At 65.3% G+C, this 53,153-nt stretch carries 58 protein-coding genes, 1 tRNA gene and 1 pseudogene (1 of these 60 cut by a window edge); 28 read left to right on the top strand and 32 right to left on the bottom strand.

Annotated elements, in window-relative coordinates:
• Nucleotides 1–848: the 5' portion of an MFS transporter gene (locus tag ACFR9U_RS20000; protein WP_247379005.1), read on the bottom strand. Its footprint begins 349 nt before the window's first position; the window shows 848 of its 1,197 coding nt (coding positions 1–848); it begins with the start codon at nt 846–848; its stop codon lies off the left edge, out of view.
• A gap of 104 nt (nt 849–952) precedes the next feature.
• Here ACFR9U_RS20000 and ACFR9U_RS19995 point away from each other — a divergent pair, with 104 nt between their 5' ends.
• The 3 genes from ACFR9U_RS19995 to ACFR9U_RS19985 all read left to right on the top strand — a co-directional run bounded on the left by ACFR9U_RS19995 (nt 953) and on the right by ACFR9U_RS19985 (nt 2,435).
• On the top strand, nt 953–1,231 hold the full coding sequence (locus tag ACFR9U_RS19995; RefSeq protein WP_247379003.1) for a 4a-hydroxytetrahydrobiopterin dehydratase: 279 nt from the start codon (nt 953–955) through the stop codon (nt 1,229–1,231).
• Nucleotides 1,231–1,656: an LWR-salt protein gene (lwrS, locus tag ACFR9U_RS19990; protein ID WP_247379001.1), complete on the top strand. Its 426-nt coding sequence runs from the start codon at nt 1,231–1,233 to the stop codon at nt 1,654–1,656. Before ACFR9U_RS19995 ends, lwrS begins: the two co-directional genes overlap by 1 nt.
• Before the next feature lie 83 nt (nt 1,657–1,739).
• Nucleotides 1,740–2,435, top strand: coding sequence for an HAD family hydrolase (locus tag ACFR9U_RS19985; RefSeq protein ID WP_247378998.1), 696 nt, complete (start codon nt 1,740–1,742; stop codon nt 2,433–2,435).
• Between the two features lie 18 nt (nt 2,436–2,453).
• Here ACFR9U_RS19985 and ACFR9U_RS19980 read toward each other — a convergent pair whose 3' ends face one another.
• Nucleotides 2,454–4,418 (bottom strand): molybdopterin biosynthesis protein, encoded by a 1,965-nt coding sequence (locus ACFR9U_RS19980; protein ID WP_247378996.1) that lies wholly within the window; start codon nt 4,416–4,418, stop codon nt 2,454–2,456.
• Entirely contained in the window at nt 4,415–5,686 is a 1,272-nt protein-coding gene (locus tag ACFR9U_RS19975) for a molybdopterin molybdotransferase MoeA (protein WP_247378993.1), read from the bottom strand. Before ACFR9U_RS19975 ends, ACFR9U_RS19980 begins: the two co-directional genes overlap by 4 nt.
• Before the next feature lie 134 nt (nt 5,687–5,820).
• Between ACFR9U_RS19975 and ACFR9U_RS19970 the strand changes: the two genes are divergently transcribed.
• From ACFR9U_RS19970 to artA, 9 genes and pseudogenes are all read left to right on the top strand, one after another.
• Nucleotides 5,821–6,183, top strand: coding sequence for an Hsp20/alpha crystallin family protein (locus tag ACFR9U_RS19970; RefSeq protein ID WP_247378991.1), 363 nt, complete (start codon nt 5,821–5,823; stop codon nt 6,181–6,183).
• A 16-nt stretch (nt 6,184–6,199) separates the two neighbouring features.
• Entirely contained in the window at nt 6,200–7,951 is a 1,752-nt protein-coding gene (locus ACFR9U_RS19965; protein ID WP_247379048.1) for an ABC1 kinase family protein, read from the top strand.
• A gap of 227 nt (nt 7,952–8,178) precedes the next feature.
• Nucleotides 8,179–8,556 (top strand): translation initiation factor IF-5A, encoded by a 378-nt coding sequence (locus ACFR9U_RS19960; protein ID WP_247378988.1) that lies wholly within the window; start codon nt 8,179–8,181, stop codon nt 8,554–8,556.
• 4 nt (nt 8,557–8,560) lie between these two features.
• The gene (gene speB, locus ACFR9U_RS19955; RefSeq protein ID WP_247378986.1) at nt 8,561–9,415 is read left to right on the top strand and encodes an agmatinase; all 855 of its coding nucleotides are present in this window, start codon (nt 8,561–8,563) and stop codon (nt 9,413–9,415) included.
• A 69-nt stretch (nt 9,416–9,484) separates the two neighbouring features.
• Nucleotides 9,485–10,372, top strand: a complete 888-nt coding sequence (locus ACFR9U_RS19950; RefSeq protein WP_247378984.1) for a hypothetical protein — start codon at nt 9,485–9,487, stop codon at nt 10,370–10,372.
• Between the two features lie 41 nt (nt 10,373–10,413).
• Entirely contained in the window at nt 10,414–11,181 is a 768-nt protein-coding gene (locus ACFR9U_RS19945; protein ID WP_247378982.1) for a Nif3-like dinuclear metal center hexameric protein, read from the top strand.
• A 157-nt stretch (nt 11,182–11,338) separates the two neighbouring features.
• A pseudogene (locus tag ACFR9U_RS19940) lies at nt 11,339–11,590 on the top strand (hypothetical protein); the annotation flags it as partial.
• A 249-nt stretch (nt 11,591–11,839) separates the two neighbouring features.
• Nucleotides 11,840–14,554: a DUF7282 domain-containing protein gene (locus ACFR9U_RS19935; RefSeq protein WP_247378980.1), complete on the top strand. Its 2,715-nt coding sequence runs from the start codon at nt 11,840–11,842 to the stop codon at nt 14,552–14,554.
• A 202-nt stretch (nt 14,555–14,756) separates the two neighbouring features.
• Entirely contained in the window at nt 14,757–15,914 is a 1,158-nt protein-coding gene (gene artA, locus ACFR9U_RS19930) for an archaeosortase A (RefSeq protein WP_247378978.1), read from the top strand.
• Nucleotides 15,915–15,922: 8 nt separating this feature from the next.
• On the opposite strand, the gene dph5 is transcribed toward artA, so the two are convergent.
• Nucleotides 15,923–16,693, bottom strand: coding sequence for a diphthine synthase (dph5, locus tag ACFR9U_RS19925; protein WP_247378976.1), 771 nt, complete (start codon nt 16,691–16,693; stop codon nt 15,923–15,925).
• A gap of 87 nt (nt 16,694–16,780) precedes the next feature.
• Here dph5 and ACFR9U_RS19920 point away from each other — a divergent pair, with 87 nt between their 5' ends.
• The 3 genes from ACFR9U_RS19920 (at nt 16,781) to ACFR9U_RS19910 (ending at nt 19,858) form a co-directional block, all read left to right on the top strand.
• Complete coding sequence (locus tag ACFR9U_RS19920) at nt 16,781–17,764, top strand: class I SAM-dependent methyltransferase (protein ID WP_247378974.1); 984 nt, start codon at nt 16,781–16,783, stop codon at nt 17,762–17,764.
• Between the two features lie 132 nt (nt 17,765–17,896).
• Nucleotides 17,897–17,970, top strand: a tRNA-Thr gene (locus ACFR9U_RS19915).
• 394 nt (nt 17,971–18,364) lie between these two features.
• The gene (locus ACFR9U_RS19910) at nt 18,365–19,858 is read left to right on the top strand and encodes an ATP-binding response regulator (protein ID WP_247378971.1); all 1,494 of its coding nucleotides are present in this window, start codon (nt 18,365–18,367) and stop codon (nt 19,856–19,858) included.
• A 27-nt stretch (nt 19,859–19,885) separates the two neighbouring features.
• Here the strand turns inward: ACFR9U_RS19910 and ACFR9U_RS19905 are convergent, their stop codons facing one another.
• The 3 genes from ACFR9U_RS19905 to ACFR9U_RS19895 all read right to left on the bottom strand — a co-directional run bounded on the left by ACFR9U_RS19905 (nt 19,886) and on the right by ACFR9U_RS19895 (nt 22,678).
• Nucleotides 19,886–20,341: an Hsp20/alpha crystallin family protein gene (locus ACFR9U_RS19905; RefSeq protein ID WP_247378968.1), complete on the bottom strand. Its 456-nt coding sequence runs from the start codon at nt 20,339–20,341 to the stop codon at nt 19,886–19,888.
• Between the two features lie 44 nt (nt 20,342–20,385).
• Nucleotides 20,386–21,579 carry a PAS domain-containing protein gene (locus ACFR9U_RS19900; protein ID WP_247378966.1) on the bottom strand — a complete coding sequence of 398 codons (1,194 nt, stop codon included), beginning with the start codon at nt 21,577–21,579 and terminating at the stop codon, nt 20,386–20,388.
• Between the two features lie 229 nt (nt 21,580–21,808).
• Nucleotides 21,809–22,678 carry a cytochrome c oxidase subunit 3 gene (locus tag ACFR9U_RS19895; RefSeq protein ID WP_247378964.1) on the bottom strand — a complete coding sequence of 290 codons (870 nt, stop codon included), beginning with the start codon at nt 22,676–22,678 and terminating at the stop codon, nt 21,809–21,811.
• Nucleotides 22,679–22,786: 108 nt separating this feature from the next.
• Here ACFR9U_RS19895 and ACFR9U_RS19890 point away from each other — a divergent pair, with 108 nt between their 5' ends.
• Both ACFR9U_RS19890 and ACFR9U_RS19885 read left to right on the top strand, forming a co-directional pair.
• Entirely contained in the window at nt 22,787–24,226 is a 1,440-nt protein-coding gene (locus ACFR9U_RS19890) for a hypothetical protein (protein ID WP_247378962.1), read from the top strand.
• Nucleotides 24,223–24,534, top strand: coding sequence for a DUF7410 domain-containing protein (locus ACFR9U_RS19885; protein WP_247378960.1), 312 nt, complete (start codon nt 24,223–24,225; stop codon nt 24,532–24,534). Before ACFR9U_RS19890 ends, ACFR9U_RS19885 begins: the two co-directional genes overlap by 4 nt.
• 13 nt (nt 24,535–24,547) lie before the next feature.
• Here ACFR9U_RS19885 and ACFR9U_RS19880 read toward each other — a convergent pair whose 3' ends face one another.
• A complete protein-coding gene (locus ACFR9U_RS19880; protein WP_247378957.1) occupies nt 24,548–25,612 on the bottom strand; it encodes a polyprenyl synthetase family protein in 1,065 nt (354 codons plus the stop codon).
• Between the two features lie 105 nt (nt 25,613–25,717).
• Between ACFR9U_RS19880 and ACFR9U_RS19875 the strand changes: the two genes are divergently transcribed.
• The 3 genes from ACFR9U_RS19875 to ACFR9U_RS19865 all read left to right on the top strand — a co-directional run bounded on the left by ACFR9U_RS19875 (nt 25,718) and on the right by ACFR9U_RS19865 (nt 28,382).
• Nucleotides 25,718–27,028: a M28 family peptidase gene (locus ACFR9U_RS19875; protein WP_247378955.1), complete on the top strand. Its 1,311-nt coding sequence runs from the start codon at nt 25,718–25,720 to the stop codon at nt 27,026–27,028.
• A gap of 51 nt (nt 27,029–27,079) precedes the next feature.
• Entirely contained in the window at nt 27,080–27,844 is a 765-nt protein-coding gene (locus ACFR9U_RS19870; RefSeq protein WP_247378953.1) for an NAD(+)/NADH kinase, read from the top strand.
• A gap of 94 nt (nt 27,845–27,938) precedes the next feature.
• A complete protein-coding gene (locus tag ACFR9U_RS19865; RefSeq protein WP_247378951.1) occupies nt 27,939–28,382 on the top strand; it encodes a DUF7313 family protein in 444 nt (147 codons plus the stop codon).
• A 502-nt stretch (nt 28,383–28,884) separates the two neighbouring features.
• Here the strand turns inward: ACFR9U_RS19865 and ACFR9U_RS19860 are convergent.
• The 8 genes from ACFR9U_RS19860 to ACFR9U_RS19825 form a co-directional block, all read right to left on the bottom strand.
• Nucleotides 28,885–29,151 carry a DUF7314 family protein gene (locus tag ACFR9U_RS19860; protein ID WP_247378947.1) on the bottom strand — a complete coding sequence of 89 codons (267 nt, stop codon included), beginning with the start codon at nt 29,149–29,151 and terminating at the stop codon, nt 28,885–28,887.
• Complete coding sequence (locus tag ACFR9U_RS19855; RefSeq protein WP_247379046.1) at nt 29,144–29,398, bottom strand: DUF7315 family membrane protein; 255 nt, start codon at nt 29,396–29,398, stop codon at nt 29,144–29,146. Before ACFR9U_RS19855 ends, ACFR9U_RS19860 begins: the two co-directional genes overlap by 8 nt.
• A gap of 139 nt (nt 29,399–29,537) precedes the next feature.
• Nucleotides 29,538–30,293 carry a cytochrome b family protein gene (locus ACFR9U_RS19850; protein WP_247378945.1) on the bottom strand — a complete coding sequence of 252 codons (756 nt, stop codon included), beginning with the start codon at nt 30,291–30,293 and terminating at the stop codon, nt 29,538–29,540.
• Nucleotides 30,294–30,297: 4 nt separating this feature from the next.
• Nucleotides 30,298–31,101: a cytochrome b gene (locus ACFR9U_RS19845; RefSeq protein WP_247378943.1), complete on the bottom strand. Its 804-nt coding sequence runs from the start codon at nt 31,099–31,101 to the stop codon at nt 30,298–30,300.
• Nucleotide 31,102: 1 nt separating this feature from the next.
• Entirely contained in the window at nt 31,103–31,999 is an 897-nt protein-coding gene (locus tag ACFR9U_RS19840; protein ID WP_247378941.1) for a ubiquinol-cytochrome c reductase iron-sulfur subunit, read from the bottom strand.
• A gap of 3 nt (nt 32,000–32,002) precedes the next feature.
• Nucleotides 32,003–32,389 (bottom strand): DUF7318 family protein, encoded by a 387-nt coding sequence (locus ACFR9U_RS19835; RefSeq protein ID WP_247378938.1) that lies wholly within the window; start codon nt 32,387–32,389, stop codon nt 32,003–32,005.
• A 1-nt stretch (nt 32,390) separates the two neighbouring features.
• Nucleotides 32,391–33,101, bottom strand: coding sequence for a halocyanin domain-containing protein (locus ACFR9U_RS19830; RefSeq protein ID WP_247378936.1), 711 nt, complete (start codon nt 33,099–33,101; stop codon nt 32,391–32,393).
• Nucleotides 33,102–33,264: 163 nt separating this feature from the next.
• Nucleotides 33,265–34,122, bottom strand: a complete 858-nt coding sequence (locus tag ACFR9U_RS19825; RefSeq protein WP_247378934.1) for a DUF7319 domain-containing protein — start codon at nt 34,120–34,122, stop codon at nt 33,265–33,267.
• Nucleotides 34,123–34,286: 164 nt separating this feature from the next.
• Between ACFR9U_RS19825 and ACFR9U_RS19820 the strand changes: the two genes are divergently transcribed.
• The gene (locus ACFR9U_RS19820; protein ID WP_247378932.1) at nt 34,287–34,778 is read left to right on the top strand and encodes a DUF7321 family protein; all 492 of its coding nucleotides are present in this window, start codon (nt 34,287–34,289) and stop codon (nt 34,776–34,778) included.
• A 531-nt stretch (nt 34,779–35,309) separates the two neighbouring features.
• Here ACFR9U_RS19820 and nth read toward each other — a convergent pair.
• Nucleotides 35,310–35,993 carry an endonuclease III gene (nth, locus tag ACFR9U_RS19815; protein WP_247378930.1) on the bottom strand — a complete coding sequence of 228 codons (684 nt, stop codon included), beginning with the start codon at nt 35,991–35,993 and terminating at the stop codon, nt 35,310–35,312.
• Between the two features lie 97 nt (nt 35,994–36,090).
• Between nth and ACFR9U_RS19810 the strand changes: the two genes are divergently transcribed.
• On the top strand, nt 36,091–36,954 hold the full coding sequence (locus ACFR9U_RS19810; RefSeq protein WP_247378928.1) for an RIO1 family regulatory kinase/ATPase domain-containing protein: 864 nt from the start codon (nt 36,091–36,093) through the stop codon (nt 36,952–36,954).
• 17 nt (nt 36,955–36,971) lie between these two features.
• Here the strand turns inward: ACFR9U_RS19810 and ACFR9U_RS19805 are convergent, their stop codons facing one another.
• Nucleotides 36,972–37,574 (bottom strand): cupredoxin domain-containing protein, encoded by a 603-nt coding sequence (locus tag ACFR9U_RS19805; RefSeq protein WP_247378926.1) that lies wholly within the window; start codon nt 37,572–37,574, stop codon nt 36,972–36,974.
• 132 nt (nt 37,575–37,706) lie between these two features.
• Between ACFR9U_RS19805 and ACFR9U_RS19800 the strand changes: the two genes are divergently transcribed.
• A complete protein-coding gene (locus tag ACFR9U_RS19800) occupies nt 37,707–39,245 on the top strand; it encodes an aldehyde dehydrogenase family protein (protein ID WP_247378924.1) in 1,539 nt (512 codons plus the stop codon).
• Between the two features lie 229 nt (nt 39,246–39,474).
• Here ACFR9U_RS19800 and ACFR9U_RS19795 read toward each other — a convergent pair whose 3' ends face one another.
• From ACFR9U_RS19795 to ACFR9U_RS19780, 4 genes are all read right to left on the bottom strand, one after another.
• On the bottom strand, nt 39,475–40,287 hold the full coding sequence (locus ACFR9U_RS19795; RefSeq protein WP_247378922.1) for a carbon-nitrogen family hydrolase: 813 nt from the start codon (nt 40,285–40,287) through the stop codon (nt 39,475–39,477).
• Nucleotide 40,288: 1 nt separating this feature from the next.
• Entirely contained in the window at nt 40,289–40,717 is a 429-nt protein-coding gene (locus ACFR9U_RS19790) for a CoxG family protein (RefSeq protein WP_247378920.1), read from the bottom strand.
• Between the two features lie 56 nt (nt 40,718–40,773).
• Nucleotides 40,774–40,998: a DUF7123 family protein gene (locus ACFR9U_RS19785; protein ID WP_247378918.1), complete on the bottom strand. Its 225-nt coding sequence runs from the start codon at nt 40,996–40,998 to the stop codon at nt 40,774–40,776.
• 79 nt (nt 40,999–41,077) lie between these two features.
• Nucleotides 41,078–41,263, bottom strand: coding sequence for a DUF7525 family protein (locus tag ACFR9U_RS19780; protein WP_247378916.1), 186 nt, complete (start codon nt 41,261–41,263; stop codon nt 41,078–41,080).
• A gap of 144 nt (nt 41,264–41,407) precedes the next feature.
• Between ACFR9U_RS19780 and ACFR9U_RS19775 the strand changes: the two genes are divergently transcribed.
• Both ACFR9U_RS19775 and ACFR9U_RS19770 read left to right on the top strand, forming a co-directional pair.
• Nucleotides 41,408–42,646 (top strand): LEA/WHy family protein, encoded by a 1,239-nt coding sequence (locus ACFR9U_RS19775; RefSeq protein WP_247378914.1) that lies wholly within the window; start codon nt 41,408–41,410, stop codon nt 42,644–42,646.
• A 211-nt stretch (nt 42,647–42,857) separates the two neighbouring features.
• Nucleotides 42,858–43,250, top strand: coding sequence for a DUF7528 family protein (locus ACFR9U_RS19770; RefSeq protein ID WP_345893384.1), 393 nt, complete (start codon nt 42,858–42,860; stop codon nt 43,248–43,250).
• A 52-nt stretch (nt 43,251–43,302) separates the two neighbouring features.
• Here ACFR9U_RS19770 and ACFR9U_RS19765 read toward each other — a convergent pair whose 3' ends face one another.
• The 3 genes from ACFR9U_RS19765 to ACFR9U_RS19755 all read right to left on the bottom strand — a co-directional run bounded on the left by ACFR9U_RS19765 (nt 43,303) and on the right by ACFR9U_RS19755 (nt 46,261).
• Nucleotides 43,303–44,337: a phosphate uptake regulator PhoU gene (locus ACFR9U_RS19765; RefSeq protein ID WP_247378909.1), complete on the bottom strand. Its 1,035-nt coding sequence runs from the start codon at nt 44,335–44,337 to the stop codon at nt 43,303–43,305.
• A gap of 104 nt (nt 44,338–44,441) precedes the next feature.
• Entirely contained in the window at nt 44,442–45,509 is a 1,068-nt protein-coding gene (locus tag ACFR9U_RS19760; RefSeq protein WP_247378907.1) for an ATP-NAD kinase family protein, read from the bottom strand.
• A 47-nt stretch (nt 45,510–45,556) separates the two neighbouring features.
• Nucleotides 45,557–46,261, bottom strand: a complete 705-nt coding sequence (locus ACFR9U_RS19755) for a hypothetical protein (protein ID WP_247378905.1) — start codon at nt 46,259–46,261, stop codon at nt 45,557–45,559.
• 99 nt (nt 46,262–46,360) lie between these two features.
• On the opposite strand from ACFR9U_RS19755, the gene ACFR9U_RS19750 reads away from it, so the two are divergent.
• Nucleotides 46,361–46,501, top strand: a complete 141-nt coding sequence (locus tag ACFR9U_RS19750) for a hypothetical protein (RefSeq protein ID WP_247378903.1) — start codon at nt 46,361–46,363, stop codon at nt 46,499–46,501.
• A gap of 3 nt (nt 46,502–46,504) precedes the next feature.
• Here the strand turns inward: ACFR9U_RS19750 and ACFR9U_RS19745 are convergent, their stop codons facing one another.
• From ACFR9U_RS19745 to tfe, 5 genes are all read right to left on the bottom strand, one after another.
• The gene (locus ACFR9U_RS19745) at nt 46,505–47,203 is read right to left on the bottom strand and encodes a competence/damage-inducible protein A (RefSeq protein ID WP_247378901.1); all 699 of its coding nucleotides are present in this window, start codon (nt 47,201–47,203) and stop codon (nt 46,505–46,507) included.
• A gap of 72 nt (nt 47,204–47,275) precedes the next feature.
• Nucleotides 47,276–47,989 (bottom strand): chemotaxis protein CheC, encoded by a 714-nt coding sequence (locus ACFR9U_RS19740; RefSeq protein WP_247378899.1) that lies wholly within the window; start codon nt 47,987–47,989, stop codon nt 47,276–47,278.
• Nucleotides 47,990–48,063: 74 nt separating this feature from the next.
• A complete protein-coding gene (locus ACFR9U_RS19735) occupies nt 48,064–48,831 on the bottom strand; it encodes a DUF5803 family protein (RefSeq protein ID WP_247378897.1) in 768 nt (255 codons plus the stop codon).
• Complete coding sequence (locus tag ACFR9U_RS19730) at nt 48,828–49,493, bottom strand: DUF2110 family protein (RefSeq protein ID WP_247378895.1); 666 nt, start codon at nt 49,491–49,493, stop codon at nt 48,828–48,830. The genes ACFR9U_RS19735 and ACFR9U_RS19730 overlap by 4 nt, the downstream gene beginning before the upstream one ends.
• Entirely contained in the window at nt 49,493–50,023 is a 531-nt protein-coding gene (gene tfe / locus ACFR9U_RS19725; protein WP_247378893.1) for a transcription factor E, read from the bottom strand. The genes ACFR9U_RS19730 and tfe overlap by 1 nt, the downstream gene beginning before the upstream one ends.
• 101 nt (nt 50,024–50,124) lie before the next feature.
• Here tfe and ACFR9U_RS19720 point away from each other — a divergent pair, with 101 nt between their 5' ends.
• A complete protein-coding gene (locus tag ACFR9U_RS19720; RefSeq protein WP_247378891.1) occupies nt 50,125–50,775 on the top strand; it encodes a hypothetical protein in 651 nt (216 codons plus the stop codon).
• Here ACFR9U_RS19720 and ACFR9U_RS19715 read toward each other — a convergent pair whose 3' ends face one another.
• Together ACFR9U_RS19715 and ACFR9U_RS19710 are read right to left on the bottom strand one after the other, a co-directional pair.
• Nucleotides 50,776–51,324 carry a tRNA (cytidine(56)-2'-O)-methyltransferase gene (locus tag ACFR9U_RS19715; protein WP_247378888.1) on the bottom strand — a complete coding sequence of 183 codons (549 nt, stop codon included), beginning with the start codon at nt 51,322–51,324 and terminating at the stop codon, nt 50,776–50,778.
• A gap of 47 nt (nt 51,325–51,371) precedes the next feature.
• Nucleotides 51,372–51,947: a hypothetical protein gene (locus ACFR9U_RS19710; protein ID WP_247378886.1), complete on the bottom strand. Its 576-nt coding sequence runs from the start codon at nt 51,945–51,947 to the stop codon at nt 51,372–51,374.
• A gap of 268 nt (nt 51,948–52,215) precedes the next feature.
• On the opposite strand from ACFR9U_RS19710, the gene ACFR9U_RS19705 reads away from it, so the two are divergent.
• Complete coding sequence (locus ACFR9U_RS19705; protein WP_247378883.1) at nt 52,216–53,142, top strand: NAD-dependent epimerase/dehydratase family protein; 927 nt, start codon at nt 52,216–52,218, stop codon at nt 53,140–53,142.
• The last annotated feature ends 11 nt before the right edge of the window (nt 53,143–53,153 follow it).

The following is a 53,153-nucleotide window of genomic DNA, read 5'->3' as shown; positions in this document are numbered from 1 at the left end:
AGCGAGCCGACGACGACGGGGAGCGTGCGACCGATCCGATCAGAGAGCACGCCGAACGGGTACTGCAACAGCGCGAAGGGGCCGAAAAACAGCGCGAGCATGAACCCGGTCTCCCCGGGCGAGAGGCCGACGACTTCGCGGAAGTACAGCGTGCCGACGAGCGCGAAGAACCCGGCCGTGAGCCGGTCGATCAGGCCGAACGCGTAGGGCAGGAGCAGTGCCGGCGTCTCGCGCAGCCCGCTCACCACGGCCCGCACCACGTCGCGGCTGTGTCCGGGCGTCCGGTCGGTGACGAGCGCGGCGAGCGCGCCGGCGACCAGTAAGAGCCCGCTGGCGACGAGCAGTGGCACGAACGGGCCGACTTCGTAGAGCTGCCCGCCCAGCGGCGCGCCCAGGGCCGTCCCGAGGCCGATGGCGATCCCGGCGGCGCCCATGTTCTTGCCGTGGCCGCCGTCCAGGTCCATGAGCATCGTCATCGCCAGCGAGAACGCGCCGATGGTCGCCGCGCCCTGCAGCACGCGGAGTCCCAGCACGGCGGTAAAGGACAGGGGGACGACGCGGTGGAGGAGCGCCACCAGCGCGTAGCCGGCCGCGCCACCGACGGCGCCAGCGACGATGAAGGGAACGCGGCGACCGGCGCTGTCGCTGGCGGCTCCCCAGACGCCGGCACAGACGACGAACGCCGCGAACTCGGCGGTCAGAAACCACATGCTCGCGTCGAGGGCGGTGTCGGCCCCGAGCGCGTCGACGAGGGTGTCGATGCCCGGATACAGCAACACCTGTGCGAGCAGCACGGCGAACACCACCCCGGCGAGAGCGACGCGGGTCCGTCGGTCCGTCCCTGACATCACACCCCTGCGGTTCGTACCCGACCAAGGAACCGTTTTCCCATCGCGGCGAGGCCCCGTCTGCCGACCTGGGCTTTATCGGGGATCGAGCCAACCCCTCACACATGGCAGACCTGCTCTCAGACGAGGAGATCGAGGCACAGCTCCCCGCCGACTGGGAACGCGACGGCGACGAGATCGTCCGGACGTTCGAGTTCGACTCGTACCTTCCCGGCGTGGGCTTCGCGTCCGGGATCGCCGGTATCGCAGAGGACGCGTGGCACCACCCCGAAATCACGATCACCTGGGGCGAAGTCGAGGTCCGACTGACGACCCACGACGCCGGCGGCATCACCGAGAAGGACACCGACCTCGCCGCCCGGTTCAACGACGCGTACGAGTGATGAACGACGAGACCGCTGAGCACGGCGACGACGCAGGTGCGGCCGAGTACGTCTTCGGCTGTCGGTTCAGACTGAGCCCCTCGGTGGCCGGCTTGCGAGCCGAGCCGAACGAGTTCGAGACGACGCTGTTTCGCGAGGCCGACCCGCCGGGCGAAGACGGCTGGCTGTTCTTCCGGGACAACCTCTGGCACGGCGAACTGAACGACCCGGACTACTTCCGGGAACTGACCGAAGACGCCCTGGGCGTGACAGTGCTGACGGTCGACTTCCGCGAACTCAGGACGGACCAGACATATCTCGACGCGCTGGACGACGCGATCGGCGCGAACCTGGACCTGTTCAACGCCGAGCGCGTCCCCGAAGTCCGATCGAAGTACCTCGGGTCGAGCATCAGGCTGGTCGACGACGGATCTACAGGGGCATGAGCGACAACTGTTGACACACGTGTCGCTCCGGATACAATTGCCGGAAATCACTTATTCGAGTGTCCCGTACAGTGACAATCCCGATGGTCCCTGACGAGTACGATTTCTGGCTGCTGGACCTCGACGGCACGCTGGTGGACATCGAACCCTCCTACGTCCGCCACGTGTTCGACGAGGTCGGCGACCGACTCGGTCGGACGTTCACCGACCGGGAAGCCGAGATCGTCTGGCACGGGCTCGGTGGGTCACGGAACGAACAGCTCCGCCAGTGGGACGTCGGCGTCGACCGCTTCTGGGAGGTGTTCCACGAGGTCGAGGACGCCGACGCTCGAGCCGAGCACACCTTCCTCTACGACGACGCCGACTTCGTCGCCGACCTCGACGTACCCGTCGGCCTGGTGACCCACTGCCAGGAGTACCTCACTGAACCGGTGCTCGACCGGCTGGACATCCGCGATTGGTTCGACACGGTCGTCTGCTGTACGGAAGAGACGGGCTGGAAACCGGATCCGACGCCCGTCGAGTTAGCGATGGCGGACCTCGACACCGCCCCGAACGGTCACGGCGGCGACCCCGTGAGCAGAGCGGACGGCGGCTCGACCGGCGTGCTCGCGGGTGACGGCCCCCACGACATCGGTGCGGCCTGGAACGCGGGGCTTGACGGTATCCACGTCGAACGTCACGACCCGCACAGCCGGGGCCAGTGCGTCCTGGGCGACTACCGCGTCGAGGCGTTCACCGACCTCGACGGCGTCCGGGCCGAACCCGGCAGCGACTGACCGGGCGTCGTCACGCGACTAGTCTCGCGCGTAGCCGGCGAGTTCTGACAGCACCGCCTCGACCGAGTCGAGCGCCGCGTCGAGTGCAGCGACGCCCTCTTTCCCCGTTCTGTCGTCGTTCGCCAGCACGCGCACTGGCTGGTCGCCGAGCGAGACGAATCCCAGGCCGAGTTCGTCGGCGGTCGCTCGGAGTCCGAGCCCGACGTCTGCCTGCCCGGCCGCGACTTTCCGGGCGGGACTCTCGTGGGCTTTCGCGGTAAGGCCGTAGCCGTCGATGGCGTCGGTCAGGTCCCGGCGGGAGCGGTCGCGCTCGGCGGCCAGCCCGGCCAGCGCGTCGTCGAAGTCTCGCCTGAGTCCGGAGTTCGTCCCGCGGTTGATGAACCGGAGGTCTCGATCCACCAGATCGGCGATCCCCGAGACGCGCTCGGGGTTGCCGTCGGGAACGATCAGCCCCCACTCGCGGGTCCAGCCGCCGAGTTCCGGGTAGTCGGCGTCGGCGGCGTCGGGGCCGGCCGCGACGGCGAAGTCCGGGACGCCGTTGCGGAGCCGGCGCAGCCCTTCGCGGGTGCCCAGCGACAGGAACCGGGGGTTCGTGAGGTCGTCGAGGGCGCGAGAGAGGGCGGGGTCGTCCTCGCCGACGCCGAACGCCGACGGTGGCCGCACGTCCGCGGAGAACAACTGGACGGTGACGGCCTGTCCCTCCGCCAGATACGCCGTGTCCGCGTCGACCTCGACGATGCCGTCGGCTTCGACGAGGCTCGTGGTCGCGCCGCTGCCCTTGTCGACGGGATACACGAGCGTCTCCCCGACACCGTCCGTCACGAGCCCGACGGGCATCAACCGCATTCGGCCTTCGCTGTAGCGCTCTTCGGCCGCCATCCGACCGTCGACGGTCGCGGTCTGTGGCTCTGGCAGGCCCGCTGCCGCTCTGATGGCCGGCGCGACGAACGTGCGGAAGATGGTCAGGGCGGAGACGGGATAGCCCGGGAGTCCGATATATGCCGAGCCACCGGCAGACTCTCGCTGCTCGGCGTCCGAGCCGTCCAACCGCCCCACGAGCATCGGCTTGCCGGGCTTGACGGCGACGCCGTGGAGCAGCAACTCGCCCCGCTCTTCGATGACCTGATAGATGACGTCGACCGCGGAGGCGCTTGTCGACCCCGACGAGAGGACGAGGTCGCACTCTTCGGCGGCCTGGGTGAGGATGCGCTCCATTTCGTCGTAGTCGTCGCCGGCGTGCGGATAGAGCACGGCTTCGCCGCCGGCCTCTTCGACCGCCGTCGCCGTCGTGTAGCTGTTCACGTCGAAGATCTGGCCGGCGTTCGAGTCCAGCGGCTCGCCCGGGCGGACGAGTTCGTCACCGGTCGAGATGATCCCGACGCGCGGGGTGGCTCGCACTGGCACCTCGTCGACGCCGAGCGCCGAGAGCAGGCCGATCTCTCGCGGCGTGAGCCGCGTGCCGGGGCCGAGCGCGCGCTCACCCGCGGCCACGTCCGCGCCCGCGAGCATGACGTGGTCTCCCGGTGCGAGCGAGGTGCGCACGAGGACGTCCGTGCTCGCGGCGGTGCCGCTCGTTTCGTCCGTCGAACTCTGTTCGACGCGCTCGGTGTCGGTTTTCTCGACCATCACGACCGCGTCGGCTCCCTCGGGCATCACCGCCCCCGTCGAGATCTCGGCGGCAGTCCCCTCTTCGACTGTCACGTCGGGCGCTTCGCCGGCGTGGACCTCGCCGACGAGTTCGAGGCGCGCGGGGTCGGCCTCGTCGGCACCGAAGGTGTCCCGAGCGCGGATCGCGTAACCGTCCATGCTCGCGCGGTCGAATCCCGGCACGTCGAGGCTCGCGTCGATCCGCTCGGCGAGGACTCGCCCGCGGGCTTCCCCGAGCGGGACGTGTTCGGTCCCGCCGGCGAGGTCCAGCGACGAGATCGCTTCGTGAGCTTCTTCTGGCGGCACGAGGTCGCGGAACTCCTTCCTCTCCGTCATGCGTACCACTCCCAGTTCTGGACGCGGACGCGTTCGCCTTCGGCGACGCCCTCGCGACCTTCGGGGACGACGACCCAGCCGTCGGCAAGCGCGACGCTCGAGAGGACGCCGGACCCGGAGGCCCGCGTCGGCGTCGCCGTGGGGAGGTCCCGCTCGTCGTCCGTCGAGTCCTCGGCCGTCTGATCGAGTTTGACGCGAGCGAACGTCCGGACGCCGGGTTCGCTCGATATCTTCCGGTCGAGGACGGCTTCGGTCGCGGGATGGTCCCGCAGCGGGAGGTGACCGGCCCACTTCAGCGCCGGCCGGAGGAACTGCATGGCGTTGACGATACAGGCAACCGGGTAGCCCGGGAGCATGATGACTGGCGTGTCCTCGACGACGCCGAACCCGACGGGATGGCCGGGTTTGAGCGCGACGCCGTGGACCAGCACTTCGCCCAGGTCGTCGACGACTTCCGGGATGAGGTCGCGCTTCCCCACCGAGGAGCCGCCCGTGGTGACGATGACATCCTTCGTGAGGTCGCGCTGGATCGCCGCCCGGAGGGCGTTTTCGTCGTCGGTGACCACGTCGCGATAGGCCGCCGTTCCGCCCCAGCGCTCGACGTACTCGGAGACGGTGAGGCCGTTCGTTTCGATCACTTCGCCCGGTCCGGGGTCGTGCTGGACGAGTTCCTCGCCGGTCGGGACGACGCCGACCGTCGGTCGCTGGTAGCAGGTCACTGCGTCGATCCCGACGGACTTCAACAGCCCCAGGTCCGACGGGCGGAGCTGGTGGCCCGGCTCGTACAGCGTCTGGTCCGCCTCGACGTCCTCGCCGGCCGGGGCGACGTTCTCGCCTTCGGCGACGGCGTCGAAGACTTCGACGTCTCCCGAGGCGGGTTGCACCTCGCACTGTTCGACCATCACGACGGCGTCCGCACCGGGCGGGACTTCGCTGCCGGTGTGGACTCGCGTGGCCTCGCCCGGGGCGACGTCCGGTGGGGCGCCGTCGGGTTCGTCGTCGCGGTCTCGTTCGCGGAGGACGGCCGGTGAGCGGTCGCCCGCGCCGAACGTGTCCTCGGCGCGGACCGCGAACCCGTCCATGGCGGCCCGGTCGTAGTGGGGGACTGGTCGGCTGGCCGTCACTGGCTCGGCGACGGCTCGGCCGTCGGCCATCGACAGCGGGACGCGCTCGGTCCGATCGTGCGGCGTGACGGCCGCTTGGAGCCGTTCGCGCGCGTCGGCCAGCCGCGTCACCTCCTTGAATCCCGACTCTCGTGGATCAGTCATACCTGGGCTTGGGCCGCCCGAACAAAAAGCGTCCGCCGAACGGGTCGGGACCGCACGGCGGCCGCCGCCGAATCGTTCCCGACGAGACCGCCGCAACCACGGCCTTTTTCGATGATGGGTCCCTAGCGACGGGTATGTCAGCGTTGCGCGATGCGATGCGGGACCTCCCCGAGACGGTGTTCGCCGACCTGCTGGAGAGTGAGGACGCCTACCTGCTGGTCATCGACCTGCCAGGGGCGACGGCCGAGACGGTCAGCGTCGGCATCTCGGCGGGTCGACTCGAGATCGAGGCGCGGCGCGAGAAGGACCTCCCGGCGGAGTTCCAGTACGTCGACGAGGAGCGAGCCCTCTTTCTGGACGCCGAACTTCCCCTCCCGCCCGACGCGACCGGGGCGGAAGCCGAAGGGCAGATGAAACGCGGAGTGCTCGAACTCCGCTTGCCGAAAGCCGGCGCGACGCCCGAGGCGGACGTGCCAATCACCGACGTGAGTGCGTAAGTCGGGGGGCCGCTCGGTGAACCTCCGTGCGTACCGACGGTTTTTCACCGTCGCGCGCCAATTCCTGCCACTCCTGCTCGCCTACGCGCGTGACCGTCACCGGTTCCTCCTCGTCGGCCGGTCGCGGCAGGTCTCGCCTGCCCAGCGGCGTCGCCGGGCAGCCAAACTGCTGGACTCACTGTTGACCCTCGGTCCCACGTTCATCAAACTCGGGCAGTTGCTCTCGACCAGACCGGACATCCTCCCGCCCGAGTACATCGACGAGTTCACGAAACTCCAGGACGAGGTCCCGCCCGCCGACTGGGCGGACGCCGAGTCCGTCATCGAGGAGGAGCTCGGCCCCGTCGGGGAGAACTTCGAGTACTTCGATACGACCTCCATCAGCGGTGCGAGCCTCGGCCAGGTCTACTACGCCGAAACCGAGGACGGGCCGGTCGCCGTGAAAGTCCGCCGGCCCGGCATCGAGGACCTCGTGGAGGCGGACCTGCGGGTCATCCGCTGGTCGCTGCCGATCATCATGCGGTTCGTCGGCGAGGCGCGGTCGTTCTCGCTGGAGACGCTCTCCGACGAGTTCGCCAAGACGATCCGCCAGGAGATGGACTACGAGCGGGAGGCCCGGATGCTCGCGGAGATCCGCGACAACTTCCGGAGCGACCGCCGGATCCGCATTCCACAGGTCGACGGGTCGCGGTCGACCGGTCGGATCCTCACCATGGAGTACGTCGAGGGGACGAAGATCTCGAACATCGAGGAACTCGACGAGATGGGCGTCGACCGGACGGACATCGCCGAGACGCTCCAGCGAGTGTACCTCCAGATGATCGTCGACGACGGGGTCTTCCACGCCGATCCGCACCCCGGGAACCTGGCCGTCAAGGACGACGGCACGCTCGTGTTCTACGACTTCGGCATGAGCGGCTACGTCGAGTCGTACGTGCAGGAGAAGATCATCGACTTCTACATCGCCGTGGCCAACCAGGACACCGACGCCATCCTCGACGCGCTCATCGAGATGGGGACGCTGAGTCCCGAAGCCGACCGCGAGGTGATGGGCGAGGTGATGGAACTCGCCATCGCGGACGCTCGCGGTGACGACATCGAGCAGTACCGCATCCAGCAGATCGTCCAGCAGGTCGAGGACACCATCTACGAGTTCCCGCTCCGACTCCCCTCGAACCTCGCGCTGGTCTTGCGCGTCGCGACCGTCGTCGAGGGGGTCTGCGTCACGCTGGACCCGGACTTCGATTTCATCGCGGTGGCGACGGGCTACCTGCGCGACCACGGGTACCTGGAAGCCGGCGTCAAACAGTTCATCGAGGACCGCGGGGAGGAACTCCAGCAGGCCGCCCAGTCGGCGATTCGGACGCCGCCCAAACTCGAACGGACGCTCGACCGAATCGAGCGCGACGACTTGCGGGTGAACGCCGACATCGAGGACTCCGACGGGCTGCTCCAGACCCTGGCCAAACGGCTCGTCTACGGGATGGTGCTGTCGGCCGGCATCGTCTCGACGGCCGTCCTGTACTCGTTTGGGACCGTCGACGCGGCCTGGATCGCTGGCGGGGCGACGGTGCTCGTGGCCGGATTGCTCTACTGGTCGTTCCGGGAGCAGTCCGGTATCCAGACCGAACCCCAGTTCACGCGCCAGAACCTCCGGGAACGCGAGGCGAGCGAGATGGACGGGTCGGCCGTCGGCGAGATCGACATCGGTGGGAACGGCTTCGGCGACGCAGTGACCGAGGAGTCGCCGGAGAGCACTGAGAACTGAGCCAGCGATCCGACGGCTCGGGATCGTTTCCATCCTCGCAACGTACTTGGTGGCCGTACGTTCGTCGATCGACGTGAGTGGACCCTTCGATCTGGTCTGACCGGATAGTCCGTCGGCGGGCTGCCGTGACGAAGGTCTCTGGTCGGTGGCAGAAACCGGTCAGTTGATTGCAACGGCGTCGGCGCGGTTCCAAACCGTTTATACTGGTACACTGACTACCGCGGATCATGGCGAAAGAGCAGAAGGAAGTTCGCGACCTGGACGAGGGGAGCTACGTCATGATGGACGACGCTCCGTGTAAGATCAACGCCTACAGTACGGCAAAGCCCGGCAAGCACGGCAGCGCCAAGGCCCGCGTCGAGGGCAAGGGCGTCTTCGACGAGAAAAAGCGCAGCCTCTCCCAGCCGGTCGACGCGAAGATCTGGGTCCCGATCATCGAGCGCAAGCAGGGACAGGTCGTCAACGTCGAGAGCGAGGACGTCGCGCAGGTCATGGACCTGGAGACCTACGAGACGATTACGATGAAGGTCCCCGGCGACGAGACGCTCTCCGAGGACGACGAGATCGAGTACCTCGAGTACGAAGGCCAGCGGAAGATCGTATAGCGCGATGTTTCCCGGCGCGCGGGCCCACCGGTCGGACGCCGCTGGAACGAGTTCCAGCGAGCCCCCGGTCTCTGACGCTCCCGGGGACGCCGCCTACGTCGTCGTCGGCGCACCACTCGACGCTTCGACGACGTTCCAGCCCGGCACCCGGTTTGGCCCCCGCCGAGTCCGCCATTTTGCCGAGTCGTTCGACGACTACGACCACCACACTAATCAGCGGTTCACCGACCTGGCGGTCAGTGACCACGGCGACATTCACCCGAGCGACGACGCCGAAGAGTACCTTCAGTTTCTGCGGGGGACGCTCGGTGACGTCAGGCGCGACGACGCGGTGCCGCTCACGATCGGTGGCGAACACACCGTGACGGTCGCGGGCGTGCGCGCAGTCGACCCGGACGTGTTCGTCTGCCTCGACGCCCACCTCGACCTCCGCGAGGAGTACGCCGGCAACCCGCTGAACCACGCGACGGTCACGCGACACGCACTGGCAGCGGCCGACGAGGCCGTCGTACTGGGAGCGCGCACCGGAAGTGAAACCGAGTGGGAGCGGGCTCGAGACGACGACGTGACTGTGGTTGCTCCCGACGACGTCGCCGACTGGACGCCCGACTTCGGAGACCGTTCGGTGTATCTGAGCGTGGACGTCGACGCCGCCGATCCGGCGTACGCACCCGGAACGGGGACGATGGAACCGTTCGGCCTTGAACCGCGAACGATGCACGACGTCGTTCGAGCGGTCGCGCCACACGCCGAGGGGTTCGACGTGGTCGAGGTCAACGACCGCGACGACGGGCAGGCCGCCGTTCTGGCAGCGAAACTGCTCCGGGCGTTCGTCTTCGCTCACGCGGCGGACGGCTAGGCCCGCCTGGCGGCTACGATGGCTGGCGCGGCGAATGGTTTTTAGACGGTGGGGGAGTCGGTTTCCACCATGCCCAGTCTTTCGTCCTGTTACTTCTGTGGAACTGCGCTGGACGCACCGATCGACGCCTATCCGGTCGTGCCCGAAGGACTCCCGATCGACGCCGAACACACCGTCTCTCTCTGTCCGACCTGTCAGCGGAAGCTACACGGCGCCCTCGAAATCGCCTTCGACGCCGCGACGGACGCCGATTCGATCGGCACGACCCTGGACGAGTACGACGTGCTCTCCGAGGAGGAGACCGCGACAGCCGTCGACGGCGACGCGTCGGCTCTTCCCTCGACGGAATCGACGTTCGAGGCCGCGCCCGACGATCCAGCCGCGGCGACCGACGCCGACGACGAGAGCGACGCGGCTGCCGAGACCGAACCGAGCACCGAGATCGAACCCGACGCCGAATCCGAGACGCAGGACGACGCGCCCGACGAAACTCACGAAACCGACGCCGGAGACGACGAGGGAGCTTCGGACGACGACAGCGACTCGGACGAGGAACCGAAACCGGGAGTGGCTGACGACGATACGGACGACCGCTCCGATGGTGCAGGTGACGACGAGTCGACGGCTGCGGACGACGCGTCCACGCGGGCAGACGAAGACACGTCCACGCGGGCCGAGACGAACGACGACACGCCCGTCGATGAGTCCGAGGGCGACGACGACTCGGTGGCCGACGGGGAGCCCAGTGGGGAAGCGTCCGTTCTGTCGACGCCCGCGGCGAAGAAGGTCATCCGACTCCTGCAGAACCGCGAGTTCCCGGTCGAGCGCGACGAGTTCGAGGACGTCGCCTCGAACGCGTACGCCATTCCCCGCCAGGACTGCGTCGACGTGCTCGATGCCCTGGTTTCGGAGGGGTACGTCGCCGAGCACCGCGGTAATCTCGTCCGGGACGAGTAGACAGCCCAAAGGCTACAGGGGGTGCCGGCGAACCGTCGCGCATGAACTGCGCGGACTTCTGTGCACGCCTGGACGAAGAGTTGCGGACCGACGCGTACGCCGACCTCGACGCGAGTCCGAACGGCTTGCAGGTCGGCCCCGCCGAGCGCGAGGTCGAACACGTCGCTTTCGCCGTCGATGCGGCGCGAGCGACGGCAGACGCGGCCGTCGACGCCGACGCTGATCTGCTGGTGACCCACCACGGCTACGTGTTCGGGAGCGTCGAACGGGTGACTGGCCGACTGTACGAACGGCTGCGTCCGCATTACGAACACGAGATGGGACTGTACGTTTCACATCTCCCGCTCGACGGCCATCAGGAACTCGGGAACGCGGCGGGGCTGGCGGACCTGCTCGATCTCACCGACCGCGAACCGTTCGGCGAGATGGGGCCGGAGTACATCGGACAGCGCGGAACTGCAGCCGACCCCTTCGACAGGGACGAACTGGTGTCGCTGCTCGACGCCGAACTCGACACCGGCGACCAGGACGTCCAGCTGCTCGATTTCGGCCCCGAAGTGATCGAAGACGTCGCCATCGTCACCGGGAGCGGCGTGGACTGGCTGGACGAGGCCGTCGACGCGGGCGCCGACCTCCTGCTCACGGGCGAGGGGAAACAGCAGGTGTATCACGACGCCCGCGAGGCCGGCATCAACGTCGCACTCGCCGGCCACTACGCGACGGAAACGTTCGGCGTCGCTGCGCTCGCCGATCTCGCCGAGGAATGGGGGCTGACGACCACCGTGGTGTCGCATCCGACCTGTCTCTAGCCGGTTTTGTCCGTACGCACGCGTGAGGCTGCGACCGCTTTTTCACCGCGACGACACGTGTCAGACGTCTGTGGGTCGCCCGTAGGACGGCCTCTCATTCGAGGCCGAATCGCGAGCGAGACGGCCGAAAGTCGCAGATTTGCCGGGGTGTGACGTGATGTCATCCCGCGGAATTGACCACAAAGCATTTATAACGAGCGCAAATTGTTACATCCGTACCCCTACCCATGGTGATAGTATCGAGTACAGTCGGTCGGACTCCACGTGGTTGCGGTCAAACCACGACCGGCGGCTGGAAAGGTGCTGGATCCACCCGAATGACACAACCAATCCAAACCAAACTATGACAGGAACACGCGAAAAAGTTCGCAGTCTCTTCCTGACTGCGCTGATGGTCATGTCGGTTTTCGCCGGCACCGTCGCGTTCTCAGGAGCGGCTGCTGCGGCTAATCAGTCTACTGTCCAGTATACTGCTGGCGATTATACGACTGATACAATCGGTGTAACGTATACAACTAGTGCAGACATGGGTGACGGCGTTGATGATAGCGTTCACAAGGTTTCCGTCACGATTGAAGACGCAAACCTGAGCCTGGTCGACGACACTGATGTTTCCTTCACTGGTCTCTCACCGACCATTTCCCAGGACGATATCACTGTGAGCGATGACGAGCTCACGATCGAGACGGACGGCACGAACGTCCAAGACGGTGACAACGTCAAAGTTACTGTTGACGACGTCGTCAACCCTGACGAAGCAGGCGACTACGACATCGAAGCCGTTCTCTACGATGCAGACGATAACAAGGTCGACAGCTGGACGACCCAGTACAAGGTCGGTGACTCCGTCTACGAGGGTCAGCGCCTGTACCAGGGCGAGCAGTCCTTCTTGAACGACGGTGACTATTCCGGGACCGTCGAGCTGTACAAGCTCGAAACCGACGACCAGGGTGATCTCGTCGTTCCCGCAGACGGATTCGTCGACCCGATTACCTTCGACGACGAAGGTAACGCGCTGCTCGACACGTCCAACCTCGAAGGCACGTACGCGCTTGTCGACGGTAACCGCGACGTGCTGGCGGCCACGGGAACCTCCGGTGATGGTGAACTTGCAAACACCGGTAACGTGGAGGACGACTACTTCCAGGTTTCCGTCCAGTCGTTCAGTTCCTCCTTCGAGGAAACTGAGACCACCGCTGGCGACTCCGAGGACCTCGAGTTCGACTCGAACCGCGACGAGTTCCCGGTTCGCGTCACGTCCGACAACCTCGATGAGGACGACCTGTACTCGATGTTCAACGAAGACGGTGACAGCGCCGTCAAGAACCTGGTGAAAGACGACGAGGACAACGAGATCCGCTTCACCCTCACGGGTGACCAGGACGTCTCCGTCAACTTCACCGACATCAACACTGGCGACTACACCCTCGACTTCGAGGCTCGCGACACTGGCGTCCAGACGTCCGAATCCATCACGGTGACGGAGGAAGACGACAACGACGCAACCTTCGGTACCGTCGCGCCCGTCGGTCAGGGTGACGTCGCAGTCGTCCCGATCAACCTCGAAAACACCGACGAAGGCAAAGTCTACATGGGCTACAACGACGTCGGTTTCAACGCGACCTTCGAGATCGAAGACGACAACGACGACGGCAAGGTCACCGTCCTGCTGAACACCTACTCGCTTGGTCGCAACGACGCGAGCACCGCAGAGGCGATCGATACGCTCGACGACTCTGACACGATCAGCTCGGTCGAGCTTAACGACCCGCGGCCCGGTCTCTCGGACCCGCCGCTCGCAGCGGCCAGCTACGACATCAACGTGACCAACGTCGACGATTCGACGGACTACGAGTACGCCGTCACGACGCTCCAGGTCACGGAATCGAAGATCAACAGCCTCAACAGCTGGATCGCTCCGGAGGAGGACTTCGACGAGATCGACAACGACGAGCCTCAGGACGTCTGGGCACTCCAGGCTGACGAGCACCTGACTGAGTCCGACTCGGTCGCTGAAGACGACACGCTCGTCTGGCAGATCAAGTCCACCGGCCTCGCCGGTGCCATCGAGTCTGCCGACACCGCGTCCGGCAGCGACAACGACGACTACGAAGAGGCCTTCGTCAACCTGATGGACGAAGACTGGACCGACAATAACTACCCCAACTCCGACATCTTCGCTGACGACTTCGAGTTCCGGATGTACCAGTCGGACACGGAAGCCAACTTCAACCCGTACGAAGTCTCCTTCGCTCGGATGGAAGATCAAGGCGGCCTGAAGGTCGTGCCGGACCAGCGTAACGGCTCGGTCTTCGTCGTCATGGACGAGTCTAAGATTCCGGTCCACCGCGACGACTGGGACCGCGACTCCACTACCACCGACCCGAACGGAAATCAGAACACCTACGACGGTGGTAACAACTACTACTCGAAGACCAAGGACGACCAGACTTACACTGGCAACTTCACGGTCTACGACGACGGTAACCTCGTCGAGGACCGCACCACGCTCACGAGCGACGTCGACATCGTCGAGCGCTCGGTCGAGTACGAGACCGGTGCAGGCGACGTCATCCGCGTGAACGCCGCATCCGGTCAGGAAGTCTCGGGTACGACGTCCATCGCGCCGGGTACGGAGCTCGACCTCCGTCTCCGCGGCAGCGGTGACAACTCGTTCCTCGAGAACCCCAAGCCGATCGTCGAGACCGACGGTAGCTTCACGGCTACGGTCGACCTCTCGGACCGCGCATCCAACCAGTCCTTCACGGCTGAGGTCCGCGACGTGGACGACGACTACGATCAGGAAGGTATCATCGGAGAGGGCGTCACCGCTGGCGTCGACTTCGAGAACCAGACGCTCGAGAACGGTGCAGTCACCGTCGACAGCGTCACGATGTCCGAGGGTGGCTACGTCGTCATCCACCAGGGCGATGCCTCTGGTGACGTCATCGGCAACACCGAGTACCTGAGCGCTGGCGAACACAACGACGTGTCCGTCTCGCTCGACTCGGACCTCGCGTCCAACCAGACGCTGGTCGCGATGGCCCACATGGACACGAACGACAACCAGGAATTCGAGTTCCCGGACGCTGACGGACCGTACGACGTTAACGGCTCCGTTGACTCCGCGATGGTCACTGTCCCGTCCGACGACGGTCAGGACACGACCGACGACGGTCAGGACCAGACCACGACCGACGACGGTCAGGACCAGACCACGACCGACGACGGTCAGGACCAGACCGCAACCCAGGAACCGGCTGACTCCGGTACGGAGACCACCACGGACGGCTCCGGTCCTGGCTTCACGGCTGGCCTCGCACTCGTTGCGCTCCTCGGCGCTGCACTCCTCGCAGCCCGCGGTCGCAACTAACGACCGGACCTAATTCCGGTTTCCAACCGCATTCCATTTCTTTTCGGACGCTATTCGGGTAGCGACAGCTATCTGCCGGGCGGCACGACGTGGAGTGCTGAGGACCACGTTGACTGCCAGGGCGGCGACATCTGACTGTGCGTCCGGCGTGCAGCCAACGACAAGACATATAGCCGCATTTGGCATAGCTGTCGGCAACAGAATGCTCGATGCGCTGCTCGGGATGCTGGCCTGGTTCACGCAGTGGTCCGATCCCCTCGCCTGGCTGGTCGTGGGAACGTTCTCTGCGGGGGCAGTACTCGACTGGTCGAACCGCGACGAGAGGTCTCAGTACTCGACCGTCGCTGTGGGCGTGCTCGGTGCCGTCTTCTGGGCGGTACTGGTGTATTACTATGCGATCGTCCAAGGGAGCATTACGCGAGGTGCCGTGACGGTGGGAGCCGTTCTACTCGCCCTCGGCGTGGCCGGTGGGTTCCGCTCGTTGACGCACGGAACTCGTGAGCCCAAGCGCCTGGTCACGACCGCAGCGTGGGTTCTCTTCGGATTCTTCTGGTTCACGCTCATCTATCACTTCGCGTTCGTCCAGAAGAGCATCGTGGAGGGGATCGGAACGCTCGTCGCCGTCCCGGCGTCGCTCTACGTCGCGTATTTATTGGCCGACGGCCGGGACTCGCTGTTCGCGCTCTCGCGAGCGATCGCCGTGATGGGGCTTGTCTACGTACCGTTCGAGACGCTGGTGCTGTTCAAACGGCCGCTCGTCGAGATCGTCACCCGGCAGACGGAGGTTCTGATGAACGTGATCGGGTATCACCCCGACGTCATCTATGGGAACCTCGTCAGTGAAGCCGGTGGCACCGCGGCATCCGACTACGCGCCGTATCGCAACACCTTCGAGTTCTATCCCGACCCGGATCACCGGATCACCTACACGATACTGATCGCCTGTACCGGCATCGGGAGTATGGCGATCTTCGCGGGGCTGATCGCGGCCGTCCACGCACCGCTCTCCCGGAAGCTCCGGGCGCTGGCGGTGTCGATTCCGATCATCTACGCGCTGAACCTGGTTCGGAACGTGTTCATCGGCGTCTCCTTCGGCAAGCAGTATCTCCACGTGTTCCCCGACACCGTCATGACCCTGTTCGGAACGTCGGACCCGTATATGGTCTCGTACTACGTCGCCGACCGGATCATGGCCCAGGTCCTGTCGGTCGCGGCGCTCGTCGCCATCACGTGGCTCGTAGTTCGCGAACTTCCGGAGGTGCTCGTCATCGTCGAGGACGTGCTCTATCTGCTGACGGGCACCGAGTACGACCTCCGCGAGGCGCTCGGAGTCCAGCCAGTGCGAGCAGACGGGGAGTAAGCAGTCCGCTAGTCGTCGAGCAGTTCGGTCGGTGCGCCGGCCAGCTCGGCGAGTGCGTCCTGTTCGATGAGGTGGAGGTCTCCCGGGACGATGAGCAGATGCAACGGCGGGCCGAACCTCTGCTCGGCCAGCTCGGAGAGGCTGTCGGCGACGACCGTCGGATCGTCGCTCCCGGCCTGGCAGACGGCAACTGCCAGGGTCTCGTCGTACTCGGAAGCCAGCAGCGACGCGGCGGTGTCCGCGGTCATGTACTCTTCCTCTTCGGCCTTGATGTCGAGATAGACCAGCGTGTGAAGGCCCTGCTCTCGGTTCGTATCGATCGTGTCCACGACGCTCTGCGGGACGCCCTCGCCGCCGTGGGAGCGCTCGAACGGAAGTGTGGTGGCTTTCCCGAACCGGTAGTTCTGGAGGCCGGTCAACGAACTCGCGGCGGTCTGGGCGGTCGTGCCGTGGACGACGCGGGTTTCGATGCCTCGATCGTGGGCGCGGAGGCGAAGGTCGACGTGTGTCGTCGAGATCATGGTATCGCCCGCGGTGAGAAACACGGTCTCGCTGTCCTCGGCGGCGTCCAGAATCGGGTCGGGGTCCTGTTCGACGCCGGCGCGATCCCGGACCTCGATGGTGACGTCGTGATGGGCTTCGAGGTCGGCGACCGTCGTGCCGACGAGTTTGCTGGTGTAGAACTCGGCGAAGACGCGATCGGCGCGACGCAGCGCGTCCTGGCCTGCAACTGTGATCGAGCGCTCGTCGTAGAGACCGAGACCGACGAAAGTGAGCATACCGCTACTGTGGGCTGGGAGGGATTAAGCGGCCCGACCTGGACTGGAAACGTCAGGCTTACCGCCGGCGGTGTCCGACGTGTGGCCATGTCGGTTCCGTGCGTCTGTGTCGGCCGCGAAGCGGGCGAAGAAACGCGTGAGGCGCTCGCAGACGCGGACCTCATCGACGACGCTCACGAAATCACCGTCGAGGACGGACAGCTCTACATACCGGTCACAGACGCCAGTGCGGTGCCAGCGCGATACGAGGTGGTCTCGTACGACGTTCCGGCCAGAGAGACGCAGACGATGCCGGCCGACGTCGTCGACTTCGAACCGTCGTACGCTCGGGTGGGCGACATCGCCGTCATCGACGAGGACGATCCCGAGAGAGCGCGGGCGCTCGCCGACGCCATCGTCGAGTCCGCGCTGCCGGTCGATACGGTACTCAATCGGGCCTCGAAGGTGAAAGGCGACCTCCGGGTGCGCGACTGGGACGTGTTGGCCGGCGACCGGACGGAGACGGTCCATCGAGAGTACGGCTGTGAGTTCGCGCTGGATCTCGCCGAGGTGTACTTCTCGCCCCGGTTGGCGACTGAACGCCATCGCGTGGTCGAGCAGGTCGACTCGGGCGAGCAAGCGTTCGACATGTTCGCCGGGGTCGGCCCGTTCGTGATCCCGTTCGCCACGCGGGGGGCAGAGGCGGTCGGCGTCGACCTCAACGAGACGGCGATCGAATATCTCCGCGAGAACGCGCGTCGGAACAAGGTCGCGGACCGCGTGACGGCAATCCAGGGGGACGTCCGAGACGTGGCGGCCGAGTACGTGAACTGGGCGGATCGGCTGGTAATGAACCTCCCGCACAGCGCCGACGAGTTCCTCGACACGGCCGTCGACCTGGCGAGCGACGAGTGCGTCCTCCACTATTACGACATCCAGCACGAGGACGACCCGTACGGCCCCGGCGAGGAGGCGATCCGGGCTGCGGCCGAACCCCAGTACGAGGTCGACGTCGAGACGCGACACACTGTCCGGTCGTACGCACCCCACGAACTGAACGTGGTGCTTGACGTACGGCTGGTGCGAACGTGAGGGGTCCCGTCAGCGGGATTCGCAACCCTTATTGCGTTTATCCTCCCACGATTTGATGCGGAGAACGCCAACGCGCCGGTGTCTCGCTGAACGCAGAGAAGCGAGGCTTGGCAGACGAACACCGCGACGTCTGCCGGTGTAGCTCAGACTGGCAGAGCGAATCCTTCGTAAGGATTAGGCCGAGGGTTCAAATCCCTCCACCGGCTCTTTTGCCGCGAACAACCCGTGTGTAGTCGGCGCTACCGAGGGATTTGAACGAGACGAGACGCCCAGCGAAGCGAGCAGTCTCGGCGTAGTTCACAATCCCTCTACCGGCTTTTTCAGGGATACAACGCGCTCGATAGCGGTGTCAACGGGTTCGAACTGGGAGGCAATCTGGCGGAGTCGCGTCGTTGCTGTTGAACGAGAGATCAGCCACTCGCATCGCTTTCCCAGCGCCGGGAACTCCCCTGGACGTGGTTCATGACGGGTAATGAATGCGTGACCTGTCGGCGCAGCAACCACCGTACTTGCGCCATGTTCGCCGCGTTTGCGGACGATGAGTACGGATCTGTCGAATAAGCCTCAACGCTTAACAATACACTCGTTCAATGGGTTGTCATGAGCGATGTCGATGTCGACCCGATTCGGGTGCTACACGTCGACGACGACCCGGAAATCGTCGATCTGGCTGCCACTTTTCTCAAACGGGAGGACGACCGCCTCGACGTGGAGCTCGCCGAAACGGCTGGTGAAGCGCTCGACGTGGTGAGGGAGGGGACGATTCACTGCATCATCAGCGACTATCAGTTACCGGATATGGCCTGTGACGAGTTTGCCGCTGCTGCCAGGGAGGAAGCGCCCGGCATCCCGTTCGTGCTCTTTACGGGCCGCGACCGCGCGCAGCTCGACGACGACCTCCTCGACACTGCTGTCACTGCGTATCTCCAGAAGGGGTCGGGAACCGAACAGTACGGCGAGCTGGCCGACGAGATACTCACCGCAGTTGCGGAGTACGAGCAGATCCGAACCGACGGCGGTCGGCCGGAGGCGTCCAGCTATCGGACGGACGGTGGGTCCAAAACTGATTCGCGAGCGGTCGCACAGTTGTTCGAGCGCGTTGACGACGACGACCGCGAACGAGTCCTCGTGGAAGCACTCGACGCCATCGACGACGCGTTTTTCATTCTCGACGAAGACGGCGAGATCGTCTACTGGAACACGTACATTCCTGCCGTGACGGGGTACGACGAGGGGGAAATCGCCGGGATGGAGCCGGCCGAGTTCTTCGCGTCGGAACACCGCGAGCGGATCGACGACGCGATCGCTGAGACGGTCGCGACTGGCAGTGCCGAGGTGGAGGCGGCGGTCCGGAAGAAAAGCGGCGATGAACTCCCCGCGGAGTTCCGGGGCGCTCGACTGACTGACGACGAGGGGACCGTGGTCGGGATCGCCGGCGTCGCACGCGACGTCTCCGACCGTGTGACGTACGAACGGGAGTTAGAACGCCAGAACGAGCGACTGGAGGAGCTCATCGGAGCGGTGTCGCACGACCTTCGGAACCCACTGAACGTCATCACCGGTCGGCTCCAACTCGCGCGGGAACTGGGGGACGAGGAACATTTCGACGCGCTCGAACGGGCGACCCATCGAATGGAGGCACTCATCGAGGATCTGGTCGAACTGGCCCGGAAGGGGCACACCGTCGCTGATGGCGACTCCGTCCCACTGGACGCGCTCGCAGAGACGGCGTGGTCGGGGCTCGACACTGCGGACGCGACGCTCTCGATCGAGACCGATCGGACCGTCGTTGCAGACGAGCCGCGACTGCGACAGGTGCTCGAAAACCTCTTCCGGAACAGCGTGGAACACGCCGGCGACGAACCAGCGGTAACGCTCGGTGAGATGGAAGACGGGTTCTACGTCGCCGACGACGGTCCCGGTATCCCGGAAGACGACCGGGAGCGCTTGCTCGAATACGGCGAGTCGACGACCCAGCACGGAACCGGCCTGGGGCTCGCGATCGTTCGCCGCATCGCCGAGGCCCACGGCTGGTCGTTCTCGATCACCGATAGCGAGAGCGGCGGCACGCGGGTCGAGATTACCGGCCTCTAGGCTGTTGGCCGGGCTCCTGACGGCGATTCACTCGACGTCGATCGGAGTCCCGCCGTCGTCGCTGTCGGCCCGCGACAGCGTGATCTCCAGGACGCCGTTGTTGTACGTCGCCGTCGCGGACTGTTCATCGACTCGGGCTGGCAACCGAACCTGCTCCGCGTACTCCCGGCGCTCGCCCGTCGCCGAGATCGTCAGCGTCCGTCCGTCACACGTGACTTCGATTCCGTCTTTGCTCACGCCGGGAAGATCGGCGACGACCTGAACCGCTTCGTTCGCTTCTTGCACGTCGACGTGAGCTTCGGACGGTCGACGCTGACGGCCGTGCTCGGCGTGGTCGAACTGGTGGTCCACGTCGATGTTGACGTGGCCGTACGGTCCCATCATTCGATCCGTGTTCTCGACCATCTCTTCGACGAGTCGCTCGAACGCGGTGAACACGTCGTCGAACGGTCGCTCGTCCCTGTCTCGTGGGCGTCGAGTCATACTGCGAGCTACGCGCTCGAAGGCAAAAAGCGCAGCAGCTCCGTTCACTCGCCTTCGCCGCTGGTCACGTCTCTGACGACGCCGACGGATCCGCGGAGGTTGCCGTCGTCGTCGGTGAGGACGGCGACGTTGTCCTCGTAGCGTCGAATCTCGCCGCTGACGTTCTCCATGACGAACTCGAACCGGCCCCAGTTCTCGTCGTCGTTTTCGAGGAGGTCACTGATGATCTCGGTCCCCTTCTCGATGTCTTGCTCGCGCATGAACGTGGAGACGTGAGCGTCTTCGACGACGTCGCGGTCGTAGCCGGTGTGTTCGATGAACGCCTCGTTGACCCAGGTGATCTCTCCCTCGGGCGTGAGGACGTACATCGGATCGCCGGCGTTCTCGACGACCGTTCGGTAGCCTTCCAGGTCACGTTCGCGCTCTTTCCGCTCGGTGACGTCGCGGGTCGTGATGACGAATCCCTGCACGAACGGGTCGTCGAGGAGGTTGCGAGCGCGGGACTCGACGGTGCGCCACTGCCCGTCGGCGTCCTTGGCGCGAAACTCGACCGTCGGGACGTACTCCGGGTCACGGACGGCGTCGTAGAACTCCTCGCGGATCGTCTGCCAGTCGTCCGGGTGGACGCTGTCGAACGGCAACTTCTCGTCGATCTCCGCGGGAGTGTACCCGAGTACCTCCTCGACGACGTCGTTCTGGTAGGTAATCGAGGCACCTGGACTGACGACGGTAATCATCTCGGCGTTCTCGTCGACGATCCGGCGCGTTCGCTCGTTGCGTCGTCGTGTGCGTCGCGCCTGGCGATGGTCGGACGCGAGTTCGGCCACTCGCTCGACGAGCCTGCCAGTGGGATTGTCACCGCTGGCCGTGACGTAGTCGTCGACTCCGCCACTGATCGCCTGGCTCGCGAGGTGTTCGCTCCCGTCGCGTGCAAAGAGGACGATCGGTAACTCGTCGTGGATCTCGCGGACGCCTTCGATGAACTCGATCGGATCGCCGTCGTCAGTACAGATCACGCAGTCGAACGGGTCTTCGTGATCGACCAGCGGGCTTCGCATGCGGGGATGGAGTCGCTGCTGGGCGTCCGCGATCCGATCTAATGCGGCGGCGGCCGCCGTCTCCGCGACGAACTCGACCGGTTCGTCGAACCGCTCGAATCCGGCCCGCACCCAGTCGGCAACCTTCTCGTCTGGACCGAGGTAACAAACTCGGATCGGCCCCCGTCCGACCAGTTCCATTGGTCAATTACTGCGCACGTCCCCTGATAAGTGTTGGCAACGATTCGACAGTCTTCCCTCGTTGAAACTACTGGGTGGGAGACACCGAACTGAGTACGACTGCGGGTCGGACGGACGTGTGTCACACGGTCCGTATTGCCAGTCCTGAGCGGGTCGGGCTCTGCACCGTCGTGACTGCTCACAACTCGAAGGCGTGCGTCAGAAGAAAAACCGGCTGTCGGGTACCGCTCTAGACCACTGCGCCGACGTAGAGCACGACGACGAGGAAGATCCAGACGGCGTCGACGAAGTGCCAGTACATCGAGACGGTACTGACGGAGGTGTGTCGCTCAGCGTCGTACTGTCCGAGGAGGCCCCGGACGAACACGATGCCGATGAGGATGGCGCCGAGGGTCACGTGGAGACCGTGGAGTCCGGTCAACCCGTAGAAGGCGCTCCCGTAGATTCCTTCGGTGAGCGTGAAGTTCTCGTGGACGAGGAACTCGTAGTACTCCAGTCCCTGTCCGCCGATGAAGATGATCCCGAGCAGGAGCGTCACGGCCATGAGGCCCATGAATCGCTTGCGGTTGTTCTTCAGGAGCGCGGTGTGGGCGAAGTGGAGCGTGAAACTGCTCACGACCAGGATGGCAGTGTTGACGAGCACGAGCGAACTCACGAGCGGCGGGAGTTCTGCGCCCGTCGGCGGCCAGGTCCCGGCCCGGATGAAGAAGTAGTACACGAAGCCGGCGCCGAAGGTCGCCACTTCTGTCCCGAGGAAACTTATCATCGCCAGGCGCATCGCACCGCCGCCGTGTCCGTCGGTGCCGTGTTCCCAGAAGTTGACCACGAACGCGTGGTACAGCCAGCCGTAGAGGCCACCGAGGAAGACGAATGCACTGCCGATGAACACGTACGGGCCGGTCATCGGGCCGACGATCGCTTCTTCGCCCCTTCCGAGTACGAACAGTGCAGCGCCGACGTAGAAGCCGGTCGCACCGAGAGCCGTGATGAACGGCCACCAGCTGGCTTCACCGAATCCACGCGGCCAGTCTTCGACCGCGGGGAGGTGGTGTTCGTCGTGGCCCCCGTGGTCCTCTGACGTTTCGTCTGCGAGGCTCATGTCTATCTGGCGGTTACGTGTCTATTGGTAAAAACCTGCCCAAGTGAATCCGCCCCCGTCGGCGTGGTTTCGGAAGCTACTCGGGCGAGAAGCCCCTTTCCTTACCCAATGACCGACGACCCGTCCGCTCGGTGGTCGCCGTCTTCCCGGTCGTCGCTTCTCGCCGCCCGACGCGCGGTCGTTCGACTCCTCGCACTCACGCTGGCCGGCGTCCTGTTCGTCGGCGTCGCCGCTGCCCACGGCGGGAGTCTCGGTGCCTCCGCACGGGAGGAGCTGACGGTCCCGACCTGGCTGTTCTTGCTCACGGGCGGGAGCGCCGTCGGCGCGTCCTTCTTGCTGGCCAGTTTCGTCACGGACCGGGCGCTGATCCGGGAGATTCACACCTGGTACCGCACGAGTCCCGTCCCGGCCCGGCGCATCGGCCGCTGGCTCGGCCACCTCGCCGGCGTCGTCGGCCTCGCTGCCATCCTTGGCGTCGGATTCGTCGGTCCTCCCGAACCGCTTGCGAATCTGGCGATCCTCACCGTCTGGGTCGGCTGGTGGGCCGGGTTCACCATGACCACGTACCTGCTCGGGAACGCCTGGCCCGTGGTCAACCCCTGGCGGACGATCTCGTCGCTGCTCCCCTCGCTCGACCGTGCCTATCCGGACGGGCTGGGGGCCTGGCCCAGCGTCGTCGGGCTGCTCGCGCTCGTGTGGCTCGAAGTCGTCAGTCCGCTGGCCGACGAGCCGCAACTCCTCGCCACCGTCATCGTGGGCTACTCCGCACTCACGCTCGCGGGTGCGTTCGTGGTCGGCCCCGCTCGCTGGTTCGGAACGGTCGATCCCGTCGCTCGGGTGTTCCGCTACTACGGTCGCGTCGCACCCCTGACCTGGGACGACGAGGCGAGCCGACTCCGACTGCGACTGCCCGGGACCGCACTGTCAGAGACCCGCTTCATCGACGGGTTCGACGAGGTCGCCTTCGTCGTCGCCATCGTCTGGGTGACCACCTACGACGGCCTGGTCTCGACGCCTGCCTGGGCCGGCTTTGCCAGAGCCGTCGTCGGCGTCGGCGTCCCGCCGGCGCTGCTCTACCCCGCCACACTGCTCGTCGGATTCGTCGCCTTCCTCGGGGTGTACTGGCTCGCGGCGGGATACAGCCGGCAGCTGGCCGACTCCTACCGAACGAAGGCGTTCCTGGCGCGTCGGTTCGCGCCGTCGCTCCTGGCGATCGCCGCCGGCTACCACCTCGCCCACTACCTGGGCTATTTCCTCTCGCTGTTCCCGGCCGCGCTGGCTGCGCTGCAGGACCCGCTCCCGGCGTCGGCTCCGACCACTGTCCCGGTCGCGCAGCTTCCCGGCTGGTTCGGCGGCCTCAACATGACGTTCGTCCTCCTGGGCCATCTCCTGGCCATCTGGGTCGCCCACGCCACCGCCTTCGAGGTGTTTCCCGGCCGCCTGCAGGCCATCAAGAGCCAGTACTCGTTCACGCTCGTGATGGTCCTCTACACGATGACCTCGCTGTGGGTCGTCTCGCAACCGACGATTCAACCCCCTTTCCTATGAGCACGCACACCGAAGACACGACGACCGGATCGACCGTCGCCGCCACGGCGAGCGAGCAGTACACCGTCCCGACGGGGGACGACGCGTTCGTCTGTGAGTACTGTGGGGCACCGTTCGCGACCGAGGAGTACCATTCGCTGCACCTCGGGCTTCAACACGGTGCTTCACTCACTGACGACCAACGAGACGCGTTCGAGGCGGCCGCGACGGACGAGGCTGAAGAACTGAAGCTGTTCCGGCTGAAGGCGCTGGGGCTGCTCGTGTTGCTGTACTTCGGACTGCTGATGACGTACGCCGTGGTGACGTGAATCAGTCGGGCGCTCAGACGTCGCGCTCGACGACGAATCGGGTGAACGCCGACAGGTGGTCGGCCGGTTCCGGTTCCAGGTCCAGATCCGAGAGGTGGTTCCGGGCCCGTTCGGCGAGGGCCAGCGCCTGTTCGCGTGCGTATTCGATGCTGCCCGTCGACTGGAGGATCTCGATGACCTCCAGGATCTCGTCTTCGTCGTTGTCGTCGGCCCAGAGGATTTCCTCCAGGCGGGCGACGTCCTCCGGGTCGGCGTTTCGTGCGGCGTGGATGACCATCAGCGTCTTCTTCCCCTCCCGGACGTCGTTGCCGAACTCCTTACCGAAGGCGCCGGCCTCGTCGAGGGTGTGTTCGACGTCGAGGATGTCGTCGCCGATCTGGAACGCGATTGACATCTGTTCGGCGTAGTCGGCGACTGCCTGTTCGACCGCGTCGGACTGGCCGGTGACGATGGCGGCCAGGCGGGCGACGATCCGGCCGAGACACCCCGTCTTGCAGGCACACATCTCCAGGTACTGCCGTTCGCTCATCTGGATCTCTTTCTCGTTGTGCCAGTGGATGTCCATCCCCTGCCCGAGGTGCGTCCGGTTGAGCTCGTACATCAGCATCTCGTAGGCCGCCAACCGCGTTCCGTCGTCCAGGTCGCCGGGGTCGCGCGTGATGATCTTCAGGGGCAGGAAGTACATCGCGTTGCCCGCGTTCAGCGCGACGTCAGTCCCGTGTTCGAGGTGTAGGGCCGCGTCGCCGCGGCGCATCGACGCGTCGTCTTCGACGTCGTCGACGATGATCGTCCCGTTGTGCAGGATCTCGGGAACGCACGCGTAGGGCAGGTACTCGTCGGGATCCTCGCCGAACGCCTCGACGAGCAGGAGAAAGACGACGGCGCGCCACCGTTTCCCCCCGCGGTCGAGCAGTTCCCAGATGGGGTCGGAAAGAGCCGCCTGTACTGCGTCCGGGTCGTACTGGTAGGTCGGCTCGCCGAAGAAATCCGCGAGGTACGCGTCGTCGACGAGGCGCGGCAACAACTCTTCGATCGTCTCGTCGACTACCGGTCGCCACTCGTCGAGTACGTCCCGCATACCCCAGCAATCACCGTCGCGGCTCAAAAGCCTTCAGTTCTCCCGCGAAACGTGGTCTGTTGCCTACAATAATTCCTTTAGTCCCCACTCGCTTCACTGAGCCGTATGACCGACTGGATCGGCGAGACCTTCACAAGCGACGCCGGATGGTCCCATCTCGAAGCGCTCGTGGACGTCGGCGACCGGATGGCCGGCAGCGACGGCGAACGACGCGCGGCGGCACTGACCCGGGACGCACTCGCGGACGTCGGCGCTCGAGACGCCCGACTCTCCGAGTTCGACGCTCAGGGCTGGACTCGCGGAACGAGTGCCATCACTGCAGGCGAGACGACACAGGACTGCATCGCCCTCCCGCGGAGCCCCGGCGGAACGGTGACCGGGGAGTTCGTCGACCTGGGCTACGGCCTGCCCGAGGACTTCGAGACTGCGGACTGCTCGGACGCGGTCGTGATGGTCGCCAGCGACGTCCCCGACTGGCAGGACCGGTTGATCCACCGACGGGAGAAGTACTATCGCGCCGTCGAGGCGGGGGCACGCGCCTTCGTCTTCCGGAACCACGTCGACGGCTGTCTCCCGCCGACCGGGAGCGTCGGCACGAGCGAGGCCCCTCTCGGTGAGATTCCGGCCGTCGGCGTCAGCAAGGAGGTCGGTCACCGGCTCGCACGTCGGTTCGAGGGGACGGACGTCACCGTCACCGTCGACGTCGAGACCGGGCCGGCGACGAGTCAGAACGTCCACGCCGAACTGGGCCCCGAGACAGACGAGCAACTGCTGTTGACCAGCCACGTGGACGCACACGACATCAGCGAAGGAGCCATGGACAACGGTGCGGGGACTGCCACTGTCGTCGAGGTGGTTCGGGCCCTGGCGGCCCGCGAGGACGAACTGGACACGCGCGTCCACGTCGTCTGCTTCGGGGCCGAAGAGGTCGGACTCCTGGGATCGGCCCATCACGCCGAGCGGACCGACCGCGACGAGATCCGCGCCGTGGTCAACCTCGACGGCGTGCTCCGCGGACGGACGCTTCGGGCGAAAACCCACGGGTCCGACGCGCTGACCGAGGCAGTGCGGACGGTCAGCGACCGGTTCGACCATCCGATCACCGTCGACCCGCGACTCGGGCCGCACAGCGACCACTGGTCGTACGCCCAGTGGGGCGTGCCCGCGTGCTGGGTCAAAAGCGAAACCGCCGAGCGCGGGCGCGGGTGGGGACACACGCACGCGGACACGCTCGACAAACTCGACTCCCGCGACCTCCGGGAGAGCGCAATTCTCCTGACCGACCTCGTGGTCGAACTCGCGGGCGCCGACCGCGAGATTCCACACGCCGATCCGGACGCGGTCGCTGCGAACCTCGACGCCCAGGGGCTCGCCGAAGGGATGCGCGTGACGGGCGACTGGCCGTACGCCGAGTGAGCCGGCCGGAAGTCCCCACGTTTTTGCCGGCCGGGTGCCTGTACCCGGATAATGGGTACCCCAGCGGAGTCGTCGGTCGTCGGTGTCGTCGGCGACCGGACCGATTCGGTCCGGTCTGCAATCGAGGCAGCGGGCGGCCGGCACCGACTGGGCGACCTGACGACCGTCCTCGCTGGCGACCCCGACGTGCTGGTCACGGTAGGCCAGGCGCATCTTCTCGAACTCGCAGCCCTGGAGCCGACGCCCGATGTCCCCGTTCTCCCGGTGAACGCGGGGCCGGGCGTCGAGTCCGTTCCGCTCAGTGCGGTCCCGGCGGCCGTCGACGCGCTCCTCGCCGACGAGGGCGGGACGCACGCTCGGCCGGTGCTGGCCGCGCTCGAAGGCGAGACCGAGCGGGCGCGCGCGCTGTGTGACGTGATGCTCGTGACCGCGGAACCGGCGCGCATCTCGGAGTACGCCGTTCGGTCCGGCGGCGACCTCGTCGCGCAGTTCCGGGCCGATGGCGTCGTCGTCTCGACGCCCGCCGGCACCCACGGGTACGGGCGGTCGGTCGGTGCGCCCGTCGTCGCCCGCGGGACTGACGTCGTCAGCGTCGTCCCGGTCGCTCCGTTCGCGACCAGCGCCGATCACTGGGTCCTGCCGACGGGCGACGTGACGCTGACGATCGAACGCGACGAGGTTCCCGTCGAGTTGCTCGCCGACGATCGCCGGGCTGAGCGAGTCCCGCCGCACACGCCGCTGTCGATCGCCCGCGTGGACTCGCTTTCGATCCGAACGGTGCCACAGAGCCGGTCGTCGTTCGCGCGGTCCGAGTGACCGGCCGAATCGACCGGACGACAGGTCGAGTTATCGCGGGCGTTTGCCGATTGGATTGGAAAAACTCTAATGTATCAGGTGGGAAGGTGCGAGTATGGCAGCACCATCGGTGACACTCTTCGGACCGCTGGATACGGTTCTCGGCGGCCAGATCGAGTACGTCCTTCTGGCACTCGCGGTGGTCAACATCGGGACGCGCGCGTATCAGCATCGAAAACACGTGAAGCAAGCCGACGAAGGCGGCGCTGAGGCGGTCAGCCGCAGTCCGCTCCACGTCGCCTCGAACCTCGCGCTCGTGCTTGCGGCGTTCTACTACACGACGCTGCATTACCACGGCGGCATGGTCGCGTCCGCGCTCGTGGTGGGCCTGTTCCTCACCGACTTCTTCGAGTTCGAGTCCCGCAAGGTCGAAGCCCGCCGCGGCATCCCGATCGAACGACCCAAAGGCGCGATCGCAGCGTCCATCCTAGCGCTGATGTACGTGAGCTACCAGTCGCTGTTCTTCCTCATCAAACCGATCTGGTCGGCCATCATCTGAGCGGTCTCCGCTTTTCCCGTTTTCCCGACGCGTGAGACTCCGGTCTCGCAGTCTACTCGCTTTCACTCCCGTCTGGTCGAGTGTCACAGCGATCTCCACCGTGACCGATCTGGCCCGCTTCGCAACGATCAGCTGGATTCACTCTCGTCTGTCCGGTTCTGTGCGTTCCTCTGAGAGATGTCGTGGGTATCGCCCGGACTTTGAGCCACGCGCCACGTTGTCGTCCGCAATCGCAGCGAATCGGTTGCCACCGAGAGATGGGTCGAACCGGAGACCGGATTCAAAGCCAGTTTCGTGGGAGTTCAGTGTCGGCGTGTCCCGTTTGTTCGTCGCGCTTCGAGCGTGAGGGCTGAACTGTCCTGCCTGCTGTTGTGCCGAGACCGTCGAGTCGCCGGCGGGTCACGCTCTTCCTGAAGTGGTCGTTCCCGCTGTTGTCGTGTCCTGGGAACAACCGCTGCTGTCGGTCGCTAGGTGTCGAAAAACGAGTGGCCGGAACGGGGCCTCAGTTACCGCGCTCGGACAGTGCTTCGCGCGCCTGGTCGATCGCCGGGATGACGACCCAGAACGTCAGTGCGCCGAGGATGGCGAACCAGAACAGCGCGTCCTTCAGGAGCAACGCTATCTGCCCGTACATGTCCGGATTCTCCGGCGGGGGTGCCAACAGCTGCCCCTCTTCGAAACTCGCTGTCGTAAACCAGCCCGCCAGGACCATCCAGCCGAGCCCGGCCGTCGTCAGAATGCCGAAGCCCTTGGCGAATTCATCAGCCATTATCTGAGTCTTCGTCGGTGTCGTCTTTAGGCTTTCCCATTCCTTCCGCCCGGAACCGCGTCGAGAACGCGTAAGCCGCTGCCCCACCGAGGATTAATGCGATCCCCACGAGCGCCAGCACCGGATCGATCTCAGAGAGCGCTGCCCGCGCGCGGTCGGTCGCCAGGTCCAGCAACGCGAACCCGACGACGACGGTCACGACCGCGAACAGCGTCGTGAACACCGTGACGGCCTTGTAGACGCGCATCGGAACCTCGACGTCCCGGCCGCTCTTCGAGTCATCGGCGTCACCGTCGCGACGCTGCGCGATCGATTCGTCGGGCGATGCTGAGTCGGACGGCTGGTCGGACGTGGAATCGTCAGAAGTCATCGAAAACAGGGTGTCGTTACTTCGGCGGGCGCAGACGGTAGTAGCGACGGTTGAGGGTGAACATGTACCCCTCGCGCATCGACTTGAGCACCGCGTAGCTCATGAAGCCGAACACGAACGGCAGCAGGAACGTCAGGTCGAAGAGCAGGTGCGCGTCGATGGGCACCAGGTTCTTGACCGACAGCGCTGCGATCGTGAACGCGAACACGACGCCGAAGACGCCGACGGACGCCCAGAACGGCTGTTCGACCGGTCGGCGCGCGCTCCCCTTGTTCAGGAAGGGCACGATCGTGATGAACCCGACGACGACGAGGTTCGCCAGCACACCGTAGGTACGGTCTGCCATCAGCTTCTTCCCGCCCAGCAGGGCCAGCTCGGGATTGAGCGGACCGAGTTTCAGCAGCCCGAACGACCAGTACAGGTACCAGTCGGGCAGAATGACTGCCGGCGTGGACGACGCGTTGGCCGGCGGCAGCATCTCCGGCGGCAGCGTCGCCGAGAGAAACAGGATCATGCCGATGAAGAAACTCGTCAGCGAGAGGTTCCGGATCATCTCGTGGGGCCAGGCCGGGAAGCCGAGCACGTCGCGCTCGACGTAACTCGACTCCTGGCGCAGGTCCTGATCCTCGCGGCGTGCGCGCTCGAAGTACTCGTAGGTCAGCCGGGAGAGCCCCTGGGAGCGCTCCTTGCGCTCGCTCCAGGTGGGCGTCTCGTCGTCCGGCGGGACGATACCGGTTCCGCCGTCAGTCTTGGTGGTGTTGTCCTCACTCATGGTTTTAGTGGGGTTCCGCGATGCCCTGCATCCAGACGATGCCGATGTGGATCGCGATCAGCATGGTCACGACGAACGGCAGGAAGAACACGTGCAGGATGTACATCCGTTGCAACGTGGCCTGCGTCAGCGTGAATCCGCCGAACAACAGCTGTGCGACCCACTCTCCGGCCATCGGGATGGAGAGTGCCATTTCGACGCCGATCTGACCCGCCCAGAACGACAGCTGGTTCCAGGGAAGCAGGTAGCCACTGTATCCGAACACCATCGTCATCGAGATGAGGACGATGCCGAGGATCCAGTTCAGCTCACGCGGTTCCTTGTACGCGCCCGTGAAGTAGACGCGAAGCATGTGCAGGAACACTGCCGCCGTCATCACCTGTGCGGCCCACCGGTGAATACTCCGGAGCATGTACCCGAAGTTCAGGTCGGTCATGATCGAGGTGACCGACGCGTACGCGACGGTCGGGTCACCAGTCGCCCCGGCCGCAGCGGGTGCGTAGTAGAATCCCAGTAACGCGCCGGAGGTCGCTGCGACGAGATACGCTAACGTCGAGAACGACCCGAGCGCGTACAGCGGGTACCAGTACCAGAACTTGTTGTCGAGTCCGTACTGCTCCGTGTGGCTCTTGGGCATCTGGAGGTTGACCTTGTAGTACATGTCCTCCAGCAGCTCCAGGTAGTCGACGAGGCGGAGGCGTTTGTCGAGCCACATCAGGATGGCCAGATAGCGCGTCTCGACTGCGGTGAGGTCGCGCGACTCCATCCAGCCTTTGTGGTCGTGTTCGTCTTTCTTCTCGAGACTCATGCTATTCGCCTCCTTCGCTGCCGCCGTCGGACTCCGGCCGCGGCAGTGCAACGAACGATTTGCTCACCGGGCTGAACGGGTCGTAGATCGACTGGTGGCACTGGCAGTACACTTCGTTCTCGGCGCCGAACTTCGAACTCCCCTCGTAGGTCTTGAAGCCGGGAACACAGCAGAAGTGGGTACACTTGTTCAGCCAGGCCATGAAGCCCTGGTCGGTCGCGGCGCTCAGGAAGTTCTTGACGTCGCTCGGGAGTTCGCTGTACTTCCCTTCGCCGTTGGCCATCTGCTCGACGCGCTTGCTGCGGATGACCTGCACCGGGATCGTCTGGACGTCACCGTCAGAGCGCCACGTGGCCTCGGCGGGCTTGCCGACGCCGGACTTCCCGATGTTGTTGCCCCACTCCTCGTAGTCCGAGAAGTCGTCGACGGTCAGTTTGGCGCCGCCCTCGAGCTCTTTCTGCCACTCGAGGGTCGGCGAGGGATTCGAACGGAAGAAGTTGTCCTGATCGGCCGACGGTGCGAGTCCCTCGTAGTTCTGGACGCCGCAGTACTGGAACCAGGCGTTGGAGTAGGTAACTCCGCCGACGTCCGTCTTCGCGACTTTGACTGTGCGACCAGACTGCGTTTCCTCCTGGACTTCCGGCCAGAGGCCTTTGAGCGCCCCGTCGGAGTCGATCTCGAGGGGGATGATCGGCATGCCGCGGGGAGCCGGGCCGTCGGTGTTCTCGATGCCGACGAACTGGGTGATACCCCCACCGACACCGGAGGGCGAGGTCGCCGTATCGAGGGCGGCCGCGCCACCGACGCCGACACTTGCGAGCGCTGCGCTTCCGACGACGCCTTTCACGAAGCGGCGACGTCCTGTCTCTTTCGGATATTTGTCTTCGTCTAGTGGCATGGTTTATTTCTTGTAGTAGGGGTAGAGAGCCTTCTTGACGCCCTCCCAGGGTTCTTCCATGAACGGCGTCCCTTCCATGTCGTCAGAGCGGACGTAGAGGTCCTCCCACTTGCGTCGGCGTTTCTTGACGATCATCACGTCCGGCAGGAACTCCTTCCGGTACAGCATGAGGATGAACGCCAGGTCGATGAAGATGATCGCCAGGATACCGCCCATGTACATGTTCCCGAACTCGGTCAGTGCCCACCCGGAGATGAGTCCGTAGGTGAACAGACCGACGAACACGACTTCGACGACCGTCAGGAGGACGATCGCGAGCGCCGCTGCCGTGCTCTCGCGTGGCGGTTCGTACCTGTGAATGTCTCCGTAACTGCTACCTTCGGATGCCATGTTAGTCGTTACCTCCCTTCGTGTGCGGTGATTCACCGTACTTCAGCAGGAAGAACGTGAAGATCAGCGACACGAACATCATCAGGATCGTCGCGATCCCGACCCAGTGTGCCTGGAACGGCACGCCCATGTGCGTCGGGTCGGTGTTGGCCTGATGTCCGCCGCCGCCGCTGCTGGCGGCTTTGGTCGGGTAGTCGGTCCCGACGACGATCGAACCCAGCATTCCGCTCGCCTTGTGTGGGTTGCAGTAGTAGTTGTAGACGCCGTCGGAGTTGAACGTGTGCTCGAAGTTGACGCCGGCCGACGCCGTCGGCGAGCCCGACTCGAAAGAGCCGTCCTCGGCGACGACGTTGTGCGCGCCACCTTCGCCCGTCCACTCGAACTTGACCGTCGCGCCGTTGTCGACGTGGACTGCAGCCGGCCCGAACGCCAGGCCGCCGTCACCGGCACCGACTTCCACGGTCACTTCCGACTGGCCCGTCTTGTCGGCGACGGAGCCGGAGTAGTTGTTCGCGCCGTCCAGGTAGCCACCGAGGTCCGGCGGACCCGTGGGTGCGCTGCCACCGCCACCGCCGCCTGTCTCATTGCCGCTGGTTGCGTTACCGCTGCTCGCGTTACCTTCTTGAGCGACGGCTGTGCCTGCACCAGCAGACACGGCGGCGGTACCGCCGGCAGCCCCGCCGGCTGTTCGGAGAAAGTCCCGCCTGTTCATATACAATTGAGAACTCAGAACTGGCTTTGTATAAACCCACCGAATACGCCCCCAGCACCGGCGATGAACTACTCACGTGCTGTTTCGGAATCCCCGTCCGTCTCGCCAGGCGAGTCGCTCGTCTCCGTCGCTTGCATGCGCGTGGTTGCGGCTCCCAGACGCCTTATTCGTCCGCAGTGTCCGTCCCCGTCTCCAGACGGTTCGGTTCGTCGCCGGTCCACTCCCCGTCCTCGACTGGGAGGAAGTCCGGGCGTTCGCCCGATTCCATCCCGATCGCGCGCAGTCGGTTGCGGTACTCCTCGGCCCGGAACTTGTCGGACAGCCGAGCGTTCGCGACGGTCGCGAACAGCACGAACCCGATCACCAGGAACGCCAACCCGGCCAGCACCATCAGCGTCAAGTTCAGGTCCTGCCCGACGCGGGTCGTCGGCGGCTGCAGGACGCCGAGGGCGAACAGGACCCACGACAGGAGCAACCCGATACCGGCCAGCACCTGCACGCCGGCGATGGCCTGCAAGACGAGATTGCCGAGTTCCCCGCTCCCTTCCGCGACGTCGGCGGGGTCGGGGAGGACCTCGCCGTCCGGCATGTCCGGGACGTCGTAGTCGTCCATGGAACACAACGCGACGACGGGCTCGACGTCCCGCAGGACGGTCCCCTGTCCCTCGACGGAGCCGTCGGGGTTGACCGTCGCGTACCCCTCGTCGGAGTAGGCCACGATCCGCCCGTCGTCGAGCCGTTCGACGCGCGCGAACACGTCGCGGATGGCGACCCTGTACTTCAGGTCGGCTTCGACGCGGTCGAGCAGTTCCTCGCCCGTGATCCACGTGTCGGGATCGAACGCTGCCTCCCACTCGTCGGCGCTCATCTCTGCCATGTCGTCGGGGCCGAAGTTCTCGAAGTCGTACTTCTCCTCGACCTGCTGGCGGAGCTGTTCGGTCGAGAGCTCCTCCGTCGAGTCCTCGCGGTCGCTGGCCTCCCGCTCGTCATCACCGACGCGGTCGTCGGAGGCGTCACTCATTACCGGATCGTTAGGACGCGACGTTCCTTAGCGTGACGGTTGCCAGCGCCGCCAGCGGACCGACAACTTTCGCGGCAGCGCTGCTCGCCAGGGGAGTACTGTTCCGGGTGCTCTGACACGCCCGTTCCGGCACGCTTTAACGGACTTCGTCCGTACCGCCGGGCATGGCCCTGTCGGACGGGACGATCGCGACGGGCGTTCTCGTCTCGGTGACGCTCAGTTTTCCCTGCTTTCTGTACGGCGCCTGGATCATGATCGACGCCGACGAGGTCACCTGGGGCGTTCTCACTCACCATCTGAAGTTCATCGCGACTGGACTCACGCTCACGACCGTCCCGCTGCTCGGGTGGATGCTCCCGCGACTCGTCGAGCAACTCAACGGGTTCGCGGCGATCCACGCGTTCCTCGGTCTCCAGGCGTACGCCATGCTGGCGTTCGGGTTCACGGGCATCGTGCGCGTGTTCCGCGCGAAGTGGGAACACGACCTCTATCACGACTACGACGAAGACGTCCTGTTGGACGAGATCGGTTCGGACCGCCTGCAGTTCTTCCGACGACGGATCCGTATCGGCGTGTTCGGCTACGTCTTCTTCTGGATACTCGCGTATCTGGTCGGGGTTGCCCGATACCTCATGAAATACTGGCTCGTCAGTTGACGGGAGGAGACCACGCGTCCTGGCCTGGGGGTCGTCGGTCGGGGGCCCGACCGACTCGTCAGCGGGAGGGAAACGGAGAATTCGAGGGGAGATGAGAGAGGTACACTGTGTGTGGCAGCGTCGAATCGCGGTGATGGCGTGAGTGCCGATTGCGTCTCCTAGTGGTTCGCTCCGAAACAACTGGGTCGGCGTGGAACGACTGGCCGGCAGCACAGCGAGACAGCGCGATGGCGTCCGATACCGCCCTCCAATGCACGACCTCGTCTGTGAAGTGATACCACGTCGGAACAGCCCGAGAGGTGTCCCGAATGCCGTGCTGTCGACCGTTCCTCGTCTCGTAAGGTCTTCCTATCGACCCTACGATTAGGTAGCGACCTGCTACTGCATTAACTGTTTTTTCGGCTTCCAGGGGGTTACTCAGAAGATAGTGGCCAGTTGGTCCCTCCACTGATAGTCGTCCGTCCCGATTCCGTCGATCGAATCGCGGGCGGTAATCTGCTCGTTCCGTCTGGTAGCGGGGCCTTACCGGGCTCACCAGGGCTCGCCGCTCGCGAGGTCGACCTCGCTGTCTCCCTTGGCCGACGGGCAGATGTCCGCGAGGACGCACTCTCCACAGTCGGGATTGCGCGCCGTACAGGTCGCGCGCCCGTGACTGATGAGCAGGTGCGTGAAGGCCTGCCACTCGTCGTCGGGAACGAGGGGCATCAGGTCTGTTTCGATGGCTTCCGGCCGCTCCTCCTCGGTGATGCCGAGCCGACGCGTCAGCCGCTGGACGTGCGTGTCGACGACGATGCCCTCGACGACGTCGTGGCCGTGCTGGAGGACGACGTTCGCGGTCTTCCGGCCGACGCCCGGCAGGTCGGTGAGGTCGCTCATCGTGTCCGGGACCTCGCCGTCGTGTTCGTCTCTGATCTTCCGGCAGGCGTCTGTGATGTAGCCCGCCTTGTTGTTGTAGTAGGTCACCGAGTTGAGATCCTCGGCCAGTTCGTCCGTGTCGACCTCGGCGTAGTCGTCCGGGGACTGGTACTTCTCGAAGAGGTCGGCGGTGACTTTGTTCACGCGTTCGTCGGTGCATTGGGCGCTGAGGACGACCGCGACGAGCAGTTCGAGTCGATTGGAGAAGTTCAGCGAGATCGTCGAGTCGGGATACTCCTCGTGGAGGCGGTCGATGACTTCCTGTGCCTGCTCCGCGCGCGAGTCGAGCGGCGTTCCCATACGAGAGGGGCCGGCCGGTGATGACTTGTGGCTGTCGAGTTCTGTGCGGTCGGCTGGACCGAAGGGATATACCGCTGGCTGTCGTTCCAGTGGGTGTATGGCTATTCGTCGGCTGCTCCGCGGGCAGCTCTCGTGGGCACGTCTCGAACCCGTCGTGAAGGAGGTGTGTGATCGGTACGACCTCCCGGAGGGCGACGTCGAGTTCCTCGAAGCCGACAACTGGCTCTCGACGCCCCTGGTGGTCGACGAACAGGTGTTCGTGAAGGTCATCTCCGGTCAGAACTCCATCGTCCACGCGCTGTTGACGGCCGGACGCAACCTCGGCGCCTTTTCGAGCGGGACCGAGGGCTTTTTCGAGCACTTCGATGCGCCGGTCGAGATGGCCGAACACGAACTCGCCGCGACCGAGCGGATGCGCGAACTCGGGATCAACGCCCCCGAGCCGCTGGAGGCGTTCGAGGTCGACGGCCTCGGCGTGCTCGTCATGGAGTACCTGCCGGCGTTCCGCACGCTGGACGAACTCGACTCGGCGACAGTGGCGGCGTACGCCCCGGCGCTGTTCGACGCCCTCGCGACGATGCACGACAACGGACTCGCCCACGGCGACCTCCGCGAGGAGAACGTGCTCGTCGCCGGTGGCGGTCCCGCGAGCGACGTGAGCGAGACCTCGGCGGACGGGCAGCCCGCCGGTGAACTGTTCTTCATCGACGCGACGAGCGTCTCCGAGGCGAGCATCGACGACGCCCGGTCCTACGACGTGGCCTGTGCGCTCGGGTCGCTGACGCCCCACATCGGCGCGCGAGAGACGGTTCACGCGGCGCTGTCCGCGTACTCGCCGGCGGAGCTCCTGGGGGCACGCGAGTTCCTGGATTTCGTCAACATCCGCCCGGACCACAGCTTCGACGCCGCTGCGGTCAAAGGCGAGATCGAAAAGGCTGCAACACGCCCGCACGGGGCGTGAGCGGTGTCGGTCAGAACTTATTCACACGGGAGCGAGCCGGCGCGGCTGGCGTCGCCGACGAGGACCACGCCGCACATCGTCGATTTGCCGTGGATCGAGCAGTAGTACTCGTAGGTCCCCGGATCGTCGAAGGTGTAGTTGATCTCTTCGCCACCCTCGGCTTCTTCCTGGAAGTCCCACTGCGTCGCACCGCTGTTGAACTGGGCGCTCGTGACGTCGTGGGGAATCCCGTCGCGGTTGACCCAGCGAACTTCCGTCCCTGGTTCGACTGAGACCTCCATCGGCGCGAACGCCAAGTTGTCGATGTCGACGACCTGTCCGTCGGGTTCCGGCGTCGCCGTCTGGGTCGTCTCCGTGGCGTTCGTGTCGGTCGTCGTGTCAGCGGGCGACTCGGTCGCGTTCTGCGTCGTCTGCGTGTCGGTTTCCGTGGGCAATTCTGTGGGCTCCGTCGTCTCCGTCGTCTCGGTCTGCATTCCACCTGCGCCCGTCGGTTCGGTCGTGTCTGCTGAAGCGCCGTTCGGTTCCGTGGTCGTGTTCCCACCCTGGTCTGCACAGCCGGCAACGAGTCCAGCCAGTGATACACCACCAATTCGGAGGACGGCACGTCTATCGAGACGCATGCAACCGAGATTCAACGTCCAGGTACCTGAAACCAAGGGTGGAATCTGTTGGCAAATATTTTACGACGAACTGTGAGGTTCGCGCGGGAGTGGCTTTTTCACCTCGCGTGTGCAATCATTGCCGGTGATTCTATGAGTCAGGAAGGCCAGGCCCCGTTCGAGCAGTACATCGACGGCGAGTGGGTCGCGGGCAGCGGCAGCGAGACGTTCGAGAGCACCGATCCCGCGACCGGCGAGTCGCTGGGCGAGTTCCACCGTGCGACAGAGGCAGACGTTCGGCGCGCAGTCGCGGCGGCGGACGACGCCTTCGAGGCGTGGCGCGACCGGTCGTACGTCGACCGGGCCGAACACCTCTGGGACATCTACCACGAACTGCGCGAGCGCACGGACGAACTCGGTGAAGTCGTCACCAGAGAGTGCGGCAAAGAGATCAGCGAGGGCCGCGCGGACGTCGTCGAAGCGTACCACATGGTCGAGTGGGCCGCCGGCAACGCGCGCCACCCTCACGGCGACGTGGTGCCCTCCGAGATCGCGAGCAAGGACTCGTACATGCGGCGGAAACCACGGGGCGTCGTCGGCTGCATCACGCCGTGGAACTTCCCGGTCGCGATCCCGTTCTGGCACATGGCCGTCGCGCTCGTCGAAGGCAACACCGTGGTCTGGAAACCCGCCGAGCAGACCCCGTGGTGTGGCCAGATCGTCGCCGAAATGTTCGCGGACGCTGGGGTTCCCGACGGCGTGTTCAACGTGGTCCAGGGCTTCGGCGACGCCGGCAACGCCATCGTCGAGGACGAGCGCGTCCCGACGGTTCTCTTTACGGGTTCTGCAGAGGTCGGGCACAAGATCGCAGGGAAACTCGGCGGCGAACCCGGTCGCGAGGTGTCCGTCGAGATGGGCGGGAAGAACGCCGTCGTCGTCACCGAACAGGCGGACCTGGACGTCGCGGTCCACTCGGCAGTGATGTCCTCGTTCAAGACCACCGGCCAGCGCTGCGTCTCCAGCGAGCGCCTGATCGTCCACGAGGACGTGTACGACGAGTTCAAAGCGCGCTTCGTCGATCTCGCCGAGGACGTGGCCGTCGGCGACCCGCTCGACGAGGACACGTTCATGGGGCCGGTCGTCGACGAGAGCCAGGTCGAGAAGTTCCACCGGTACAACGACCTCGCGCGCGAGGAAGGCGTGACTGTCCTCGTGGACCGCGCCGACCTTGACGACGACGAGATTCCCGAGGGACACGAACAGGGCCACTGGATCGGGCCGTTCGTCTACGAGACCGAGTACGATCCCGAACTCCGCTGTCTCAAAGAAGAGGTGTTCGGCCCCCACGTCGCGTTGATTCCCTACAGCGGGGACGTCGAGCGAGCCGTCGAGATTCACAACGACGTCCCGTACGGACTGGCGGGCGCGATCATCAGCGAGGACTACCGCCAGCTCAACTACTACCGCGACCACGCCGAGGTGGGCCTCGCGTACGCGAACCTCCCGTGTATCGGCGCGGAGGTCCAGCTCCCGTTCGGCGGCGTCAAGAAGTCCGGGAAAGGGTCGCCCTCTGCCCGGGAGGTCATCGAGGCGGTCACCGACCGAACGGCGTGGACGCTGAACAACTCGACGGACATCGAGATGGCACAGGGGTTGTCCGCCCAGATCACGACGAGCGACGACGGCGACTGATCGTCGCGAGTAAGTCATTCCGTGAGGATGAAAGTCCCGGCAGGCCGACGCTCCCTGCCGGGGACGCGCCGACGGGACGAGGCAGATTGCGACTGGGTGGCTGTCCGGACAGCCATCGTCGCAACGGTGGCCGAGCAGCGAGGCGGGTGCGTCCTGTGATGCCGGTCGTGACGTGAAAAGCGCCGTACCGGCACCAATCGGTACGGCACCCCAGAAAATAAATATTCGGTTAGGTTCGCCGGTCCCGAAGCGCCGGGAACTCGTCGCGGACCGCCTGGACGCGGTCCGGTTCGATCGTGGCGGTCACGAGCGTCGGGTCGTCGTCGGCGCTCGCGAGCACAGTCCCCCACGGGTCGTACACTGTCGACCGACCGAGCAGGGTCGCGTCGTCGAACGCTCCGCTCCCGTTGATCGTGGCCACGTAATACTGGTTCTCGATCGCCCGCGTGCGGGGGAGCGTCTGCCAGTGCTCGACGCGGGGATAGGGCCACGCGCTCGGGACGAGCACCAGGGTCGCGCCGGCTTCGACCAGTCGCCGATACAGCTCCGGGAACCGGAGGTCGTAACAGGTCGTCATCCCGACGGTGAACCCCTCGAACTCGACGGTCGGGACTGCCTCGCCGGGGACGAGCAGCTCCTGTTCGGCCGACCCGTACCCGAAGAGGTGTCGTTTCCGGTACACCGCCTGCCGCTCTCCGTCGCGGTCGAAGAAGACGCTGGTGTTGGCCAGCCCATCGGTGGCCGGGACTGTGGCGTCCGACTCCCGGGCGGTCGCAGCCAGGTCCTCGACGATGCTCCCGGCCAGCACTGCCACGTCGTGTTCCCGGGCCGTCGCAGAAATCTCCGCAAGCGTCGGGCCGGCCAGTGACTCTGCGCGGCGGCTGTAGCTGTCGAACGCGAAGTAGCCGACGTTGAAGACCTCGGGGAGTGCAACGAGGTCGACGCCTTCGGCAGCGGCGTCGGCAATGGCGTCTCGTGCGCGCGTGACGTTTTCGGAGACGTCGCCGCTCTCGATGGCCAGTTGTGCGAGTGCGAGCTTCATCTTAGGCCTCGATTCCGAGATCCACGAGCAGCGCCTGTTCGATGTTGTGCAGTTCCTGGTCCATGTTCCGTTTGAAGTAGCGCTCGACGCCGGGGAGTTTGCCGTCGACGGTAAAACGAGTAATCAGGCGCGTCCCGCCGTCGATGGGTTCCAGTTCGTGTTCGCCGACGACGCGCATCACCTTCGAGCGGCCGACGAACTCCACCTCGGTTGGCGGTTCGAACTGCGTGTCTTCCGTCTCGACGGCGATGGATCTGTCGACGACGGGGATCGGGAGCTTGAGGTACCAGGTCGCGGCGTGCTCACCGGTCTGCTCGAAGTCGGTGACGACGCTGATCGGCCGGGCGCGCTTCTCCGGGTCAGCGATGAACGACCATACCTCCTCGGGCTCTGCCGGCAACTCGAACGTTCGCTCGACCCGGACAGTCATACCCCCACTTGGGGTCCCGCGTCAAAAAAGAGTGCGACTCGACTCGCAGCGCGTAATCACGCGCGCGTGACTCGCCAGGTGGTCGACCGCGCACGTCCCCACTTTTCGATCTCGACCTCGTCGGATTTCTCTGCCAACCGGGGCAGACGAGCACCGACCTGCTTTGCGGACAGGCCGATACTCTCGGCGATGTTTTTGGCGCGGACGTACGACTCACCTCCAGCGACCTGGTCGCGGAGGTGCTCTATAATGCGTTGTTCCTCCTCGCTGTAATCGGTCATACCAGAACTAGGCGGTGCTGACTTTTAACGGTTTGTTTCCGGTAAATGTCGCGTGCCTACCGATACAAACGAAGCGTGTTCACGAGAAAATGTGGATCACTGCGACGGCGATCGACCCCGCGATCATCGCGAGTGCGAACCCCCAGCCGGTGGTGAGTTGGTCCGCCGAGGCGATGAACATCACGAGCGCTCCGATGATGGCGACGACTCCGAAGACGAGGCCGAGTCCCAGCGATTTGTCCGACTGCAGTCCGGTTTCTGCCATTAGGGCTGGATTCCGCCAGCGCGTACTTAGTTCATACGGATACTGCCTGTCACCTCCGTATTCCTGCGATCGAACTACCGACTGGCCGCACACTCCAGGCCAGAAGACATATCCTACCGCTTCTACTCCGATGTATCGAAGCGTATGTCTCGGCTCAAGGACCAATTTCTCGGCAGTACTGCGCGGATCGCTGCGACGGCCGTGCTCTCGATCGCCGTCGTGGTCGCACTCGGCGTTCTGTTCGGCCTGTTCGGCGTCCCTGGGGTCGCAGCCGTCCAGAACAGTTTCGGCCCGGTCAACGACTCGACGACGACGATCCACACCGACCTCGTCGTCTCGAACCCGAACCCGGTCGGCGTCTCGCTCGGCGGGTCGACCGTCAACTACACCGTGTCGATGAACGACGTTCGGATGGCCAGTGGACAGAAAGAGGGCATCGAGGTCGGCAGAGGGAACTCGACGCTCTCTTTTACGACGTACATGCGAAACGAGCGCATCCCGGCCTGGTGGCGCTCCCACGTCGCGAACGGCGAGCAGACCCAGGTGCTGATCGACGCCTCGGTGCGTTCATCGACGTTGGGAGGCAGAACCGTGTCGCTCCCACAGAAAAAGCAGGTCGAGACGGACGTCATCGGGCAGTTCAACTCGACCGAAACCCGCCCGATCAACGCGAACCGCGCGTTCGTCTCCGACCCGGTGCTGTACGTCAACGAGACGAACGCCCAGTGGGATCAGGCGGGCCTCTCCCGCGAGCGTACGCCGATCAACATGAGCTTCGACGTGTACAACCCCAAACCGTGGCCCTACGCGGTCACGGAGATCGGCTACACGATCACGATGAACAACGTGACGGTCGGTGAAGGGAGCACTGAGGAGGTCGCGACCGTCATGCCCGGTACGACCGAGCGGCTCCGGACCGAGACCGCGATGCGAAACCAGCGGCTGGACGAGTGGTGGGTGAGCCACCTGCAGCGCGACCAGGTCACGGACCTGCGGATCGACTTCTACCTCGTCGTCGATCCCGAAACGAACGCCGGGCTGGGGAGCGTCGGGGCGTTCCGGATTCCACTGGACCCGATCGATTACGAGCGGACCATCGAGACGGACATCTTCGGCACCAAGAACGAAACGACCGCCAATACCAGCACGAGCGACGACAGCGCTGACCGGACCCCGACTCCCGGCCGAGAAGACGAGACCGACCAATCGACCTCGACCTCGGCTGCCGACACGACGACTGCCCGGGACACGGCGGCTGCCGATGACGGCACCACGACGGCTGACCGGTCGACCACGTCGGGCGACGACGGTGGCCTGTTCGGGGACGACACCGGTTCGACGCCCGAGACGGCGACTGACGACGGCGGACTGCTCGGCTCGTGAATATCTATCTGTTAGTTGCTAGGTTTTAAAGACCCCGTTCACGCCCACAGTAGGGTTTTATCCGTTGCCGCGAAAACGTGGTATCGCATGACACGGAGTGTTACCGCTCCTGATCGAGTTCTTCGACGGTGATGAAGAGCCCGATGGGGGGGTAGGGGTAACGACACAGGGAGAATCGATCCTCGTGACTATCGGCGACCAGACGCACGAACTGTCGCGCGAACAGGCTCGCGAGCTCCAGGCCGCGATTGGGGACGCGATGACTCGGAAACGCGAGTTCCTGCACACCGCAGGCGAACACCGCGAAGACGGCAAATACGTCGTCTCCCGTCGGAGTGCCGATTCGGCGGGCAACACGAAGGTGTTCGAGGACTTCGCGAACCTGCGGCGACTGTTCGAGCGGTTACCGGCGGAGTTCACCGCCGAGGACGTCAGTCGGACGGGGATCACGGGGTCGCGCCGGCACATGCTGGTGCGTCACTTCGCGGAACATCCCGCGTTCGACTGCTCGATCACGACGCGCAACCCGCTGACAGTTCGGAAAACAGCGACGAGCGCCGACAGGGGTTCCGAGGGGGAATCCGACTCGGCCACTGCCGACTGAGCGTTCCGCTCGGTCCGCGCAGTCTCACTGTTGCGCCTGCCCGGGAGCGCCGTCACCTGATGGTGGTGTGAACCGACTCTTCGTTGAGCGCCAGGTTCGTCGCGATCTCGGCGTTCCGCACGGCGTACTGAGCGGTCTGCTGAAGACTGACCAGTACCTCACGGACGCGGAGCAGGTCCTGGTTGTCCATCTCCGGGAGGTCCGAGAGGATTTCCTGCTCGCGGTTGCCGATGTCGGCGTACAGTTCGCGTACCTCGATCGCGGTGTCGTAGTCGCGGTTGACGGCAGCCGCGACACCTTTCTCGGTGATGTCGTTGACCTGGTCGGTGAACTCGCGGATGCGCCGCATCGTCGAGGACTCGACGTTCAGGGTGTGGCCGTCGGTCTCGAGGACGATCTCGGCGATGTCCTCGGCGTTGTCCGCGGTGAGTTCGAGGTTCTTCGCGATCGAGCGGTAGCCGATCAGCGGGAAGCCGTTGTCCAGCCCGACCGCCCGGGCGAGGTTCGGGTTCTGGTAGGCGGTGAAGATCAGGCGCAGGAGGAGCACGAAGATCTTGTTGGCCTGTCGCTCCCGGTTGAGCGCGCGCTGTGCGAGGTCGGGATTGCCGTGGGCGAGCGCCTTGACTGCCTCGTTGCGCATCGTCGAGCCGGTGGACTCGAGCCGTTCCAGGAGGTTGTCGAGCGTGAAGTCCTCGGGGTCGACCGAACAGCGGATCGCGATCCGCTCGGGCGTCTCTTCGATGACGCCCAGGCCCATGAGCTGGGTCTCGGCGTTGTAGACGGCGTTGATGTGTTCGCTCTTGAGCGTGCCGTCCTCGCCGGCTTCGACGTGGATGATGCGCCGCCCGAGCACGTACTGGGCGACGATCGCGCGTTCGACCGCGTCCGCATCGAGATCCTCGGCGTAGATGATGGCTTCCGACTCTTCGCTCTGGACTGACTCTGGCATCACCGTCAGCGTGCCTTTGCCGCCGATTCGGAGGGAGACCTCGTCGCCCTTCTCGACGTGGTGCTCCTGGGCCCATTCGGCCGGGAGCGTCATCGCGAGGGTCGACGGACCGAGTCGTTGCACCTTACGGGTTTCCATATGCCCTTTGTCAGTCGTCGCCACCCTTAATCTTGTCTATACACCACTTATGACGCCGAGGAATATAATATCTCTTCGTGATGGTTCCGCGATCTGGTGTGTTCCTAAACCACTTTCATCAGCCGGCGCTCGAAGCGACCGACGCGCACCTGGAGCCACCCGCGGAGTTCGTCGTCTAACTCGGGGTCACCTGTGTCGACGCGCAACACGCCGATGTCGTCCAGTTTCCGCTTCGAGGCGACCACTTCGAGGTCGCACCGGCGAATCACGTCGGGAGAGAGTTGCTGATTGCCGCGGCCGAAGACGAATCCCTGCCCGCCGATGGGTGAGACCACGATGACGTTCTCGTCGCCCAGCGCGTCCAGAATCTCGCGTTCGCTCCCGTCCTCCACGAGCACGGCGTCGTCACGCCAGACGTCGACGCCGAGCGCGGTGCCCTCGAATCCGAGTGCGTCCTTGACCGCGCCGACCGTACTGCCGGGACCGAGAACGTAGGTGACGCCCGCCTGCGCTTCTCGGGCGACGCCTTCGGCGAGACTCTCGACGGTCCCGCCGCCGAGTTGCTTGCTGGCCTGGCGCTGGTCTGCCGCCGGCACCCTGACGACGCCGCGCAGTTCGGTGTGGACCTCACCCTCGCGGTACTCGTCCTCGTCGATGTCGTTGACTTCGGCCGTCTCGGTGTCGGTGTAGGACGCCGCGACCTGGCCCGCGGCGCGCGGCGTGACGCCGAACACCTCGGAATAGACTTTCACGCCAGCCGGCACCCCGAGCACGGGCGTGTCGTCGCCGAGTTCGTCCAGGGTTTCGGCCACGTCGACGGCCGTGCCGTCGCCTCCGACGAACAGGACGAGGTGCACGTCGTTGGCGACCAGATCGCGGACCGCCCGTCGCGTGTCGTCGGCCGTCGTCTCCTCGCCGGCCGGTTCGCCGACGACGACGGGTTCGAAGCCCGCTGCGCGGACGGCGTCGGCCCCCATCGCCCCGCCGTAGGTCAGGACCTCGGTGTCGGGTGCCAGTTCCTGGAGCCGTTCGAGCGCTTCGTGAGCGCGGTCGGGCGCCCGCGGTTCCGCGCCCCGCGCTCGGGCCTCGTCGACTTTCCCGTCGGTTCCCTTGAGCCCCACGCGACCACCCATCCCCGCGATCGGATTGACGACGACGCCGATACGACGCATTACCAGTCGATACTCGTGCCGCCCTCAAAAGGCGTCCGGGCCGCGACTCACTCGCCCATCGCGCCGAGGAGCAAGCGGACGTTCGTCCCCAACGTCGTGACGAGCGCACGGGGGAACCGACGCCGTGCGCCTGCCAGCGCGTCGTCGAGAGCGGCGGCGGCTTCGTCGAGTATTCCCTCGCCGTGGCCGAACAGGATGCGCTCAGGGCTCAGATCGCCGAGTGCCTCCCGTGGCGGGAACAGGCGGTGCGTGAGAAACACGCCGAGTCGCTCGTCGCCGACAGCGTATCCGGGCGCCGTGCCGAGGAGGTCGGGGACGTACAGCGTCCCGTCGCGTTCGCGGTAGGCGATCGCTTCCTCCCAGCCCGGAATCGGTTCACAGCGCCGAACCGAGAACCCGGAGTCGCCGGGCTCGGTGTTGAACCGCTCGACGGGCGCGTCGACGCGCTCTGGGACTCGGCCGAGCCAGTGGGGGACGTGGACGGCGACGTCGTGTCGCCTCGCGATGGCACCGGCGTCCCTGGCGTGATAGCTCGAGAGGACGGCCACGCCGGCGACGTCTCCGAACTCGGCGAGCAGGTCGTCGAGGCGGGGCACGTCCAGCGGATCGAGCAGCCAGACGCCGTCGTCGGCCTCGACGGCGTGGCTCGCCCGTCGGCCGTCCTCGTCCGGGTGCGCGAGCCAGCCGACGCCGCTGTCCCAGCGGTCGATCGCGCGAGACGAACTGGCAGGGGACCGTTCGTAGGCGGGCATACGCGAGCGGTGTCGCCCCGCTGGCATCAATCCACTGTCAGTGGGACTGGGCGGGCGGAGTCCGGGATTGTTAAGATGGAGGGGTTGGAACGGCCGCTTATGAACGTCGTACTCGCAGAACAAGCCGCAAACGCGACCGGAGCCGGTGTGCAAGAGGGAATCATCAACAGTGCCGGAGCCGCGGTCGGCCTCGTGGGCCTCGTTCTGGTGGCCGCCTGGTGGGCGTACTTCTACCGCTGACGCTCACCCGTCGGGTTCCGGCGGATCGACGCGCTCACTGAGCCAGGCGGCCGCCGCATCGACCGCGGCTTCGTCCGTGCTCTCGAACTTGATGCGAACGGGATCGCCGGGATAGCTCCCGACCTTCACGTCGAAGCGCTCGCGGACGTCGCGGATGCGGTCGAGCATCGCGCTCTCGGGCTCGTCGGCCTCGACCGTCGCCGTGTACCGACGCGCTCCCTCGAACTCGTCGGCGACGTCTTCGAACATCGTTTTCATCTCGTCGGGCACGCCCGGCAGGACGTACACGCTATCGATGACGCAGCCGGGGGCGACGCCCGCCCGGTTGGGGAGCATTCGGGCTCCCGCGGGAATCTCGGCGGTTCCCTCGGTCAGGTCCTCGCGAGCGTACCCGCCGTGTTCTTCGAGCCAGTCCAGGACGTCCTCGCTTTTGACCACGTCGCGACCGAACGCAGCGGCGACGCCGTCCATCGTCACGTCGTCGTGGGTCGGTCCCAGCCCGCCCGTGACGACGACGGCGTCGTACTCCGCGCGGTACTCGTTGACCACGCGGGCGATCTCGGCGAGCCGGTCGGGAATGACCGTCACCCGTTCGACGGTCGCCCCGCGCTCGGCGAGGCGGCTCCCCAACCAGGCGGCGTTCGTGTTGACCGTGTCCCCCGCGAGCAACTCGTCTCCCACAGTGACCAGCGCGACACGCATGTCTCCCGGTTGGCGAGCCGCAGGTAAAAGTCCATCAGGTGCCCGTCGACGCGGCGGCGTCCCCGGTCGGATTCAGAGATCTTCGAACGCCGTGTGTCCGGTGTCGAGGTCCTCCGGCTCCGCGTCGTCGTCCGAGTCGTCGACGTCGGCCAGGACGTCCTCGATCTCGAGTTCTTCGGTCCTGATGTCGTCCATGTCCATGTGGTCGATCAGATTGACGAACGAGCCGGGGTCGGGAATCAGGAAGATCCGGATCTGGAACTCGGTGCCCGGGTCAGTGACGTTGACGTGGGAGTCCAGCACGACCGCCAGCGAGTCATTTCTGACGTGCGAGAGGTTGTCCGCCATCAACTTCCGCCCAGTCCCGTGTTCGAGCTGTGGCGTCCCCATCTCGATCGACGACCCCAGCGTGTTCGCCATCCCGTCGATGAACCCCGACGTGAAGATGTTGCACATCTCCTGGAGCGCGCTCTCCTGCAGCTGTGTCAATTCGCCGTCAACTTGGGTCCCGGTCATCTCTTCGGCGATGCTCTCGGCGGTGCCCTCGTTGAACGTCATGATGAAGTCGCCGTAGGGTGGCTCGGTGAGGTTGATCGTCGCCGAGAACACCGACTCGTCGCCGATGTCCTCGGGGATGTCACCGGGCGTGACCAGCGAGAGGCTCTTGACGGCGACCTCGGCGTTGAGTCCAGCGAGCGTTTCGAGCGAGTTCGCGACGTTGCCTGCCCCGCTTTCCATCAACACGTTGATGATACGGAGCTTCCGGACGTCGATAAGCAGGGGCATTCGGTGTCCGACAACGAATGGGAGCAATTAGTGGTTTCGGACGATTCACCTGCGTGAATTCGCGCCGACTGCGTTCACCCCATTCCGGGCGGCGGTCCACCGTCGTTGGAGTCGTCGCCGGTGTCGACGTCCAGCCCGACTTCTTCACGTCGTTGTTCGAGTTCGCGAATCTGCCGGAGGTAATAGAGGACGCCGATAGCGCCCAGCACCAGCATGAGGGCGAACAGGGCACCGAACAGCAGCAGGTCCCGCGCGAGGTACCATCTGACCGAAATCGACCTGGACTGAACGTCGTTCCACGCGACCGTCACGCGGTCGTTTTCGAGCGTCGTCTCGTAGTCCCGTGGACTGACCTGGGCGAGAATCGGGACCCCGACCCGTGCGCCCGGCGGGAGCGTCACCTCGTAGGTGCCACTGACGAAGGTCGGCAGGCCGAACTGTTTGCCCGACCGCGGCGATCGGAAGGCGAGTTTCCCGTCGTCGGCCGGCAGCGAGACGATCGCTTTCTTTCGCTGCAACTCGACGTTCTCGGCCGAGACGTTCGTCACCGTGCCGTTCGGATACCGGAACTTCACGCCCTCGACGTCGAGGGGGTGTCTCGTCCCCAGCGCGTCACGCTGGTAGAGGTCGATCTCCGAGCGGTTCTCGATCGCGTACACGGCGGTGTACTCGTTGCGCGTGACGTTGAACGTCGCGTTGGCGGTCGTGTTCCAGTCGTAACTGACGTTCTGCTCGATCTTCGCCGGATCGGGCTCGCCCGGGCCGAGAATCGTCGAACACCCGGCGAGGGCCGCGACGACCGCGAGCAGGCCGACGCCGACGAGGAGTCGCCGTCGCGTCACGGTACCACGGCGAGCAGCTCCGCCGGCAGGTACCCGCCGATGCTGGCCAGCAGCCCCGGCGGATCGGTCTCCTCGCGACAGACGATGCTCCCCTCCAGCAGTCCGAGTCGCTCGACGGTCACGATGTCCTGGGCGTGGCCCGCACGGTTGACCGTCGCGCGGATCTCCGAGCGCGTCGCGCTGTTGACGTTGACCCGACCAGCGCCACGCGTCCAGTCGTACAGGCGATCACGTTCTTCGTCGGCCAGACGCGGCGGCTCGTCCCAGACGAAGCGGAGCGGCATGTGCTGGACCAGCCCGTAGCGCTTGCGAATCTGCTCGGGCGTTCCCTGTCCGAGACCGAGTTCGCTGGCCGGAATCCGCACTTCCTGGCCGGCGTCGAGAACGAATCCGTCCTCGTCCCAGCCTTCGAGCGTGCCGACGTAGGTTTCGCCGGACTCGAAGTGGGCGGTGATCTCGCCCCACTCCTCGCGGAGCAGGTTCCGGGCGACGACCGCGTCGTCGCCGTCGACGGTCACCGACGGGAAGTCGTCGTCGCGGATTCCGACGTCGACCGTCACGTCCAGATCGCCGACCTCGTTGTCGATCATCGACCGCAGGCTATCGAGCGCCCGGTCGCGGGCGTCGCCACCGACGTACAGCTTCGTTGCGAGGACGACCATCAGGCTTCAGTCTCTGTTTCGACGTTTAGCTCGTCACGGAGTGCCGCGACGCGTTCCTCCATCGCGTCGACGAGCCGCGTGTTTTCCATCGCGTCGACGGGCGAGCCACATTCGGGACACTCGAACCCGAAGTCCATCGCCTCGCCGAACTCGAAGCGGATGCCACAGACCTCACAGAGGTAGAACTCGTTGTCGCGCTCGTACTCGCGGCGCTGTTCCAGCGCGTCCAGGAGGCGGTACATCTCCTCTTCGAGTTTCTCCGGGATCTTGTCGTACTCGAACGTCCAGAGGTAGGTGAGCCACCCGGAGTCCTCGTCGCGGAGACGACGGTAAGTCGCCAGGTCGTTCTCGTAGAGAATGAACAGCGCCCGGCGAACGTCGTTGAGTTCGAGGCCGAGTTCCTCCGCGAGCTCCTCGTCCGTTACCTCGCCGTCCGGCGGTGCCGCAGCGACCGGCATCCCCTTCGGTCCCACCAGTTCGTGGAGGTACTTCTGTATAACCGGGTCCTCCAGGAGTTCCTCAAAAGCCATTGGCTGTTTATCCGAGCGTGAATCGTTTAAAGGCACCGGAGTGTTTTCCACTCTGGAATCCCTCAGCAACACGCAGGTACCCTCTACCCGACAGTCGAACCATGACTCGACCCCTCCGGATTGCCGTCCGTGACCGCCTCTCGTTGCGCAGCGGCCTGTACGCCGTCGGACTCCTCGTTCTCTTTCGGGTCGTCTTCGAGATGGCCTGGGAGACCGTCGGCGTCCTGGCGGCGATCGCCCTCTTCACGGAATCGTTCGATGTCGCTAGCGCCGTTCCCGATCTCGACGAACGGTACCTGCTGTTCGTCTTCAGTCTGTTCCCCATCGGCATCGGCGCGGTGCTGCTCCGGACCGGCGACGATCCCGTTCTCGGTGGCGCCGCCGTCGCGACCGGCGGTTGGCTCCTGCTCGACACCGTGTACAACCTCCGCACCGGGCACCATCCCGGCAGTTCCGACGAGGACATCAAAGCGACTGACGCGATGCTCCTGATGCAGGTCGGGAACCTCGTCGCAGACGAACTGCAGGACGGACCGAAGACGGTGCCGGAACTCGCCGCGGCCTGCGACATGACGGAATCCCGGGTTCGCGACGCGCTGGCGTTCCACGAGCGGGCGGGCACCGCCTACGAGGACGATGGCGAGTGGCACCTCGACGACTCGAAGATCGGTCCCTGGGCGTTCGTTCGGGATAACGCCATTCGAATCGGGGGCCGTCTCGTCCGTCCCTTCCGGCTGTTCGTCCCGTCGTGATTACTCGTCTGCCGGCGCTTCGACGCGCTTGCCGACTTCCTGCGGGATCACGACCTTTTCGGCGTCCTCCCACTCGCGGTCGAGTTCGCGCCCCTCGAACAGCCTGTCGAGAAAGACGGCCAGCGAGGCGATCTCCGAGTGGGGCTGGTTGGTGACGGCGACGTTCCAGTCGGCCCACTCGTACACCTCGAAGGGAACCTTTTCGGCGCCGACGACCACCAGGAGGGGCTGCCGGTCGGCCTGATGCGCGTCGCGGATCTCGGCTTCGACCTCCTGGACTTCGAGCCCGTACATCGTGAGGTGAACGACGCGGCCGTCCCAGTCGCGGACGATCGGTCGCCAGGACTCGACGGTCTCGGTCTCGAAGGGGCCGCCGAAGCGGTCGGTGATGTCGAGTACGGTGTCCGCGCGACTGCTGGCCTGGCCGGCCAGAATCACGCGGTCGGCCCCCAGCGCCCGCGCGGTCAAGCCGACGTGCGTGGTGATGCGCTCGTCGCGGCCCGGGCGGTGGCCGAGTCGGAGCACCGCGACTTCGGGTTCGGTCTGCATACCCGCCCGAACGGTCGTCTGTGGTTAGGGGGTTTCGATACGGCGAGTCAGACTGTCTCTTTGTCCAGGGGCTCGTTCAGACTCTCGGTCGTGAAAAACTCCACGCCGTCCCGTTCGGTGTAGACGCCCATCACCGTGACGACGGGACTGACCCGGCCCAGCAGCATCACGTCGAGGCGGCTCAGGTGACTCTCGTTGTACCCGACGTGGCTGTGAACGTTCCCGATCAGTCGGGGGTTCTGCCCGGCAGCCACCTGGGACGCTGTCTCGGGGATACAGGTGAACGCGATCCGGTCCTCGCGCTGGAATATCGTCTGTGCCCTGACCACCTCCGTCACGCGGATGTGCGTCCGGTTTTTCGACCCGTAGAGACACCAGCCCTCCTCGTGGGTCGTGTTGTACTCACGTTCGATCTCGCGCAGTTCGGACGCGTCGACGACGACAGTCCGGTCGTCGTTGCTGTACGCCGTCTTCCCCATCGACAATCCTACCGAGCCGAAATACCAGACGAACAGCAGCTGCGTCGTGAGCAACGCGACCACGAGGACGGCCGACAGTCTCGCGAGTGCCTGCTTCGTGTATCGGCGTTCGAACCAGTCTGTCAGCCAGGTCAACGGATTCATCGCTTAGCGTCGTCGTCCCCACAGCGTCGGCCGGTAAGGGCCACTTACCGCGACCCTCCCGCTCATCGCCGCTGTGGTAGTTACCGGCCGTGCTCGTGGCGGTAAGAAAACACTACTTTCCCGCTGGTCTACTGTTCATCACCGTTTACTTGCGGCTTCGATGCGCACGCGACTTCCGTTCGAGCGCAGACGGATCGTCAGTCAGGGATCGGTCGGTGATGTCGGCCGACTTCCAAAAGCACTTGGCAAGTGCCGTCCGAGCACAGGCATGGATCTCTCTGGAAAGCGGCTGCTGGTGACGGGGGGCGCAGGGTTCGTGGGGTCGCACCTCTGTGACCGACTCGTCGCGGACAACGAGGTGCGTGTGGTCGACGACCTGTCGAACGGTGATCCGGCGTGGTTGCCGGACGACGTCGAACTCGTCGAGGGCGATCTCACCGACGAGTCCGTCGCCGCCGAAGCCATCACCGCGGATCTCGACATGGTGTTTCACTTCGCCGCCGACAAGAACGCCGCCCGCGACGACGTCGCGCAGTACCGGCTCAACAACCGCCTGACCGAGAACGTCCTCGAACGGATGGACGAGGTCGGCGTCGACAACATCGCCTTCACTTCCTCGTCGACTGTCTACGGGGAAGCGCCGCGCCCGACGCCTGAGGACTTCGCGCCGCTCGAGCCGATCAGTATCTACGGCGCGAGCAAACTCGGCGAAGAGAGCCTCATCTCCGTCTACGCGAAGAGCCACGACATGACCGCGTGGGTGTACCGCTTCGCCAACATCGTCGGCCCCCGCCTCCAGAAGGGCGCGGTCATCCCGGACTTCATCCACAAGCTCCGGGACGATCCCGAGAGCCTGGAAATCCTCGGCGACGGCCGCCAGGAAAAGTCCTACCTCCACATCGACGAGTGCATCGACGCGATGTGTCACGTCGTGGAACACGCCGAGAAGGACTTCAACGTGTACAACCTCGGAACGCGGACGACCACGTCGGTCACCACCATCGCCGACATCGTCGCCGACGAGATGGGCCTCGATCCGGCGTACGAGTTCACCGGCGGCGACCGCGGGTGGGTGGGCGACGTGCCCCGGATGCGCCTCTCGATCGAGAAGTTGGCCGCGCTCGGCTGGGAACCCGCCCAGTCCAGCGACGACGCGGTGCGCCAGGCCGTCCGCGAACTGCTGGACGAACACTGAGAGCAGCCGTC

It is taken from the genome of Halorientalis brevis, assembly GCF_042678165.1.
GTDB classification, from domain to species: domain Archaea; phylum Halobacteriota; class Halobacteria; order Halobacteriales; family Haloarculaceae; genus Halorientalis; species Halorientalis brevis.
Note: the sequence above shows the minus strand (reverse complement) of the source record. Positions and strands in the feature narration are given on the sequence as shown.

What these genes read in the sequence shown, in the direction of transcription:
- ACFR9U_RS19900 (WP_247378966.1), bottom strand. Translation starts at nt 21,579, where the DNA reads ATGGAACTGGTCGGACGGGGGCCGATCCGAGTTTGTTACCTCGGTCCA.
- ACFR9U_RS19790 (WP_247378920.1), bottom strand. Translation starts at nt 40,717, where the DNA reads ATGACTGTCCGGGTCGAGCGAACGTTCGAGTTGCCGGCAGAGCCCGAG.
- ACFR9U_RS19775 (WP_247378914.1), top strand. Translation starts at nt 41,408, where the DNA reads ATGTCTCGGCTCAAGGACCAATTTCTCGGCAGTACTGCGCGGATCGCT.
- ACFR9U_RS19885 (WP_247378960.1), top strand. Translation starts at nt 24,223, where the DNA reads ATGAGCACGCACACCGAAGACACGACGACCGGATCGACCGTCGCCGCC.
- ACFR9U_RS19895 (WP_247378964.1), bottom strand. Translation starts at nt 22,678, where the DNA reads ATGAGCCTCGCAGACGAAACGTCAGAGGACCACGGGGGCCACGACGAA.
- speB (WP_247378986.1), top strand. Translation starts at nt 8,561, where the DNA reads ATGTTTCCCGGCGCGCGGGCCCACCGGTCGGACGCCGCTGGAACGAGT.
- ACFR9U_RS19825 (WP_247378934.1), bottom strand. Translation starts at nt 34,122, where the DNA reads ATGAGTGACGCCTCCGACGACCGCGTCGGTGATGACGAGCGGGAGGCC.
- ACFR9U_RS19920 (WP_247378974.1), top strand. Translation starts at nt 16,781, where the DNA reads ATGTCGGTTCCGTGCGTCTGTGTCGGCCGCGAAGCGGGCGAAGAAACG.
- ACFR9U_RS19800 (WP_247378924.1), top strand. Translation starts at nt 37,707, where the DNA reads ATGAGTCAGGAAGGCCAGGCCCCGTTCGAGCAGTACATCGACGGCGAG.
- dph5 (WP_247378976.1), bottom strand. Translation starts at nt 16,693, where the DNA reads ATGCTCACTTTCGTCGGTCTCGGTCTCTACGACGAGCGCTCGATCACA.
- ACFR9U_RS19830 (WP_247378936.1), bottom strand. Translation starts at nt 33,101, where the DNA reads ATGAACAGGCGGGACTTTCTCCGAACAGCCGGCGGGGCTGCCGGCGGT.
- ACFR9U_RS19785 (WP_247378918.1), bottom strand. Translation starts at nt 40,998, where the DNA reads ATGACCGATTACAGCGAGGAGGAACAACGCATTATAGAGCACCTCCGC.
- ACFR9U_RS19905 (WP_247378968.1), bottom strand. Translation starts at nt 20,341, where the DNA reads ATGACTCGACGCCCACGAGACAGGGACGAGCGACCGTTCGACGACGTG.
- ACFR9U_RS19910 (WP_247378971.1), top strand. Translation starts at nt 18,365, where the DNA reads ATGAGCGATGTCGATGTCGACCCGATTCGGGTGCTACACGTCGACGAC.
- tfe (WP_247378893.1), bottom strand. Translation starts at nt 50,023, where the DNA reads ATGGCTTTTGAGGAACTCCTGGAGGACCCGGTTATACAGAAGTACCTC.
- ACFR9U_RS19820 (WP_247378932.1), top strand. Translation starts at nt 34,287, where the DNA reads ATGGCCCTGTCGGACGGGACGATCGCGACGGGCGTTCTCGTCTCGGTG.
- ACFR9U_RS19835 (WP_247378938.1), bottom strand. Translation starts at nt 32,389, where the DNA reads ATGGCATCCGAAGGTAGCAGTTACGGAGACATTCACAGGTACGAACCG.
- ACFR9U_RS19960 (WP_247378988.1), top strand. Translation starts at nt 8,179, where the DNA reads ATGGCGAAAGAGCAGAAGGAAGTTCGCGACCTGGACGAGGGGAGCTAC.
- ACFR9U_RS19760 (WP_247378907.1), bottom strand. Translation starts at nt 45,509, where the DNA reads ATGCGTCGTATCGGCGTCGTCGTCAATCCGATCGCGGGGATGGGTGGT.
- ACFR9U_RS19880 (WP_247378957.1), bottom strand. Translation starts at nt 25,612, where the DNA reads ATGCGGGACGTACTCGACGAGTGGCGACCGGTAGTCGACGAGACGATC.
- ACFR9U_RS19810 (WP_247378928.1), top strand. Translation starts at nt 36,091, where the DNA reads ATGGCTATTCGTCGGCTGCTCCGCGGGCAGCTCTCGTGGGCACGTCTC.
- ACFR9U_RS19875 (WP_247378955.1), top strand. Translation starts at nt 25,718, where the DNA reads ATGACCGACTGGATCGGCGAGACCTTCACAAGCGACGCCGGATGGTCC.
- ACFR9U_RS19860 (WP_247378947.1), bottom strand. Translation starts at nt 29,151, where the DNA reads ATGGCTGATGAATTCGCCAAGGGCTTCGGCATTCTGACGACGGCCGGG.
- ACFR9U_RS19970 (WP_247378991.1), top strand. Translation starts at nt 5,821, where the DNA reads ATGTCAGCGTTGCGCGATGCGATGCGGGACCTCCCCGAGACGGTGTTC.
- ACFR9U_RS19715 (WP_247378888.1), bottom strand. Translation starts at nt 51,324, where the DNA reads ATGCAGACCGAACCCGAAGTCGCGGTGCTCCGACTCGGCCACCGCCCG.
- ACFR9U_RS19865 (WP_247378951.1), top strand. Translation starts at nt 27,939, where the DNA reads ATGGCAGCACCATCGGTGACACTCTTCGGACCGCTGGATACGGTTCTC.
- ACFR9U_RS19950 (WP_247378984.1), top strand. Translation starts at nt 9,485, where the DNA reads ATGCCCAGTCTTTCGTCCTGTTACTTCTGTGGAACTGCGCTGGACGCA.
- ACFR9U_RS19795 (WP_247378922.1), bottom strand. Translation starts at nt 40,287, where the DNA reads ATGAAGCTCGCACTCGCACAACTGGCCATCGAGAGCGGCGACGTCTCC.
- ACFR9U_RS19780 (WP_247378916.1), bottom strand. Translation starts at nt 41,263, where the DNA reads ATGGCAGAAACCGGACTGCAGTCGGACAAATCGCTGGGACTCGGCCTC.
- lwrS (WP_247379001.1), top strand. Translation starts at nt 1,231, where the DNA reads ATGAACGACGAGACCGCTGAGCACGGCGACGACGCAGGTGCGGCCGAG.
- ACFR9U_RS19745 (WP_247378901.1), bottom strand. Translation starts at nt 47,203, where the DNA reads ATGCGTGTCGCGCTGGTCACTGTGGGAGACGAGTTGCTCGCGGGGGAC.
- nth (WP_247378930.1), bottom strand. Translation starts at nt 35,993, where the DNA reads ATGGGAACGCCGCTCGACTCGCGCGCGGAGCAGGCACAGGAAGTCATC.
- ACFR9U_RS19945 (WP_247378982.1), top strand. Translation starts at nt 10,414, where the DNA reads ATGAACTGCGCGGACTTCTGTGCACGCCTGGACGAAGAGTTGCGGACC.
- ACFR9U_RS19850 (WP_247378945.1), bottom strand. Translation starts at nt 30,293, where the DNA reads ATGAGTGAGGACAACACCACCAAGACTGACGGCGGAACCGGTATCGTC.
- ACFR9U_RS19765 (WP_247378909.1), bottom strand. Translation starts at nt 44,337, where the DNA reads ATGGAAACCCGTAAGGTGCAACGACTCGGTCCGTCGACCCTCGCGATG.
- ACFR9U_RS19840 (WP_247378941.1), bottom strand. Translation starts at nt 31,999, where the DNA reads ATGCCACTAGACGAAGACAAATATCCGAAAGAGACAGGACGTCGCCGC.
- ACFR9U_RS19890 (WP_247378962.1), top strand. Translation starts at nt 22,787, where the DNA reads ATGACCGACGACCCGTCCGCTCGGTGGTCGCCGTCTTCCCGGTCGTCG.
- ACFR9U_RS19980 (WP_247378996.1), bottom strand. Translation starts at nt 4,418, where the DNA reads ATGACGGAGAGGAAGGAGTTCCGCGACCTCGTGCCGCCAGAAGAAGCT.
- ACFR9U_RS19710 (WP_247378886.1), bottom strand. Translation starts at nt 51,947, where the DNA reads ATGAATCCGTTGACCTGGCTGACAGACTGGTTCGAACGCCGATACACG.
- ACFR9U_RS19985 (WP_247378998.1), top strand. Translation starts at nt 1,740, where the DNA reads ATGGTCCCTGACGAGTACGATTTCTGGCTGCTGGACCTCGACGGCACG.
- ACFR9U_RS19730 (WP_247378895.1), bottom strand. Translation starts at nt 49,493, where the DNA reads ATGGTCGTCCTCGCAACGAAGCTGTACGTCGGTGGCGACGCCCGCGAC.
- ACFR9U_RS19805 (WP_247378926.1), bottom strand. Translation starts at nt 37,574, where the DNA reads ATGCGTCTCGATAGACGTGCCGTCCTCCGAATTGGTGGTGTATCACTG.
- artA (WP_247378978.1), top strand. Translation starts at nt 14,757, where the DNA reads ATGCTCGATGCGCTGCTCGGGATGCTGGCCTGGTTCACGCAGTGGTCC.
- ACFR9U_RS19870 (WP_247378953.1), top strand. Translation starts at nt 27,080, where the DNA reads ATGGGTACCCCAGCGGAGTCGTCGGTCGTCGGTGTCGTCGGCGACCGG.
- ACFR9U_RS19755 (WP_247378905.1), bottom strand. Translation starts at nt 46,261, where the DNA reads ATGCCCGCCTACGAACGGTCCCCTGCCAGTTCGTCTCGCGCGATCGAC.
- ACFR9U_RS19975 (WP_247378993.1), bottom strand. Translation starts at nt 5,686, where the DNA reads ATGACTGATCCACGAGAGTCGGGATTCAAGGAGGTGACGCGGCTGGCC.
- ACFR9U_RS19740 (WP_247378899.1), bottom strand. Translation starts at nt 47,989, where the DNA reads ATGCCCCTGCTTATCGACGTCCGGAAGCTCCGTATCATCAACGTGTTG.
- ACFR9U_RS19720 (WP_247378891.1), top strand. Translation starts at nt 50,125, where the DNA reads ATGACTCGACCCCTCCGGATTGCCGTCCGTGACCGCCTCTCGTTGCGC.
- ACFR9U_RS19750 (WP_247378903.1), top strand. Translation starts at nt 46,361, where the DNA reads ATGAACGTCGTACTCGCAGAACAAGCCGCAAACGCGACCGGAGCCGGT.
- ACFR9U_RS19855 (WP_247379046.1), bottom strand. Translation starts at nt 29,398, where the DNA reads ATGCGCGTCTACAAGGCCGTCACGGTGTTCACGACGCTGTTCGCGGTC.
- ACFR9U_RS19705 (WP_247378883.1), top strand. Translation starts at nt 52,216, where the DNA reads ATGGATCTCTCTGGAAAGCGGCTGCTGGTGACGGGGGGCGCAGGGTTC.
- ACFR9U_RS19845 (WP_247378943.1), bottom strand. Translation starts at nt 31,101, where the DNA reads ATGAGTCTCGAGAAGAAAGACGAACACGACCACAAAGGCTGGATGGAG.
- ACFR9U_RS19995 (WP_247379003.1), top strand. Translation starts at nt 953, where the DNA reads ATGGCAGACCTGCTCTCAGACGAGGAGATCGAGGCACAGCTCCCCGCC.